General features: G+C 64.4%; 53 protein-coding genes and 1 riboswitch. Of the genes, 31 read left to right on the top strand and 22 right to left on the bottom strand.

Going from position 1 to position 51928, the window contains the following annotated elements:
• Positions 1–995 precede the first annotated feature (995 nt).
• On the bottom strand, positions 996–1280 hold the full coding sequence (locus tag CH302_RS03195; RefSeq protein ID WP_037193455.1) for a GNAT family N-acetyltransferase: 285 nt from the start codon (positions 1278–1280) through the stop codon (positions 996–998).
• Positions 1281–1466: 186 nt separating this feature from the next.
• Here CH302_RS03195 and CH302_RS03200 point away from each other — a divergent pair, with 186 nt between their 5' ends.
• Positions 1467–2237: a hypothetical protein gene (locus CH302_RS03200; RefSeq protein ID WP_037193454.1), complete on the top strand. Its 771-nt coding sequence runs from the start codon at positions 1467–1469 to the stop codon at positions 2235–2237.
• A 230-nt stretch (positions 2238–2467) separates the two neighbouring features.
• Positions 2468–2788, top strand: coding sequence for a hypothetical protein (locus CH302_RS03205; RefSeq protein WP_037193733.1), 321 nt, complete (start codon positions 2468–2470; stop codon positions 2786–2788).
• Positions 2789–2803: 15 nt separating this feature from the next.
• On the opposite strand, the gene CH302_RS03210 is transcribed toward CH302_RS03205, so the two are convergent.
• Complete coding sequence (locus tag CH302_RS03210) at positions 2804–3166, bottom strand: helix-turn-helix domain-containing protein (RefSeq protein ID WP_037193731.1); 363 nt, start codon at positions 3164–3166, stop codon at positions 2804–2806.
• A 73-nt stretch (positions 3167–3239) separates the two neighbouring features.
• Between CH302_RS03210 and CH302_RS03215 the strand changes: the two genes are divergently transcribed.
• Positions 3240–3896 carry an FMN-dependent NADH-azoreductase gene (locus tag CH302_RS03215; protein ID WP_082323750.1) on the top strand — a complete coding sequence of 219 codons (657 nt, stop codon included), beginning with the start codon at positions 3240–3242 and terminating at the stop codon, positions 3894–3896.
• Between the two features lie 20 nt (positions 3897–3916).
• Positions 3917–5194, top strand: a complete 1278-nt coding sequence (locus tag CH302_RS03220; protein ID WP_037193453.1) for an LCP family protein — start codon at positions 3917–3919, stop codon at positions 5192–5194.
• 62 nt (positions 5195–5256) lie between these two features.
• Here the strand turns inward: CH302_RS03220 and CH302_RS03225 are convergent, their stop codons facing one another.
• From CH302_RS03225 to CH302_RS30505, 6 genes are all read right to left on the bottom strand, one after another.
• The gene (locus CH302_RS03225) at positions 5257–5994 is read right to left on the bottom strand and encodes an ABC transporter ATP-binding protein (protein WP_037193452.1); all 738 of its coding nucleotides are present in this window, start codon (positions 5992–5994) and stop codon (positions 5257–5259) included.
• Entirely contained in the window at positions 5987–6823 is an 837-nt protein-coding gene (locus CH302_RS03230) for an ABC transporter permease (RefSeq protein WP_037193451.1), read from the bottom strand. The genes CH302_RS03225 and CH302_RS03230 overlap by 8 nt, the downstream gene beginning before the upstream one ends.
• Positions 6801–7814: an ABC transporter substrate-binding protein gene (locus CH302_RS03235; protein WP_037193449.1), complete on the bottom strand. Its 1014-nt coding sequence runs from the start codon at positions 7812–7814 to the stop codon at positions 6801–6803. Before CH302_RS03235 ends, CH302_RS03230 begins: the two co-directional genes overlap by 23 nt.
• The gene (locus tag CH302_RS03240) at positions 7811–8533 is read right to left on the bottom strand and encodes a TenA family protein (protein WP_037193448.1); all 723 of its coding nucleotides are present in this window, start codon (positions 8531–8533) and stop codon (positions 7811–7813) included. The genes CH302_RS03235 and CH302_RS03240 overlap by 4 nt, the downstream gene beginning before the upstream one ends.
• A riboswitch (TPP riboswitch) is annotated at positions 8527–8626 on the bottom strand. (Overlaps the previous gene by 7 nt.)
• 63 nt (positions 8627–8689) lie before the next feature.
• Positions 8690–10087, bottom strand: a complete 1398-nt coding sequence (locus CH302_RS03245) for a sugar porter family MFS transporter (protein WP_037193447.1) — start codon at positions 10085–10087, stop codon at positions 8690–8692.
• 118 nt (positions 10088–10205) lie between these two features.
• Positions 10206–10853 (bottom strand): hypothetical protein, encoded by a 648-nt coding sequence (locus CH302_RS30505; RefSeq protein WP_230596360.1) that lies wholly within the window; start codon positions 10851–10853, stop codon positions 10206–10208.
• A 98-nt stretch (positions 10854–10951) separates the two neighbouring features.
• On the opposite strand from CH302_RS30505, the gene CH302_RS03255 reads away from it, so the two are divergent.
• The 10 genes from CH302_RS03255 (at position 10952) to CH302_RS03300 (ending at position 22502) form a co-directional block, all read left to right on the top strand.
• Complete coding sequence (locus CH302_RS03255) at positions 10952–12544, top strand: carboxylesterase/lipase family protein (RefSeq protein ID WP_052047918.1); 1593 nt, start codon at positions 10952–10954, stop codon at positions 12542–12544.
• Positions 12545–12681: 137 nt separating this feature from the next.
• The gene (locus tag CH302_RS03260; RefSeq protein WP_037193446.1) at positions 12682–14196 is read left to right on the top strand and encodes an ATP-dependent DNA ligase; all 1515 of its coding nucleotides are present in this window, start codon (positions 12682–12684) and stop codon (positions 14194–14196) included.
• Positions 14197–14299: 103 nt separating this feature from the next.
• Entirely contained in the window at positions 14300–15139 is an 840-nt protein-coding gene (locus CH302_RS03265; protein ID WP_212556183.1) for a nitrilase-related carbon-nitrogen hydrolase, read from the top strand.
• Positions 15139–16560 (top strand): dihydropyrimidinase, encoded by a 1422-nt coding sequence (hydA, locus tag CH302_RS03270; protein ID WP_037193440.1) that lies wholly within the window; start codon positions 15139–15141, stop codon positions 16558–16560. Before CH302_RS03265 ends, hydA begins: the two co-directional genes overlap by 1 nt.
• Before the next feature lie 3 nt (positions 16561–16563).
• A complete protein-coding gene (locus CH302_RS03275; RefSeq protein ID WP_037193437.1) occupies positions 16564–17595 on the top strand; it encodes a TIGR03842 family LLM class F420-dependent oxidoreductase in 1032 nt (343 codons plus the stop codon).
• Complete coding sequence (locus tag CH302_RS03280; protein ID WP_037193435.1) at positions 17592–18527, top strand: ABC transporter permease; 936 nt, start codon at positions 17592–17594, stop codon at positions 18525–18527. The genes CH302_RS03275 and CH302_RS03280 overlap by 4 nt, the downstream gene beginning before the upstream one ends.
• The gene (locus CH302_RS03285) at positions 18524–19303 is read left to right on the top strand and encodes an ABC transporter ATP-binding protein (protein WP_037193432.1); all 780 of its coding nucleotides are present in this window, start codon (positions 18524–18526) and stop codon (positions 19301–19303) included. The genes CH302_RS03280 and CH302_RS03285 overlap by 4 nt, the downstream gene beginning before the upstream one ends.
• Positions 19300–20058, top strand: coding sequence for an ABC transporter permease (locus CH302_RS03290; protein ID WP_037193431.1), 759 nt, complete (start codon positions 19300–19302; stop codon positions 20056–20058). The genes CH302_RS03285 and CH302_RS03290 overlap by 4 nt, the downstream gene beginning before the upstream one ends.
• Positions 20055–21191, top strand: coding sequence for an ABC transporter substrate-binding protein (locus CH302_RS03295; protein ID WP_037193429.1), 1137 nt, complete (start codon positions 20055–20057; stop codon positions 21189–21191). Before CH302_RS03290 ends, CH302_RS03295 begins: the two co-directional genes overlap by 4 nt.
• Positions 21192–22502, top strand: a complete 1311-nt coding sequence (locus CH302_RS03300) for an aspartate aminotransferase family protein (RefSeq protein ID WP_037193428.1) — start codon at positions 21192–21194, stop codon at positions 22500–22502.
• Here the strand turns inward: CH302_RS03300 and CH302_RS03305 are convergent, their stop codons facing one another.
• The 3 genes from CH302_RS03305 to CH302_RS29915 all read right to left on the bottom strand — a co-directional run bounded on the left by CH302_RS03305 (position 22503) and on the right by CH302_RS29915 (position 25032).
• Positions 22503–23885: an FAD-binding oxidoreductase gene (locus CH302_RS03305; RefSeq protein WP_037193427.1), complete on the bottom strand. Its 1383-nt coding sequence runs from the start codon at positions 23883–23885 to the stop codon at positions 22503–22505.
• Between the two features lie 90 nt (positions 23886–23975).
• Positions 23976–24512, bottom strand: coding sequence for a DUF3558 domain-containing protein (locus tag CH302_RS03310; RefSeq protein WP_037193426.1), 537 nt, complete (start codon positions 24510–24512; stop codon positions 23976–23978).
• Positions 24513–24516: 4 nt separating this feature from the next.
• Complete coding sequence (locus CH302_RS29915) at positions 24517–25032, bottom strand: DUF3558 domain-containing protein (protein WP_037193723.1); 516 nt, start codon at positions 25030–25032, stop codon at positions 24517–24519.
• Between the two features lie 192 nt (positions 25033–25224).
• Between CH302_RS29915 and CH302_RS03320 the strand changes: the two genes are divergently transcribed.
• Positions 25225–25536 carry a hypothetical protein gene (locus CH302_RS03320; protein ID WP_037193424.1) on the top strand — a complete coding sequence of 104 codons (312 nt, stop codon included), beginning with the start codon at positions 25225–25227 and terminating at the stop codon, positions 25534–25536.
• An 8-nt stretch (positions 25537–25544) separates the two neighbouring features.
• On the opposite strand, the gene CH302_RS03325 is transcribed toward CH302_RS03320, so the two are convergent.
• Both CH302_RS03325 and CH302_RS03330 read right to left on the bottom strand, forming a co-directional pair.
• On the bottom strand, positions 25545–26189 hold the full coding sequence (locus CH302_RS03325) for a Type 1 glutamine amidotransferase-like domain-containing protein (protein WP_037193423.1): 645 nt from the start codon (positions 26187–26189) through the stop codon (positions 25545–25547).
• Positions 26186–26626: an HIT family protein gene (locus CH302_RS03330; protein WP_037193422.1), complete on the bottom strand. Its 441-nt coding sequence runs from the start codon at positions 26624–26626 to the stop codon at positions 26186–26188. The genes CH302_RS03325 and CH302_RS03330 overlap by 4 nt, the downstream gene beginning before the upstream one ends.
• Positions 26627–26880: 254 nt before the next feature.
• On the opposite strand from CH302_RS03330, the gene CH302_RS03335 reads away from it, so the two are divergent.
• The 3 genes from CH302_RS03335 to CH302_RS03345 are packed head-to-tail and all read left to right on the top strand — an operon-like array spanning position 26881 to position 29743.
• A complete protein-coding gene (locus CH302_RS03335) occupies positions 26881–27999 on the top strand; it encodes a Re/Si-specific NAD(P)(+) transhydrogenase subunit alpha (RefSeq protein ID WP_037193420.1) in 1119 nt (372 codons plus the stop codon).
• The gene (locus CH302_RS03340) at positions 27999–28322 is read left to right on the top strand and encodes an NAD(P) transhydrogenase subunit alpha (RefSeq protein ID WP_037193419.1); all 324 of its coding nucleotides are present in this window, start codon (positions 27999–28001) and stop codon (positions 28320–28322) included. The genes CH302_RS03335 and CH302_RS03340 overlap by 1 nt, the downstream gene beginning before the upstream one ends.
• On the top strand, positions 28322–29743 hold the full coding sequence (locus CH302_RS03345; RefSeq protein WP_037193418.1) for an NAD(P)(+) transhydrogenase (Re/Si-specific) subunit beta: 1422 nt from the start codon (positions 28322–28324) through the stop codon (positions 29741–29743). Before CH302_RS03340 ends, CH302_RS03345 begins: the two co-directional genes overlap by 1 nt.
• A 43-nt stretch (positions 29744–29786) precedes the next feature.
• Here the strand turns inward: CH302_RS03345 and CH302_RS03350 are convergent, their stop codons facing one another.
• Positions 29787–30500 (bottom strand): hypothetical protein, encoded by a 714-nt coding sequence (locus tag CH302_RS03350; protein WP_141216595.1) that lies wholly within the window; start codon positions 30498–30500, stop codon positions 29787–29789.
• Positions 30501–31091: 591 nt separating this feature from the next.
• Here CH302_RS03350 and CH302_RS03360 point away from each other — a divergent pair.
• Together CH302_RS03360 and CH302_RS03365 are read left to right on the top strand one after the other, a co-directional pair.
• Positions 31092–31418, top strand: a complete 327-nt coding sequence (locus tag CH302_RS03360) for a hypothetical protein (protein WP_052047890.1) — start codon at positions 31092–31094, stop codon at positions 31416–31418.
• 114 nt (positions 31419–31532) lie between these two features.
• Positions 31533–32558 (top strand): phosphotransferase family protein, encoded by a 1026-nt coding sequence (locus tag CH302_RS03365; RefSeq protein WP_037193415.1) that lies wholly within the window; start codon positions 31533–31535, stop codon positions 32556–32558.
• A gap of 4 nt (positions 32559–32562) precedes the next feature.
• Here CH302_RS03365 and CH302_RS03370 read toward each other — a convergent pair whose 3' ends face one another.
• Both CH302_RS03370 and CH302_RS03375 read right to left on the bottom strand, forming a co-directional pair.
• Positions 32563–33036 carry an acyl-CoA thioesterase gene (locus CH302_RS03370; RefSeq protein WP_052047889.1) on the bottom strand — a complete coding sequence of 158 codons (474 nt, stop codon included), beginning with the start codon at positions 33034–33036 and terminating at the stop codon, positions 32563–32565.
• 10 nt (positions 33037–33046) lie between these two features.
• Positions 33047–34264, bottom strand: coding sequence for a benzoate/H(+) symporter BenE family transporter (locus CH302_RS03375; protein WP_037193414.1), 1218 nt, complete (start codon positions 34262–34264; stop codon positions 33047–33049).
• A gap of 182 nt (positions 34265–34446) precedes the next feature.
• Here CH302_RS03375 and CH302_RS03380 point away from each other — a divergent pair, with 182 nt between their 5' ends.
• On the top strand, positions 34447–35190 hold the full coding sequence (locus CH302_RS03380) for a GntR family transcriptional regulator (protein ID WP_170945949.1): 744 nt from the start codon (positions 34447–34449) through the stop codon (positions 35188–35190).
• A 2-nt stretch (positions 35191–35192) separates the two neighbouring features.
• On the opposite strand, the gene CH302_RS03385 is transcribed toward CH302_RS03380, so the two are convergent.
• Complete coding sequence (locus tag CH302_RS03385) at positions 35193–35654, bottom strand: PTS sugar transporter subunit IIA (protein ID WP_037193412.1); 462 nt, start codon at positions 35652–35654, stop codon at positions 35193–35195.
• Entirely contained in the window at positions 35651–35887 is a 237-nt protein-coding gene (locus CH302_RS03390; protein ID WP_255137311.1) for a glucose PTS transporter subunit EIIB, read from the bottom strand. The genes CH302_RS03385 and CH302_RS03390 overlap by 4 nt, the downstream gene beginning before the upstream one ends.
• A 169-nt stretch (positions 35888–36056) precedes the next feature.
• On the opposite strand from CH302_RS03390, the gene CH302_RS03395 reads away from it, so the two are divergent.
• The 3 genes from CH302_RS03395 to nagB are packed head-to-tail and all read left to right on the top strand — an operon-like array spanning position 36057 to position 39265.
• Positions 36057–37304, top strand: coding sequence for a PTS transporter subunit EIIC (locus CH302_RS03395; RefSeq protein WP_052047888.1), 1248 nt, complete (start codon positions 36057–36059; stop codon positions 37302–37304).
• On the top strand, positions 37301–38485 hold the full coding sequence (locus tag CH302_RS03400; protein WP_037193411.1) for an N-acetylglucosamine-6-phosphate deacetylase: 1185 nt from the start codon (positions 37301–37303) through the stop codon (positions 38483–38485). The genes CH302_RS03395 and CH302_RS03400 overlap by 4 nt, the downstream gene beginning before the upstream one ends.
• Positions 38486–39265 (top strand): glucosamine-6-phosphate deaminase, encoded by a 780-nt coding sequence (gene nagB, locus CH302_RS03405; protein ID WP_037193410.1) that lies wholly within the window; start codon positions 38486–38488, stop codon positions 39263–39265.
• 1 nt (position 39266) lies between these two features.
• Here the strand turns inward: nagB and CH302_RS03410 are convergent, their stop codons facing one another.
• The 3 genes from CH302_RS03410 to CH302_RS03420 all read right to left on the bottom strand — a co-directional run bounded on the left by CH302_RS03410 (position 39267) and on the right by CH302_RS03420 (position 41830).
• Positions 39267–40094, bottom strand: a complete 828-nt coding sequence (locus tag CH302_RS03410) for a shikimate 5-dehydrogenase (protein ID WP_037193409.1) — start codon at positions 40092–40094, stop codon at positions 39267–39269.
• Between the two features lie 10 nt (positions 40095–40104).
• On the bottom strand, positions 40105–40779 hold the full coding sequence (locus CH302_RS03415; RefSeq protein WP_082323766.1) for an HNH endonuclease family protein: 675 nt from the start codon (positions 40777–40779) through the stop codon (positions 40105–40107).
• A gap of 145 nt (positions 40780–40924) precedes the next feature.
• The gene (locus CH302_RS03420; RefSeq protein WP_037193709.1) at positions 40925–41830 is read right to left on the bottom strand and encodes an NADP-dependent oxidoreductase; all 906 of its coding nucleotides are present in this window, start codon (positions 41828–41830) and stop codon (positions 40925–40927) included.
• An 81-nt stretch (positions 41831–41911) separates the two neighbouring features.
• Here CH302_RS03420 and CH302_RS03425 point away from each other — a divergent pair, with 81 nt between their 5' ends.
• The 7 genes from CH302_RS03425 (at position 41912) to CH302_RS03455 (ending at position 50960) form a co-directional block, all read left to right on the top strand.
• On the top strand, positions 41912–44743 hold the full coding sequence (locus CH302_RS03425; RefSeq protein ID WP_037193407.1) for a DEAD/DEAH box helicase: 2832 nt from the start codon (positions 41912–41914) through the stop codon (positions 44741–44743).
• The gene (locus CH302_RS03430) at positions 44743–45495 is read left to right on the top strand and encodes an SWIM zinc finger family protein (protein ID WP_037193406.1); all 753 of its coding nucleotides are present in this window, start codon (positions 44743–44745) and stop codon (positions 45493–45495) included. The genes CH302_RS03425 and CH302_RS03430 overlap by 1 nt, the downstream gene beginning before the upstream one ends.
• Before the next feature lie 76 nt (positions 45496–45571).
• Positions 45572–47080, top strand: coding sequence for a CoA-acylating methylmalonate-semialdehyde dehydrogenase (locus tag CH302_RS03435; protein WP_037193405.1), 1509 nt, complete (start codon positions 45572–45574; stop codon positions 47078–47080).
• A gap of 7 nt (positions 47081–47087) precedes the next feature.
• Complete coding sequence (locus CH302_RS03440; RefSeq protein WP_037193404.1) at positions 47088–48227, top strand: isobutyryl-CoA dehydrogenase; 1140 nt, start codon at positions 47088–47090, stop codon at positions 48225–48227.
• The gene (locus CH302_RS03445) at positions 48224–49282 is read left to right on the top strand and encodes an enoyl-CoA hydratase/isomerase family protein (RefSeq protein WP_037193403.1); all 1059 of its coding nucleotides are present in this window, start codon (positions 48224–48226) and stop codon (positions 49280–49282) included. The genes CH302_RS03440 and CH302_RS03445 overlap by 4 nt, the downstream gene beginning before the upstream one ends.
• Positions 49279–50187, top strand: coding sequence for a 3-hydroxyisobutyrate dehydrogenase (gene mmsB, locus CH302_RS03450; protein ID WP_037193402.1), 909 nt, complete (start codon positions 49279–49281; stop codon positions 50185–50187). The genes CH302_RS03445 and mmsB overlap by 4 nt, the downstream gene beginning before the upstream one ends.
• Complete coding sequence (locus CH302_RS03455; RefSeq protein ID WP_037193401.1) at positions 50184–50960, top strand: enoyl-CoA hydratase; 777 nt, start codon at positions 50184–50186, stop codon at positions 50958–50960. Before mmsB ends, CH302_RS03455 begins: the two co-directional genes overlap by 4 nt.
• Before the next feature lie 143 nt (positions 50961–51103).
• Here CH302_RS03455 and CH302_RS03460 read toward each other — a convergent pair.
• Positions 51104–51928: hypothetical protein (locus tag CH302_RS03460; RefSeq protein WP_255137309.1), on the bottom strand; the 825-nt coding region annotated here is incomplete at its 5' end.

Below are 51928 nucleotides of genomic sequence, written 5' to 3' on the forward strand. Positions count from 1 at the left end.
GTCGTAGTCGAGTCTTAGAGTCCGCAAATGCGCGCGCGTGTGTCAGGTGCGCGGGGAATAGGTACAGGTTGGGATGTGATTGCGCGCGCGCATTTGCGGACACGAGGGACACAGGCCGGGCGTTGCCGTCACATCGACGGACCCTGGAGCTGCCGGCACCCCGACTGCCGCTCCAAGCCTCCCGAGCTGCCCGGCACCAATGCCACCCCCTCCGGCAAACGCGCGCGCATTTGCGCACATGGGGCCGCAACGCGGGTGCCAGCACGAGGCACCGGAAGCAGCTGCGCATACGAGGGCAAACGCGCGCGCATTCGCGGACTCTAAGACTCGACTACGACTCAGGCAACGGTAGATATCAGGATCACCGCGCGGCGCGTGCTGTGCCGGCTCGGTGCGATGACATCGTCTCCGCATCACGTCGTTGTCCGAAAAGCGATGCGGTCTGCGAAATGGCTGTTGCGACAGGTTGATTGGTGGGTGACAGCTGTCGCGTCGTGCTCGCTGAATTAAATCGGTGGAGTTCGTCGCCGCGGCCGTGCATGATCGTGGCACAGGCACATCGCAGAGACCGTGGAGGTGGACAATGGCAGCAGGAACGAATCACGTGGGCCGTCGAGTCGTCTACTCGCGGATTGCCATGCTTGCCGATCATGCTCTCTGAGTGAGCCTTCGGCCGAATCGGTCGGTTCCGGCCGGCGATATGCAGCTGTCGATCCAATACTTCGCCGCACAGCAATGCTCTGTGTTCGGCGTCCATTCTTGCTGTAGGAGAATAGATGTACCAGCACGAACAGATCCTGAACGAACACCGACAACGCGTCGCGCGTGGCGCGCAGAACTACGAACGGCGTCGGGTCGCAGCGGAGAGAGCTGCCGAAACAACTGTCGCAGAATCGGATTCAAGTGAGAGTGATCCGACGGAGACAACAGCCCAGAACGATTGCGAATCGGAATCCGAGATCGAGTTCGCGGTGATGTCGTCCCGGCGCTGACAGTCAGGGCTCCATCAGATGTGAGTAGCGATCGCCCGCGGCGGCAATGAAGTCGCGAACGAACCAGCACGTAGGGACAACGCGCAGTCCCTGCGTGCTGGTGTCGTCGAGGGCGTATTCGGTGAGGGCAGCGGCAAGCCCTCGGCCGCGAAACTGCGGGAGCGTCACGGTGTGATGAAACGTTCGCGCGCCGTCCGATTCGATGTACTCCGAGTAGCCCGCCAGCTCGGAGTCGACATGGATCTCGAACCGTCGGTCGGCACTGTCGTGGGTGATCTTGACCGCCATGGTGGTACCTCCTGGCCGAGTTCGTTGTCACCACGGTAACCGGACCTCGTCCTGTGGGGTGTTCTGCGGTTACTCGAGCAGGCATCGACGCAGTAGGGTGAGGGAAACCGAGTCGTGCGAGCGCCACCCGTCGCAACACCGCTCTTCATAAGTACGGGGCGCTCTCGAGGCTGAAGGTGGCAATCCGTGGAAGACACATCCGACCGGGGAATCAAGGCATTCATCCGAACCGTCGCTCAGCGCGGTGGACGTGCGGAACGGCTGACGACGTCGCGTCGCAATCCCGTGCAGGTCTGGTCGATGGACGGCACCTCGTCGTGCATCGTTCGCGTGCGATCGAAGGTGACCGGAGATTGGAAGGCCCGCAGGCAGGACGAATCGCTCGAGAGTGACGACACCGGTTCCTCGTATTGGGTGTTCGTCGATCTGGCGAACGACGAGCCGCGCTTCTACATGGTCTCGTCCGAAGAGATGGCCACCGACATACGAGGAGAAGTCGACTTGTGGGTCCAGGATTCGCCACTGCGTACCAGGACCGGACATCACGCGATAGCGGTGGACCGAGTGCTGCACGGCAGCGAGCGTTGGGACCTGCTGGGTCTGAGTTCGACGTTGGACACATCGGTGGATCTCGGCCCCGAACAGACGTGGGTTCGTACTCCACGGGTGAAGGCGCCTCGCAAGTCGTCCAAGGCGGCCGTGGAGGAAGAAGTGATCGACAACCGGGTACGGGTGGTCGCCGATTGCGAGGGCTATCGGCTGAGTGGTCGCTACGATCCCGAGACACAGCGACTCGAGATCACCGCTGGACCGATGGAGGGCCGTCGATTCGACAATCCCTCCGTCGCTGCCAGTGCAGTGGCCACGCATATCAGTGGGGATGTCGAGGAGCGCGACGGTTGGCAGTTCTGGCAACTGGACACTCCGGATCGTGCTCCGCTGGGATCTTTTCAGTAGAGAACTACAGCTCCCGACCCCTTTGTTGTGACTCCTCACCAAATTGGCTTTTCCGGTAAAAACGGGACAAAGGTCCGATTAATCTTGCGCTGGTAGGACGAGCTCCCTGTTTTAGCCTCTGGGTCGAATCGATGTTCGAGAGTTCGTCCGTGCATCGAAATTCGGGTATCAGCGAGCTCAACGGTCGACAGTGCGAGGGGTGCTGTCGACCGTGGGGAGAGGTCTTCACCATGGAACATTCCTTCCGGACGGGCTCCGCCCACGCGTCCCGCTTCCTGTTCCTCATCGCCCAGTTCGTCGATCGGAGAATCCCGGCCGAGTTCTTCTCGGCTCAGTTCCGCGAGCTGCAGAACACCCAATCCACCTATCTCGATGCCGACGTCTCTTCTGTCATCGGAATGTTGTCGGTCGACGTCGGCGCGTACCTGGGTGATGTCGATATCCGAGGGGTGGACTACATCGACTCCGAACAACTCTGGCTGGCTGCCGGGCAGGCGTTCCGTGATCTCATGACCGTCCAGTCCGAGCACTTCGAACGCGAGGCCGGGTGACGGGCAAAGCGCACATCACCGGAATCGATCACGCTGTCGCAGAAGGTCTTCGAGCCGAAATCGTCTGTGAGTGCCGCGCATTTCGATCGGTAGATCGCCCGCATCGGCCAACCGTCTGACATAGGTGTCGGATACCCCGAGCACCTCGGCAGCCTGCGAGGTGGTCAGCAACTCGTCCACGGTGCCGATGGCCACCGCCCGCCCGGTCGCGAGCTGGGTGAGAAGTTCCAACACCGCGCCGCGTGCTGCGTCGTCGAGCCGAACCTCCGAACCGCCGATACTGATGTCGAGGTCTGCTCCGGTCCGCTCGTGAACGACCGCCGCCAGCGAGGTGGCCGATCGCGACTCGAGGGCAGGCATGACGAATCGGAAGTCCATTCTTCCAGGATAGGAGCGGGCAACGGCCTCGGTGCGCATAGGCTCGAAGCACCCAGCATGTGAGGAGTGTTCAGTGCCGCAGTTGTTGCACCTCGATTCGTCCGCCGACCCGGTCGGCTCGATCAGCCGCCGGGTGACGGCCCGCTTCTCGGACGCCTGGCACGGCATCGGCACCGACCACTCGGTGATCCCTCGAGACCTGCATTCGAGTCCGCTGCCGCACCTACCCACGTCTGCGTTGCACTGGGCACCTCATCTGCGAACCGCCGACGAAACCGTCGATCCATCCGCCGAGGCGTTGCAGGTCGAACTGATCGAGGAACTGATCTCGGCGGACGTGGTGTTGATCGGTGCGCCGATGTACAACTGGTCGATCCCGTCGACCCTGAAGGCATGGATCGACTACGTACACGTTCCGGGCATCACCGTGCCGTTCGACAGCGACACGGCACCTCTCGTCGGCAAGCCCGTGGTCGTGGTGACCAGTCGGGGAAACGACTACACCCCCGGTACCGACAACGCGTCCACCGACCACACCACCGCACAACTGCGACAGGTGCTCGGAGTCGCGCTGGGAATGGACGTCCACTTCGTCCCGGTCGATCTGACTCTCGCCGAGCGGGTGCCGGCACTCGCGCCGCAGATTCCGCAGGCGCGAGCCAATCTCGAGGCTGCGTTCTCCGCCGTCGACGATCTCGCGCGGCGATTGGGTGGAGCTACCACCAGGTGAGAGCCGAGTAGCCTGGCGAGGTGCTCTCGAACGGCCCAGGCAACGACACCACCCGTGGTGAACGTGGATCGGGGCGTCATCGCATCAGGAAGCCGTCGCGCGATCGAGGCCTCGCGCTCCGAATCGGCCGGGTTTTCGTCGCCACTGCGGCAGTGGGCTCGATCGTGGTCAGCGGAATCGGGTTCGCGGTGTACCGCGAAGCCACCACGGGACTGACCACCTCGAACGCGCTCGACGGCATCGCGAACAACGATCCGAGTGGCAACGGCGAGGACACCGACATCCTGTTGATCGGCCTCGACAGCCGCAAGGACATGGACGGCAACGACCTACCTGCCGAGTTCGTCACCGACGCGCTGCATGCAGGCGACAGCGACGTGGGGGGATACAACACCAACACCCTGTTGCTGGTGCACCTTCCGGCCGACGGCGGGCGCGCGACGGCGCTGTCGATACCTCGCGACGACTACGTCGACGTTCCCGGATACGGCAAGCGAAAGATCAAGGAAGCGTACGGACTTGCGAAAGCCGACGCCGATACACAGTTGCTCGACGAGGGCGTCACCGATCCGGCCGAACGGGAGCGACGAGCGCGCGACGCGGGACGACGGTCGACGTTGACCGCGGTTCGTGATCTGCTCGACGTGCCGATCGATCATTTTGCCGAAGTCAACCTTCTGGGCTTCTACGACGTCGCGGCAGCTGTCGGACCCATTCAGGTGTGCCTGAACAATCCGGTACACGACAACTACTCGGGGGCGGACTTCGCTGCGGGCACGCAAGAACTGAGCGCCTCGCAGGCACTGTCCTTCGTCCGGCAACGCCACGGCCTCGACAACGGCGATCTCGATCGAACCAAGCGACAGCAGGCCTTCGTGGCCGGAGTGATGGCCAAGCTCAGCTCCTCCGGTGTCATGGCGAACATCGGCGAACTCCGGGCGCTCGTAGCGGGCACCAAGGACGACGTCGTGATCGACGCATCCCTGGATCCGGTGAAGCTCGCAGGGGGAGCCGGTGCAGTCATGCAGGGCGACATCGATTTCTACACGCTCCCGATCACGGGCTACGACACGATCGACGGGCAGGACGTCAACCTCGTCGACGTCGACGCCATCAGGGCCGAGGCAGCGCGGTTGATCGATGACGCGCCGCCGCCCGCACCGCCGATCACCGCGGCACCCGATCCGGGAACGGAGCTGCCCCCGCTCGAGGTCGCTGCGCCGGATCCGTCCCTGGATCCGGTAGCAGCCCCTGACGAGGGTGTGCACAGCGACGGCGGCATTCCCTGTGTCGACTGAGCCCTGTGTCGACTGAGCCCTGTGTCGACTGAGCCCTGTCGACCGAACTCGCGCGGTACCGGTCAGAGGGTCGGCGTGCTGAGCAGAACGTCCATCAGCTGTTTCTCCACGGCCGCGAACTGCGGCGTCGTGACGATCTCGAGCCCGCGCGGGCGGGGCAGCGTCACCTCGATCTGCCGTCGGACGTGGGCGGGTCTGGGGGAGAGGACGATCACGCGATCGGAGAGATAGACCGCTTCTCGGATGTCGTGCGTGACCATCAGCACGGTCCACCGAAACTCCGACCAGACCTGCTGCAACCAGGCCTGCATGTCGCTCCTGGTCAACGAGTCCAGCGCTCCGAACGGTTCGTCGAGCAGCAGTACCGATCGTCCCTGCACCACCGTGCGCAGCAGCGCCGCTCGCTGGCGCATGCCGCCGGAGAGTTCGGACGGTCTGGCCGACTCGTACCCGTCCAGACCGAATACCGGGAACAGCTCGCGTGCCCGCGCCCGCGCCTCCTTCTTGGCAATGCCCTGCACTTCGAGCCCGAGGGTGGTGTTGTCCAACACCGAACGCCACGGAAACAGCAGATCCTTCTGCGGCATGTAGGCGCACGGTGGTACTCGCACCGTGCCGGAGTCGGGCCTGTCGAGTCCGGCCAGCATGTTGAACACCGTGCTCTTACCGGAACCGCTCGGGCCGATGATCGACACGAACTCGCCGGGCCGAACACCGAACGACATGCCGTCGAGTACGGGCTTGTCGCCGAATGATTTGGTGAGATCGCGAACATCGATGCAGGTGTCGGAGTCAGACATGAAGACCCGCCGAACCGTGGCGCGCCCAAGGAGCGACGAACCGCTCCACCAGGAAGGTGGAGACGAACAGGACCACGCTGATCACGGCAGTCACGGCAACCGCGGCGAGAACCAGATCGGTACGAAAAGAGTTCTTCTGTTGGCTCATGTAGATGCCGAGTCCCGCACTGGCCCCGGCATATTCAGCAAAGATCGCACCGACCACCGCGTAGGTGATTCCGATGCGAAGTGAGGTGAAGAATCGGGGGAGCGCCGACGGTAGCCGCACGTATCGAAACTGTTGCCAGCGCGAGGCGCCCATGCTGGCCAGCAGTGATCTCGCGTCTCGATCGGCCGCCGCGAAACCCTCGATGAGCCCGATGGCCATCGGGAAGAACGTGGCCAACGCGATGACCAGGATCTTCGGAAGCAGCCCGAAGCCGAACCAGATGATCAACAGCGGCGCGATCGCGATGATCGGAAGCGTCTGCGATACGACGAAGAGGGGTACGAACGCGCGCCGCAGCCACGGCGAGAAATCCACCGCGATGGCCAGCAGCCATGCCAGGGCCAGGGAGACCGCGAACCCGACCAGGGTCACCTGCAGAGTCGCCGCCGCGTTCTCGGCGATCGCATCGCGTTGCGCCCAACCCTGGACCACCACTCGGCCGGGAGACGGCAGCACCTGCGGCCGGATGCCGCTGATCTGGACGTAGATCTGCCAGGCGGCGATGAGCAGTACGACGACGGTCAGCGCGGGCCACGCCCAACGAAGCGAGGCTCGGACACCGCTGAACGAGTAGGAACCTCGGTCAGCGGCTACCGACTCATCGATTGCCGAGGTAGTCATTGGTGAAGTAGGTCGACCAGTCCGGCTCCGCGGTCAGAGGCGCGCCGTTCTGATCGGCCAGCACACCGCTGTCGTAGAGGAATTTCGAGTACGCGGTCCACTTGTCGAGACTCTGTCGTCCTACCTCGCCAGTGGAGTCCTTCATGTACTTCGCTGCGAGCATCTCCTGGCTCTCGAAGACGAGCGACTCGTCGGTGAAGGTTCCCGGATTGGCGTCGATCAGATCCTGTGCGGCCTTGTCCGGATCGTCGGCGGCGAGTTGGTAGCCGCGCTGAAGTGCCTGGACGAACTTCTCGGCCTCGTCCGGATGGGCTGCGAGCCAGGGCTCGTTGCCGCTGATCGTGATGGCGTAGGCGTCCGGAAACCCATAGTCGGTGTAGTCGAAGTACTTCATCGGCGTTCCGCTGTGCTCGGCTTCGATGCCTTCCCACGCGAAGTAGGAGACGGTGAAGTCGGCGGTACCGGAGTACACCGCCTCGTATGCCGAGGTGCCCAGTACCACCGTTTCGTATTCGCCTGTGCCGCCGTCGTTCTGAATGACCTTCTCGAGTCCGGCCTGCTCACCGGACTCGCCGAACCCGGCGTAGACCTTCCCGTCGAGTGCCTTCGGGCTCGGGATGTCGTCTCGATCGGCGCGAACTCCGATGCCGGTAGCCCAATGCTGCAGCGGCGCAAGGACGGACACTGTCTGCGCGCCTGCGGAGGTCGCGAATACGCCCGAACTCTGTGTGCTGATGCCGAACTCGGCGTTTCCGGCATCGACGAGAGTGTCCGCCGCGGTGTTGTTGTACGGCAGAATCTCCACGTCCAGGCCGGCGTCGGCGAAATAGCCCTCCTGCAGGGCGACATACAGGCCGGTGTGGTTCGTGTTCGGCGTCCAGTCCAACGCGAACCGAATGGTGTCGGAGTCCGTCGAATCGGAGCAGCCCGCCAGTCCGGTCGTGGCAACGACTGCCGTCGCCAACGCCGCGAGGATTCGAGTGGTTCTCATGCGTACACCGCACTCTCGGCCAGGGGCCATGGGGTGGGATGTAATGCGCTGTCCCAGAACATCAATTCGTACCGCGACGCGACGACGAAGGCGTCGATCATCTGCTCGCGCTGCGCCGGCGTCGCGGCCGCTGCGGCGTCATCGACGAAGGTCTTGGCAGCGTCGACGATGGCATGGAATTCGGGTGCGTCGTACGCGGCCACCCACTGCGCGTACGGGTGGTCGGGATCGCGATCGAGAACCACCCTCGCTGCACCGGCGAGTGAGCGGCCGACGTCTGCGTAGATCCAGAAGCACGGCAGAACAGCTGCTGCTGCAACAGGATACGGTTCGGTTGCCGCCGTCGCGGTCAGGTAGGACGTGTAACCGAGGCATGCCGGTGAAGGCTCGGGCGTCCGGGTCGACGGGGGCAGCGCTCCACCGGTCAGCATCGCCTCGTGCGACGCGGCCTCGTCCATCGCGCTCGCGGCAGCGCTTGCCCAGAATGCTCCGGCGAACGGGTTCGGTGCATGTGCTGCCAGCAGTGACAGCGACTTCACGTACCCACCGAGATAGAGTGAGTCCTGTTCGAGGTACCGACGGAACGCGTCGAGCGGAAGCGTCCCGGCCCCGAGTAGTCGAAGAAATTCGAGGTCGTCGATCGCGCGTCGAATGTCCTCGGAGGCATTCCACAGTCGATCGGTGAAGCGGACCGGGTCCGCAGATACAACAGGCGTCATCGCCTTGACATCCCTTCGTCAGTATTACCTGCATCAGGTTCGGCGGGTTTGATCTCAGCATCCGCATCGGCGGACACACCCCGTGTCAGAACGACAGTGACAGTAACACCGGTCACCCGGTGGCGCTGCTGCCGCCCCTGTATCTGCGGTCCGGGTTCAGCCCAGCATGTCTTCGAGCTCCATACCCTTGGTCTCCCGGATCTTGGCCTTGACGAAGAAGAACGAGAGTGCGGCGAACACAGCGAATCCTGCGTAGATCACCCACAGTCCCACAGACGACGTCAGCGGCGGGAAGGCAAGCGTGACAGCGAAGTTGGCCATCCAGTTGGCTGCAGTGCCGATGCCGAGTGCCATGGCCCGCATGCGGTTGGGGAACATCTCACCGAGCATGACCCACATGATCGGACCCCAGGTGGATGCGAAGAATATGACGAAAAGATTGGCGCCGATCAGCGCGATCGCACCCCACGGAGCAGGCAACGTGACGTCGTCGCCGCTGCCGGTCGCCTGCGAGAACGCCACCGACGCCATGACGAGTCCGCCGAACATGCCGATCGAGCCCGCCATCAGCAGCTTGCGCCTACCGATTCGGTCGACGAACAGAATCGCCACGAACGTCATGACCACGTTGATCACGGCGGTGATGACCGACGTCGTGAACGACTGATCCTCACTGAAGCCGACCGAGCGCCACAGCGTCGTCGAGTAGTAGAAGATCGCGTTGATGCCGACCAACTGCTGCAGCACGGCCATCGTGATGCCCACCCAGACGATGGGTTGCAGACCGAACTTCGGACCGCGAATGTCGGCGAACGACGAGCGTGACTCCTTGCGCAGTGTCAGCCTGATCTCGTGGACGCGCTCGTCCGGATGCAGTTCGCCGGTGATCTCGGCGAGGACTCTGGCGGCTTCCTCGTCGAGATGCTGACCGACGAGGTAGCGCGGAGACTCCGGGATCAGGGTTGCCAACAACCCGTACACCAGCGCCGGTACGACGCCGACCAGGAACATCCAGCGCCAGGCCTCGATGCCGAACCACAGGTCGTTGGACGCCCCGTCCGCGGCACCCGCGAGGAGGGCGTCGGACAGCAGAGCGGCGAAAATACCGATGGTGATGGCCAACTGCTGGAGCGAGGCCAAGGAACCGCGCCACTTGGCCGGAGCGATCTCGGCGATGTACGCCGGTGCGATCACCGAGGCGATGCCGATTCCCAGTCCACCGAGCACTCGCCAGAGCATGAGGTCGGGGACGCTGAACGCCAGTCCCGAACCGATCGACGAAACGACGAACAGGGCCGAGCCGAGCAGCATGACCTTCTTGCGTCCCCAACGGTCTGCGAGGCTGCCGGCGAACCAGGCACCCACTGCGCACCCGATGAGGGCGATCGCGACCACGAAGCCGGTGGTGAACGAGCCGAGGAGGAAGTGATCTTCGATCGAGTCGACAGCGCCGTTGATGACGGAACTGTCGAAGCCGAACAGGAATCCGCCCACAGCAGCGGCGATGCTGACGCCGATGACCTTCGCTGTGTGGCGGTCCGAGGTCTGATTCATGAGTGATGCACCTTCCGGCCGCGCGCACGGGCGTCGGCCGCTGGGGAGACCGTACGGCAGGAATTGTCGTACCGTCCCCGGACATTACGCCTGGTAATTTGCTGAGCGAACGAGACCGTCAACGAAGGTCGAAATCATCGTCCGAGACGGTGAAACCGTGGCCGACCTGATCGGTGCACGTGACTCCGGTCTGCTCGTCGACGCTGCACCGAAGGCCGTTGGTGGAGCCGCTTCCGGGGACGGTGAGCTCCTCGCCGTACGGCAAGGCTGCCGCAGGACCGTCGAAACGGTGGAACTTGGGATCGCCGAGGCTCTCGAACTTCGCCGGTGATCCAGCGATCAGCTGCACGGCATTGGGTTTCACCGCCGTTTCCGACGCCCCGCTGCCGGGAACCTCGGGTGCCGAAGAAGGGAGCGACCCGTGGCATCCGGCGATCGAGGATTCGAGGACGGCGATACCGCACTCGAACTTTCCGCTGGGGCTCGAGAAGTAGTACCAGCCGGGTGCCTTGCCTGCGTAGTCCTGCGGTTTCGCCTGGGGTGCAGCAGGACTCGTCGGTGTCGCCGTGGTGGACGTCGGCGTGGTGGTCGCTGCGGTGGACGGTGATGCCGGCGCGGCAGAGGGGGCGGAGGGAGCCGTGGTGATCGGGGTGGGGCGGTCGGTGATCACGGTCGCCATCGGTCCGTCGCCTCCGCCGCTCGAACCGCAGGCTCCGAGCAGACATGCCCCGACGACTGCCACTGCGGCACATCCGATTCTCTTCATCGACGGTTCCTTCGCTCGCGGGCGTCGACGCTGTGCGTATCGTCGCCGAGGGGATGGTTGATGTTGGTACGTTGGGCAACGACCGAACGGGAGGTTCCATGGCCATCGCCTCTGACTCCGGCGCGTCCGATTCCACCGAGCCCGATTCCACCGTGCTCGTGAGCACGCCCTACGGCGACGTTCTCGGCTATCCGGTCGCTGCCGATGCGTCGCCGATCCTGGCCTGGCGGGGTATTCCCTACGCGACGCCTCCGGTGGGGAAGCTCAGGTTCCGAGCGCCGCGTCCGTTGCAGCCCTGGTCTGGAGTGCTCGACGGCCTCGAATTCGGTGCGATGGCTCCGCAGGGTCGCGACAGTCCGGTGCCGATCGATCCGTCGCTGTCGATTTCCGAGGACTGCCTCACGCTCAACGTCTGGGCTCCCCGTCCCGATGCAGAACTGCGGCCGGTGTTGGTCTGGATCCATGGCGGTGCGTACTCGCTCGGATCGTCCGCCCAGCGGGTCTACGACGGGAGAAACCTCAGCGAGAACGGCGACGTGGTGGTGGTGACCATCAATTTTCGTCTCGGCCCGTTCGGGTTCCTCGACCTGTCCTCGTTCTCCACCGACGAGCACACGTTCGAGACCAATCTGGGGCTGCGAGATCAGATTGCCGCACTGCAGTGGGTCCGTGAGTGCATCTCTGCGTTCGGCGGCGATCCCGATCAGGTGACGGTGTTCGGTGAATCCTCCGGGGGAGCGTCGGTCACCACGTTGATGACCTCTCCCAAGGCCGAGGGTCTGTTCCAGCGAGCGATCGTGCAGAGCGCGCCTGCGACCTCGGTGTACGGCCCCGACCGCGGAGCCGCGGTGGCGTCGAGGTTCCTGGAGTTGGTGGGCGTCGACCGGGAAGACATCGGTGAACTGTTCGATATGCATTTCACCAGGCTGGTCACCGCCGGCGACACGCTCTGCTACGAGATCCCGACGACAGTTCCTGGGACACTCGGCCTTTCGCCGGTCGTCGACGGAGACATCGTGCCGCGCTATCCAGTGGCAGCCTTCCAGAAGGGGCTCTCGCACAAGATCCCGTTGATCATCGGCACCAACCACGACGAGCCCTCGATCTTTCGATTCATGAAGTCTCCGTTGATGCCGATCACCTCCGACACCGTCTCCGAGATGTTCCGCGCCATCGCTCACGACCACGCGGATCTGCCCGCCTATCGGGTCGCCGAGATCATGGCCGCATATCCGGACCGGGACAAACCCGCTGGGGCACAGGCCATATCGCGCGACGCGGGGTTCCTCATGCCGAGCGTCTGGATCGCCGACGGGCACAGCAGGCATTCGCCGACATGGATGTACCGATTCGATCATGCGACGCCGATGCTCAAGGCCGCACGGGTGGGAGCGGGACACGCGACCGAACTGCCGTATGTGTTCGGTAATTTCGGAACACTCAGCCGAGACCCCACCTTCTGGCTCGGTGGCCGGAAGCCGGCGATGGCGGTGTCCGCGCGGATGCAGAGACGCTGGCTCGCTTTCGCGCGGTACGGCGTACCCGCAGCGTTGGATGCGTCCAAGCATTGGGCCCCGTACACCGAGCAGGCGCGCTGGACGCTGGTGATCGATGCATCCGACACTCTCGTCGACGACCCCGACGGCGAGATGCGCGCTGCATGGGGCGACCGCGTTCTCGGGTTCAGCTGACACATCGCTCATGCGTTCTGTCGCACGGCGTTGCTGACATGAATCGAACGTAACAGCAAGAACACCGGTCGCTCGAGTCACACCGGTAACAATTGGATGTCAGCGACCTGTCGGTAGGTGCGGTTAAGTTCGATGGTGTGTTGATGTCGAGGATCGTCGAAACGTCCAGTGCCGTGGCAGCGACGCGCTCGCGAAAGGTCAAGATCGAGCAACTCGGTGCCCTGCTCGCCGAGGCCGAGGCCGGTGACATCGGGCCCGCCGTGTCGTGGCTGTCGGGGGAGTTGCCGCAGGGGCGGATAGGGGTCGGCTGGCGCACTCTCGCCGATCTCGACGTGACGTCCGCCGCGGACTCGACACTGACGGTTGCCGAGGTGGACGAGGCGATATCTTCGGTCGCGGCGACCTCGGGGGCGGGTTCTGCTGCGCGGCGGGTAGCGATATTGACCGACCTGTTCTCCCGAAGTACGGCCGAGGAGCGTCGGTTTCTGATCCGGCTCGTCACCGGCGAGCTGCGCCAGGGCGCGCTCGAAGGGATCATGGTCGACGCCGTTGCCGCCGCCACGAACCTGCCGCAAGCGCCGGTGCGTCGGGCATTCATGCTCTCGGGTCGTTTGCCTGCCACGGCCATAGCCGCCATGACCGGTGGCGTCGACGCGCTGGATGCATTCCGGCTCGAGGTCGGTCGTCCGGTCCGGCCGATGCTGGCGTCGCCGGCGGAATCTCTGCGCGGTGCCTGGGAACAGATGTCCGGCGATGTCACCGTCGAATACAAACTCGACGGCGCGCGAATTCAGGTGCACCGCTCCGGAAACAACGTGAGCATCTACACGCGGACTCTGCGCGACATCACTGCCGGCGTGCCCGAGCTGGTGGACCTCGTTCTCGAGCTGCCGTGCGATTCGGTGGTCCTGGACGGGGAGACCCTCGCGCTCGACGACAGCGGACGGCCCAGGCCTTTCCAGGAAACGATGAGCCGGTTCGGTGCCGAGAGCGCGCACGAGCTCCTGCTGCAGCCCTATTTCTTCGACTGCCTGCACCTCGACGGTGTCGATCTGCTCGATTCCCCGCTGGAGCAACGGCTGGCGGCACTGGACCGGGTGGCACCGGGGCACCGAATTCCCAGTGCCGTTCGGCCCGATGCGGACCAAGCAGCGGCCCACTTCGACGCTGCACTCGACGCCGGGCACGAGGGAGTCATGCTCAAAGCTCTCGGTGCACCGTACGCCGCAGGCCGTCGCGGAAAGAGCTGGCAGAAGGTCAAACCCGAACACACCCTCGACCTCGTCGTCCTCGGAGCCGAGTGGGGGTACGGGCGGCGCACCGGCTACCTGTCCAACCTGCACCTGGGAGCTCGCGATCCCGACGGCGGTGACCCGATCATGGTGGGGAAGACCTTCAAAGGCCTGACCGACGTGTTGTTGCAGTGGCAGACCGACGAATTCCCGAAACACGAGCGAGAGCGCGACGAGCACACCGTGTACCTGCGCCCCGAACTGATCGTCGAAATCGAACTCGACGGCGTGCAGGTCAGCCCACGTTATCCGGGCGGCGTTGCCCTGCGATTCGCGCGAGTACTGCGATACCGACCCGACAAGAACCTCGCCACCGCGGACTCCATCGACGCTGTGCGCGCACTCCTTCCACATTCGTGAAAACAGTTCCGACGATTAATACATACGAAACCGGCCGAACGATCCCGTAACACGGCGCAAAATATCTTGAGGGTGCAAGCCAGCGAGAGATGGAGTGCCAATGATGTCCACAGTTCGAGCTGCTCTGGTCCAAAGCAAGTGGACCGGTGACAAAGAATCGATGATCGCGGCACACGAGGGGTTTGCTCGGTCCGCCGCCGAGCAGGGCGCGAAAGTTGTCTGCTTCCAAGAACTTTTCTACGGTCCCTACTTCTGTCAGCTACAGGACGCGAAGTTCTACGAATACGCAGAATCGGTACCAGGGCCCACCGTCGACCGTTTCGCCGCACTGGCGAAGGAACTCGGCATCGTGATGATTCTGCCCGTGTACGAGCAGGAACAACCCGGACTTCTGTACAACACCGCTGCCGTCGTCGACGCCGACGGGACCTATCTCGGCAAGTACAGAAAACACCACATCCCCCACGTGAACGGATTCTGGGAGAAGTTCTACTTTCGCCCCGGCAATCTGGGGTGGCCGGTGTTCGACACCGCGGTCGGGCGTATCGGTGTCTACATCTGCTACGACAGACATTTCCCGGAAGGTTGGCGCGCACTCGGTCTTGCCGGTGCCGAAATCGTCTTCAATCCGTCGGCCACCTCGCGGGGCCTGTCGAACTACCTGTGGAAGCTCGAACAACCCGCCTCGGCCGTCGCAAACGAGTACTACGTGGGCGCGATCAATCGAGTCGGAATCGAATCCGAATACGGTGACGACGATTTCTACGGGACCAGCTATTTCGTGGATCCCGAAGGCAAATTCGTCGGCGAGGTGGCGTCGGATTCGGAACCCGAAATAATCGTGCGTGACCTCGACATGGACCTGCTCAAGGTGGTCCGCGACCGATGGGCCTTCTATCGTGACCGCAGACCCGACGCATACGGCCCGCTGGTGCAACCCTGATGGCCACCACCTTCGTGCACGGTGGGACCGTGGTATCCACCACCGGCGCACAGGAATTGGATGTGCTCATCGACGGTGAGAGCATCGTCGCAGTGCTTGCACCCGGATCGGTCTCCCTGGCCGCGGACCTGAAGACCTCGGCGGACGTCGTCGTCGACGCGACCGGCAAATACGTCATTCCTGGTGGGGTCGACGGACACACGCACATGGAGATGCCGTTCGGCGGTACGTTCGCCTCCGATACCTTCGAAACCGGAACGCGCGCAGCGGCCTGGGGTGGCACGACGACGATCGTGGACTTCGCGATTCAGACCCCCGGTCAGCGCGTCCAGGACACTCTGGCGCAGTGGCACGAGAAGGCCGCGGGGCAGTGCGCCATCGATTACGGCTTCCATCAGATCATCGGCGACGTCACCGACGATTCCCTGAAAGCCATGAGCGAGTTGGTGTCCGAGGGCGTCACCAGCTTCAAACTCTTCATGGCCTATCCGGGTGTGTTCTACTCCGACGACGGCAAGATCCTGCGCGCCATGCAGTCAGCCGCCGAAACGGGTGCACTGCTGATGATGCACGCGGAGAACGGCATCGCGATCGATGTACTCGTTGCTCAATCGATCGCGCGTGGAGACACGGCCCCGTACTTCCACGGCACGTCACGGCCGTGGCAGCTCGAGGAGGAGGCGACGCATCGAGCGATCATGCTCGCTCACGTCACCGGCGCACCGCTCTACGTCGTACACGTCTCTGCCAAGCAGGCCCTGGAACAGATTGCGCAGGCCCGTGGCAACGGGCAGAACGTGTTTGCCGAGACGTGTCCGCAGTACCTCTATCTGTCTCTCGAAGAACAACTCGGTGCACCGGGCTTCGAGGGTGCCAAGTGGGTCTGCTCGACGCCACTGCGGTCGCGAGCCGAGGGGCATCAGGACGAGTTGTGGCGGTACCTGCGCACCGGAGACGTGGCGACCGTCAGTACCGATCATTGCCCGTTCTGCATGAAGGACCAGAAGGAGATGGGTATCGGCGATTTCTCCAGGATTCCCAACGGGATCGGCTCGGTGGAACATCGTATCGATCTGATGTTCCAGGGCGTCAAGAGCGGCAGGATCACGCTGGAGAAGTGGGTCGACGTGTGCTGCACCACTCCGGCCAGGATGTTCGGAATGTATCCGAGGAAAGGTGTCATCACCCCGGGTGCCGACGCGGACATCGTGATCTACGACCCGAACGGACACACCAGCATCGGCGTCGACAAGACCCACCACATGAACATGGACTACTCGGCGTACGAAGGTTTCGAGATCGACGGGCATGTCGACACCGTGATCTCTCGCGGCCGGATCATCGTCGACGGTGGATCCTATTCCGGCACTGCGGGACACGGACGATTCGTCCGACGCGACCTGTCTCAGAATCTGATCTGAGTCATGGACATCGGGGTAGTGCTCCAGTGCAATCCGCCGGCGTCCCGTGTGATCGATCTGGCCAGACAGGCAGAGACACATGGGTTCTCGCACGTGTGGACGTTCGATTCGCACCTGCTGTGGCAGGAACCGTACGTCATCTACAGCCAAATTCTGGCGGCGACGAGGCGGGTGACCGTCGGTCCGATGGTCACCAATCCTGCCACCCGCGACTGGACGGTGACGGCATCGACGTTCGCGACGCTCAACGACATGTTCGGCAATCGGACGGTCTGTGGCATCGGCCGCGGCGACTCCGCGGTCCGGGCTCTGGGCGGTAAGCCGACAACGCTTGCCTCACTGCGAGAGTCGATCGAGGTGATCCGTAATCTGGCCAATGGGCGGAGCGCTCGGGTCGGTGAGACAACCGTGCAGTTCCCGTGGGCGGAACACTCGAGCCTGGAGGTATGGGTCGCGGCGTACGGGCCGAAAGCACTCGAGCTCACCGGCCAGGTGGCGGACGGGTTCATTCTGCAGCTGGCCGATCCCGACATCGCGGCGTGGACGATCGGCCGGGTCCGCGCCGCGGCCGAGCAGGCCGGTCGCGACCCCGATTCGATCTCGATCTGCGTTGCCGCTCCCGCCTACGTCACCGACGGCACCGATGCCGGGCTCGAACACGCCCGAGATCAGTGTCGTTGGTTCGGCGGGATGGTCGGCAACCACGTCGCCGATATCGTCTCGCGCTACGGCGGCGATGGCGGCGGTGTTCCACAGGCACTCACCGACTACATCGCGGCGCGCAAAGGGTACGACTACAACGAGCACGGTCGAGCCGGAAACTCTCACGCAGAATTCGTTCCGGACGAGGTGATCGACAGGTTCTGCCTACTGGGCACCCCGGCCGATCACATCGCCAAGCTGAAAGAGCTGGAGACACTCGGCGTCGACCAGTTCTCGGTGTACCTGCAGCACGACGCCAAGGCAGCGACACTCGAAGCCTACGGAGAGAGCATCATTCCGCAGATTCGGCCGAGCGTGACGGCAACGTCGTGACGGGTGTTCTCGATCAGGCTTCGGTGGTGGCAGCTACTCCAGCCGGTGCGAATCGAGGAGTGCGGCGTCCGTTGATGGCAGTGGTGGCCGTCGGCGTGTTGCTGGTGTTCTGGGAGCTGATGAAAGTGCTCGTCCCCGCGAACGGGGTGAGTGTCGCCGGAGTGCGGGTGCTCCCGCGCACCGACGACGGCGCGTTACCCCACGTGTGGTCGGTGTTGGCGGCGCTGACCGAGCCCGAGGTGAACGTCGCCGGGGCTCGCAGTGTCGGTGCCGCGATCGTGTCCAGTGGCCTGTTCACGTTCGGGCTCGCGGTACTCGGGTTCGCGCTGGGGACGGTGGTCGGGCTGGTGCTGGCGGTGGCGATGCAACGGTTCGTGTGGGTCGAGCGGTCCTTGTTGCCGTATGTGATCGTCTCGCAGACGGTTCCGTTGATCGCGTTGGCACCGCTCGTCGCCGGCTGGGGCGGGAAGATCGCCATCGGCGGGTACGCGTGGCAGCCCTGGATGAGCATCACCGTCATCGCGTCGTATCTCGCGTTCTTCCCAGTGGCAGTGGGGATGCTGCGCGGCCTGCGTGCACCCGATCGAGCAGCACTCGATCTGATGCACAGCTACGCGTCCGGATGGTGGACCACCCTGGTTCGACTGCGCCTGCCCGCCTCTGTGCCGCATCTGATTCCGGCACTGCGTCTGGCTGCTGCGGCCGCCGTGATCGGTGCCGTGGTCGCCGAAATCTCCACCGGTACGACCGGCGGTATCGGTAGGCAGATCATCGTGTTCTCGCAGCAGGCAACAGGAGACGCATCCCGCTTGTACGCAGCCGTTCTGGGCGCTGCGGTGCTCGGACTCGTGGTGACCGCACTGGTGTCGCTGCTCGATATCGCACTGGGCCGCTACGCGGGCCGTGCACCAGCGCGAAGGGCACAGACATGACCGAGCATGCGGTACTCGTCGAGGGCGTCGGCAAGACGTTCGACGGGGGAGTGACTGCGCTGGAGGATGTATCGCTCGCGATCGCCCCCGGTGAATTCGTCTCGCTCATCGGGCCTTCGGGCTGCGGCAAGTCGACGTTGCTCCGCATCGTGGCCGATCTCGAGCAACCGACGTCCGGTTCGGTATCGGTGTTCGGCCTGTCGGCACGCCGAGCCCGCGTCGAACAGAAGTACGGCATCGCCTTTCAACAGGCAGGGCTGCTCGATTGGCGCACAGTGCAATCGAACGTCGCATTGCCGCTGGAACTGCACAAGGTGCCCAAACGCGCTCGGGCAGAACGGGTTCGCGAACTGCTGGACCTCGTCGGACTCACCGATTTCGCAGAGAGATTTCCCAGCCAGCTATCCGGTGGGATGCAGCAACGAGTGGCGATCGCGCGGGCGCTCGCCCGAACACCGGGACTGTTGTTGATGGACGAACCGTTCGGGGCCCTGGACGAGATGACCCGCGAGAAGATGCAGAACGACCTACTGCGCATCGCCGAGGAGTCCGGCGCAGCAGTGGTGTTCGTGACCCACTCGATTCCCGAAGCGGTGTACCTGTCCGATCGGGTGGTTGTCATGTCCCCACGCCCGGGACGGATCGTCGACACACTCACGATCGACAGATTCGACACGAACGGGGATCCGCGCGAATCGGCGGAGTTCTTCTCGTCCATCACCGCGGTTCGTGACGCATTGCACGGCCGTACGGTTCGCAGTGCGGAACTGCGATGAAGGTCTGGTTGCCGCCGGTGGTGTTCGGTGCGGCGGCGCTCGCACTGTGGCAGTTGCTCACGGTCGTCGCCGGGGTTCCGTCGTTCCTGCTGCCGTCGCCGAGCGCCATCGCCGAGCAATTCGTGCGGAACCTCGGTAACATCGGATCGGCAAGTCTGGCAACGGGAACCAACGCTCTCGTGGGGTTGATCGCAGGGTCGGTGCTCGGTCTCCTCGCGGCAATGGCAGCGGTTCGCCTGCGGATCGTCGACGAGCTGCTCACCCCGTTGGCAGCGGGTGCCGCAGCCGTTCCGATCGTCGCTCTTGCGCCGGTGTTCAACTCGATGTTCTCCTCGACCACCGATCTACCGCGGCGACTCGTGGTGACCATCGTCGTGTTCTTCCCGGTATTCGTCAGTGCGGCAAAAGGACTGCGTCAGGTCTCGGCTGTGCACCACGACCTGATGACGTCGTATGCCGTGGGTGGTTGGCAGTTCACCCGAATCGTTCGCCTCCCGTCCGCCGTTCCGCACATCTTCACCGGCTTGCGGGTTGCGGCTCCCAATGCTGTCATTGCTGCCATCATCTGCGAGTACTTCGGTGGACTGCAGAACGGTTTGGGGTCGCGGATCACCTCCGCCGCGGCGAACACGGCCTACCCCCGGGCGTGGGCCTACGTGATGGGTGCCATCGCAGTCGGTTTGCTGTTCTTCGTGGTTGTTCTGTTGCTCGAGAAACTCGTGTCCCGGCGTCGTCCCCAGGAAAGATGGATATGAACATCACTCGAACCCCCCGACCTCTTTTCGCCGTCGTCATGGCTCTGGCGGTGGTCGCCTCGGCCTGCAGTACCACCACGACCGACACCGACACCACCGCCGACGGGGACACCACGATCAAGCTGCAACTGCAGTGGTTCAAACAGGGCCAGTTCGCGGGCTACCTCGCCGCCGTCGATCAGGGTTTCTATGCGGAACAGGGGCTGGACGTCGAAATCCTCGACGGTGGAACGGATATCGTCCCGCAAACTGTGCTCGCACAGGGGCAGGCCGATTATGCCGTCGCGTGGGTGCCGAAGGCGCTCGCATCCCGTGAAGCCGGCGCCGGCATCACCGACGTGGCCCAGATCTACCAGAAGTCGGGCACATTGCAGGTCTCGTTCAAGGATCAGAACATTGCCTCACCGGCCGACCTCCAGGGCAAGACCGTCGGAAACTGGGGCTACGGCAACGAATTCGAGCTGTTCGCCGGTATGACCAAGGCCGGGGTCAGTCCCTCCGACGTGACGTTGGTGCAGCAGCAGTTCGACATGAACGGACTGTTGTCCGGTGATATCGCCGCCGCGCAGGCGATGTCGTACAACGAGTACGCGCAGTTGCTCGAGACCGTGAACCCCGCAACCGGTGCGCTCTACACCGCAGACGATTTCGCGTCGCTGAACTGGAACGACGACGGCGTCGCGATGCTGCAGGACGCGATCTGGGCCAACACCGACAAGCTCTCCGACGAGGCCTACCAGGAGCAGACGGTCAAATTCTTGGCGGCCTCGCTGAAGGGCTGGATCTTCTGCCGAGACAACGTCGAGAAGTGCCGCGACATCACCGTCGCCGCGGGGTCCACACTGGGCGCGAGCCATCAGCTCTGGCAGGTCAACGAAGTCAACAAGCTGATCTGGCCGTCGGCGGACGGCATCGGGATGATCGACGAGGCGGCATGGCAGCAGACCGTCGACATCGCCAAGACGACGAAGAACGCCGAGGGCTCGACGGTGCTGACCGCCGATCCCGACGCCGAGGCCTACACCAACGAGTACGTGAGCCAGGCGCTGGATTTGTTGAAGGCCGACGGTGTGGATGTCACCGGGGAGTCGTACGCTCCGATGGAGGTCACACTGGAGGAAGGCGGCAAGTAGATGGATCACGTGTTCTACTCCTGGTCGGCGCAGGCCGAACTGAATCCGATCACCGTCGAGGGTGCAGAGGGGTCGTGGTTCTGGGACGACAAGGGCAAGCGGTACCTGGACTTCTCGTCGCAGCTGGTCAACGTCAATCTCGGGCATCAACACCCCGACGTCGTCGCCGCCATCGTCGAACAGGCCCAGGTTCTGACGACCATTTCTCCCACCGTGGCCAACAACAAGCGCAGTGAACTCGCCGCGTTGATCGCCGAACGTGCGCCGGGTGATCTGGACCGAGTGTTCTTCACGACCGGTGGCGCAGAAGCCGTCGAGCATGCGGTGCGGCTGGCGCGACAGCACACCGGGCGTACGAAGATGCTCGCCGCGTACCGCTCGTACCACGGTGGAACCGGAGTTGCGATCGGTCTCACCGGCGAGCCGAGGCGTTGGGGCACCGAACCGACCAACGTCGACGTCGTACGCTTCTTCGGGCCGTATCCGTACCGGTCACCCTGGGGCACAACGACTCCCGAGGACGAGACGGCTGCAGCACTGGCGCACCTGGAACAGGTCATCGTGCTCGAGGGTGCGCAGAACGTCGCCGGACTGATCCTGGAATCGGTCATCGGCACCAACGGTGTGCTGATCCCGCCGCCCGGATATCTGGCCGGGGTTCGGGCGCTGTGCGACAAGTACGGAATCGTCTACATTGCCGACGAAGTGATGGTCGGGTTCGGGCGAATCGGCGAATGGTTCGCATGCCAGGCCTGGGATGTGACACCGGATCTGATCACGTTCGCCAAGGGCGTCAACTCCGGGTACATCCCCCTCGGCGGAGTGGTCATCTCGGAGAAGATCGCCTCGCAGTTCGACCACAAAGCCTATCCGGGAGGGTTGACCTACTCCGGCCATGTGCTCGGGTGCGCCGCGGGCGTGGCATCCATCGGAGTGTTCGAGCGCGACAAGATCCTTCCGCACGTGCGTCACGTCGGCGAGGACGTACTCGGTGCGGGCCTGTCGAAGCTGGCCGAATCTCATCCGAGCGTGGGTGAGGTGCGCGGCAAGGGATTCTTCTGGGCCGTCGAATTGGTCAAGGACGGCGAGACGAAGGAACCGCTGGTGCCTTTTGCCGCGTCGGGCAAGGACGCAGCGGCCATGGGCACGGTGACCGCCGCGGCGAAGTCACGTGGGCTGTGGCCGTTCGTGGCAGGCAACCGCCTTCAGATCGCGCCCCCGCTGACGACCTCGGAGGACGAGATTCGTCAGGGACTGGAAATCCTCGACGAGGTACTGACGGTGGCGGACGGCTTCACCGTCGACGGGTGATCACAGCACCGCACCGGGGTTGAGGATGCCTGCTGGATCGAGTGCGGTCTTGATCCGGCGGGTCAGTTCCATGACGTCCTCACCCACCTGATCGGGCAGCCAAGCCTTCTTGAGGCGACCGACGCCGTGTTCACCGGTGATGGTGCCACCCAACGAAATTGCCAGATCCATGATCGCGCCGAATGCGATGTTGGCGCGCCGTGTCATGTCGGCGTCCTCGGGGTCGAAGACGATCAGAGGGTGGGTGTTGCCGTCGCCGGCGTGGGCGATGACCGCCACCAGCACGTCGTATTTCGTGGACAGCTCGGCGATTCCGTCGACCAGGGCCGGTAGTGCGGGCAATGGAACCCCGACGTCCTCGAGCAGCAGGCTGCCGAGTCGTTCGACCGCGGGAATGGCGAATCGCCTTGCGGCAGCGAAGGCCTCACCCTCATCGGGGTCGTCGGTGGTGAAAACATCCGAGGCCCCGGCCTCGGTGCACGCGGCCGCCATGATCTCGATCTCGCGACCTCGGTCGGCACCGGGGGAGTCGGACCGAGCAATGAGCATCGCGGCCGCCTCGCGATCGAGCCCCATGTTCATGGCATCCTCGACGGCACCGATGGACGCGCGGTCCATGAATTCGAGCATCGACGGCCGCAAGTTCCGGGTGATGGCCAGAATGGCGGTGGTCGCGTCGTGCACCGACGCGAACGAGGCGACCACCGTACTGGCGGGAGGTTGCGCCGGAATCAATCGAAGAGTGATCTCGGTGATGATGCCCAGCGTGCCCTCGGAGCCGACGAACAGCTTCGCAAGGGACAGGCCTGCAACGTCTTTCAGGCGTGGCCCGCCCAGTCGGACGGCGGTACCGTCGGCCAGGACGACCTCGAGACCGAGAACGTAATCGGTGGTGACTCCGTACTTCACACAGCACAGGCCGCCCGCATTGGTGGCCGCATTGCCTCCGATGGAACACATCTCGAACGAGGACGGATCCGGTGGGTACCAGAGGCCGTGTTCCGCGACGGCCTTCTTGACCTCGACGTTGAGCAGCCCGGGTTGTACGACGGCGATGCGGGTCACCGGATCGACGGTGATCTCTCGCATCAACTCGGTGGTGAGCACGATTCCGCCGTCCACGGCGGTGGCTCCGCCGGACAAACCCGATCCGGCACCGCGCGGGACGACCGCCACGTTGTGCTCGGTGGCCCACCGCATCACGGCACGAACGTCCTCGGTGGACTGTGCGCGCACGACGGCCAGCGGGGTTCCGGCGTCGGGATCCTTCGCCCAGTCGCGTCGGTAGCCCTCGGTGATGTCCGGGTCGGTGACCACCGCGCCGGGCGAAAGAAGGGATTCGAGCTCGCTCAGGCGGGCATCTGCATCGGTCGTCACCGACATCTCGGTCTCCTCACGTCGAAAATGTGACCGTCGACACCCGAGTCTGTCACGGCCGCGCGTGCGGCGGAGTCGGGGTCGGTCGACGCTCGATCACTGATTGCGTTGCAGCGTCAGTTCTGCGAGTTCGGTGGCGGCGGCGCACGGGTCGGCCGGACTGCCGCCTCGGTACTGCACCCACCAGGTGATGACGCCCGAGTACGCCGCGCTGATTCCGCACGACGACGGGTCGGCCGGTCGTCGCGACAGGAACGCTGTGGTGCCGCCAACGGCAACGTCTTCGGTGGTGTAGCCGAGTCGATCGGCCAGCTCTCGCTCACGCGAGAGTGCATCGTTCTCGAACCAGGCGAAGGTCACGTCGATGAGTCCGCCTGCACCGATCCCGGTCCACATGCACACCGCACCGTAGAAGTACTGATCGACGAGGTCTGCTCCCACCGTTTCGGCGATGGTGGGATCCGGGACGGCGATGCACTCCTCGAGCAGCTTGTCGAACTGTCCGCTGCCGCCCGATCGAGCGGGTACCGCCGTACCGGTCACGGTGGTGGTGCATCCGGTACCGACGGCCGCAGTCACGAGGACAGCGGCGAGGACGCGACGGGTGGAATCGGTGGAAGGGAACGTCGTCATCGGGCTACTTCGCCTTCGAGATCGTGGATCTGGCCAGATCTTCGACGACGTCGCAGGAGTCACGGGGGCCGTCGACCACGTAGTTGACGGACCAGTGCACGAAGCCGTCCCCGTTCTCGACCCCGGCCTCGCACGACGCGCCCGACGCTGCTGCGGTGAATCCCGGGTGTCCGTCCACATCGATGCGCTCGATGGTGCGGCCGACGGCTTCGGCCACGGAACTCTCTCGGTCGATGGGGCTGCCGCGGTACCAGGTGAACATCGCGTACGCGCCGCTCGCGGATTCCCATCGGCATCGAACAGCGTTCTCGGACACCACCGTCAGATCGGGAACGGCCGTGAGTGTCTGCACTTCCGTGTTGTCCATCGACCCGCATTCACCGACGAAGAGCTCTTCGGTCACGGGCTGGTCGGCCGTCTCGGCCGGATCCGGATCGGCTTCGGTGCCCGGTGTGTCGGAGCATCCGACCAGTACACACCCGACCGCCGCGATCAACGCTGTAACGGCCCTGGTGCGCACGAATGCGGACTCTACCCACCCTGCACGGCAGAGGGGGAGCGTTTGATAGAAGTGAGTCACATCAGTAACACCAGCCTCAGGCGTTACCAGATCGATGCGTCGCCGACACGCAAATTTGTAGTTCGCCACGCTAGCGTCCAGCGCAGCGAACCTCGCACCCCACGCGGTGCGAGTCGACAAGGAGGCTGCACCATGATCGATCCCGGAAGTGACTCCTGGAACTACGTGGCCGCGATGTTCTCGTACGAATTCCTCGGGGGCGGAATCGAATACGACACCATCGAGCGCATTCACCGAGGCGAGATCGACGAATGGGTTCAGGCGTTGACGCAGTCCGGGCTGTTCGATCGAGCAACCATCGCGCGCATTGCCGACTCGTGGCATCAGGCCCCTCGGCAGTTGTTCGACATGCTGGTGCTCGACGCGGACGAGATGACCGCCAGGCGGTGCTCGCTGGCATGGTCCTCGCTGGACCGGCTCGCACCACTTGCCCGCCTGGGCTGATGTAAGGGTCAAGTACCGAGCAACCGCGTCCCCGACGCATCGACGACGATGGCCTGTTCGTCGGTCAACCCATGACAGTCGACACCGTCCCTGCGTAGGCGCTGCACCGTAGCGTGCCCCGAATCGTTCTCGTCCAGAACAGAATTCAGATGCGGGACAATCGAGTAATCGACCAGGCCCAGTCCGATCCACACCGGATCGACACCGGTGGCGGGCCGAACCTCGCCTGGGTCGTCCGCGTCCTCGACTCCGATCAACGATGGTGCGGCCACACACGCGCCCGCGCTGTATCCGCCGTACACGATCGATCCCCGCCGAACACGCTCGGTGAGGATCTCGTCTGCACCCGAGCGGGCGAGTTGAGCGCGCAGGACGAAGGTGTTGCCCCCGCGCACCCACACCGCACCGAAGCCGTCGAGTGCGCGCTCGAATGCGGCGGGCCGACCCACGTAATCGCGCAGATCCAGCTCGGCAGGCCGGTACCCGAGCTCCCGCAGCGGACCGAACTCGCTTCGGAGCGAGGACGTGCGAGCGGCGAGGGGCCACGCGTCCGATGCGTTCGCGATGATCGCGATATCGGACGGCGGCCCGGTGAGCTCGACGAAAGCGTCGGAGTGGCCGCCGAATCGATAGGACGACAGGAACAGCTTCATGCTGTCGATTCGCCGTTCAGCCGGGCCAACCCGACGCGAACGGCGTCCGCGACACGCTCGGGCTCACTCAGGCGACGCGTCACGAACCCGGCCGCGAACCGGAAGCGATCCCGGTGCCACCGGGGCACCACGTGCAGATGCAGGTGGAAGACCGTCTGAAACGCGGCCTTGCCGTCGTTGATGACGAGATTGGCTCCGTCGGCGCGCAGGTCCGAGTGGCGCACTGCGCGCGACAGGGTGTGTCCGACGCGAAACACGTCGGCGGCCGCGTCCGGATGGGTCGAGTTCAGATCGGTGGCGTGCTCGCGCGGGACGACGAGCAGGTGTCCGCGACTGACCGGCCGGATGTCGAGAAAGGCGATCGCGTGGTCGTTCTCGAACACACGGTGCGCGGGGGCGTCGCCGGCGACGATGGCACAGAAGATGCAAGATTCCACGGTTGTCACTGTAGGGTCCGATCATCACCGATAGACCTGTATGGCGTGCATCACAATTGCTCGTCCTGTAACCGCGGAATGCCGAACGGACTCGATTCAGAACGAATCGGACTGTGTTCCGGGTTACCCGCGGTCTGTCTCCTCTGGCTACTATCAGGGACCTTGTGCCTTTGTCGCATGGGTTCGTCCACTCGTCGCACGTTCGGGACCATCGGCCGATCAGTGGACACCATTCAACGCAGGAAGACGGAGATTTGGATACATCGCAGAGCACTGAGAAGGGTTCGGGATCCACGACTGTCGTCGGTGTGGTTCGGGAATCGGGGGAGGGCGAACGTCGCGTCGCCCTGGTGCCCAAGATCGTTGCCTCCTTGACGGGTAAGGGCGTGGAGATCGTCGTCGAATCGGGTGCCGGTCTCGGCGCTCTGATTCCCGACGAGCTGTACGTCGCCGCCGGAGCGACCATCGGTGATCCATGGTCGGCGGACGTCGTGGTGAAGGTTGCGCCGCCGTCCGACGCCGAGATCGCCAAGCTGAAGTCGGGCTCGACGCTCATCGGATTCCTGGCACCGCGCAACGCGGAGAACAGCATCGGGGCGTTGAAGGCGGCCGGAGTACAGGCCTTCGCCGTCGAAGCGATTCCGCGGATCTCGCGGGCGCAGGTGATGGACGCACTGTCCTCTCAGGCCAACGTCGCCGGCTACAAGGCCGTGCTGCTGGCCGCGTCGGAGTCCACCCGGTTCTTCCCGATGCTCACCACCGCCGCTGGCACCGTCAAGCCCGCTACCGTGCTGGTACTGGGCGTCGGCGTGGCAGGTCTGCAGGCGCTCGCCACCGCGAAGCGTCTGGGCGGCCGCCCCACCGGGTACGACGTGCGACCGGAGGTGGCGGATCAGGTTCGCTCCGTCGGCGCGCAGTGGCTCGATCTGGGGATCGACGCCGCGGGCGAGGGCGGATACGCGCGTGAGCTGACCGAAGACGAGCGGGTGCAACAGCAGAAGGCTCTCGAAGAGGCCATCAAGGGATTCGACGTGGTCATCACCACCGCGTTGGTTCCCGGACGCCCCGCCCCGCGACTGGTCACGGCCGCAGCCGTCGAGGGCATGAAGCCCGGCAGCGTCGTGATCGACCTCGCAGGGGAAACCGGAGGCAACTGCGAACTCACCGAGCCCGGCGAGACGGTCGTCAAGCACGATGTCACCATCTGCTCGCCGTTGAACCTGCCGGCCTCGATGCCCGAGCACGCCAGCGAGCTGTACTCGAAGAACATCTCGGCATTGCTCGAACTCATGTTGGTCGACGGCAAGCTCGCCCCCGATTTCTCGGACGAGGTTCTCGCCGGTGCCTGCGTGACACGTGAGAAGGAGAACTGATGTACACCCCGCTGCTCGCGAACATCGCGATCCTGGTGTTGTCCGGGTTCGTCGGCTTCGCCGTGATCTCCAAGGTGCCCAACACCTTGCACACCCCGTTGATGTCGGGAACCAATGCCATCCACGGCATCGTCGTGCTCGGTGCCCTGGTGGTGCTCGGCAAGGTCGACGATCCGTCCATCGGCCTGCAGGTCATCCTGTTCGTCGCTCTCGTGTTCGGAACCGTCAACGTCATCGGTGGATTCGTGGTCACCGACCGCATGCTCGGCATGTTCAAGTCCAAGCCCGTTCCTGCCGAGGCCAAGAAGGGTGCTGACTCCTGATGGACAATCTCGTCAACATTCTCTACATCGTCGCCTTCGGCATGTTCATCTACGGCCTGATGGGTCTGACCGGACCGAAGACGGCCGTGCGTGGCAACCAGATCGCCGCGGTCGGCATGTTCCTCGCTGTCGTGGCGACGCTGATCTCCATCCGAGACACCGGCAACTGGATTCTGATCGTCGTCGGTCTGGTCGTCGGCGTTGCGCTCGGTATCCCGCCTGCTCGCCGGGTCAAGATGACCGCGATGCCACAGCTGGTGGCTCTGTTCAACGGCGTCGGCGGTGGAACCGTCGCGTTGATCGCCTGGGCCGAGTTCCTCGACACGTCGGGATTCTCGAACTTCAAGCACGGTGAATCACCGACTGTCCACATCGTCATCGGGTCGCTGTTCGCGGCGATCATCGGGTCGATCTCGTTCTGGGGATCACTGATCGCGTTTCTCAAGCTGCAGGAGACCCTGCCCGGTTCGCCCATCACCATCGGCAAATTGCAGCAGCCGCTCAACGCTCTACTGCTGATCGGCGCTGTGGCCGCTGCAGTGGTCATCGGCATCAACGCCACTCCGGGCGGAGGGGTGTCGCAGTGGTGGATCGTTGCGGTTCTGGTACTAGCCGGAATTCTCGGTCTGACGGTGGTGCTGCCCATCGGCGGCGCAGACATGCCGGTCGTCATTTCGCTGCTCAACGCTCTGACCGGTTTGTCTGCTGCGGCGGCAGGTCTGGCGCTCAACAACACCGCGATGATCGTTGCAGGCATGATCGTCGGCGCGTCCGGCACGATCCTGACCAACCTCATGGCCAAGGCCATGAACCGATCCATTCCGGCAATCGTCGCCGGTGGATTCGGCGGCGGTGACGCTGCTGCAGGTCCCGCCGGCGCAGGTGGGGGAACGGCGAAGGCCACGTCCGCAGCCGACGCTGCCATCCAGATGGCGTACGCAAACCAGGTCATCGTCGTTCCCGGATACGGCCTCGCCGTTGCGCAGGCACAGCATGCGGTCAAAGACATGGCCAAGCTGCTCGAGTCGAAGGGTGTCGAGGTCAAATACGCCATTCACCCCGTCGCCGGTCGCATGCCCGGGCACATGAACGTGCTCCTTGCAGAGGCCGACGTCGCATACGACGCGATGAAGGAGATGGACGACATCAACGACGAGTTCGCCCGTACCGATGTCACGTTGGTCATCGGCGCGAACGACGTGACCAATCCGGCTGCGCGCAACGATCCGTCGAGCCCGATTCACGGCATGCCGATCCTGAACGTCGATCAATCGAAGTCGGTCATCGTTCTCAAGCGGTCGATGTCGTCCGGATTCGCAGGTATCGAGAACCCGTTGTTCTTCGCCGAGGGCACCTCGATGCTGTTCGGTGACGCGAAGAAATCGGTTTCCGAGGTGACCGAGGAGCTCAAGGCTCTCTAGTCGCGAGCAGTCAGCAGCCTCGATGGGGCGCTCCCGTTGTTCATCACCGGGAGCGCCCCGTCTTGCGTCGAACGGCCAGCGCGGCCGTGTCGAGCGGGTTGCGGGCTTCACGGGCAGCTGCGTCGGGTGAGAAGAGCATGACGATCGAGCACGCCGGCCACCACACGAACACGATCGATGCTGCGCTCACGATCCCGGTGATGGACGCGGATCCGACGATCAGGGCGGCCGCCGCCACCGCGAGCGTCGCGACAGTTCCCAGACCGAGGATCACGGGCCGCCACGCCGCGGACGCCACCATCGATGCAGCTCCGAGCAGCGAGGCCACAGCGACGAGTTGACCGCTCGGAAGGTCTGCGGACGCCGTCGTGGCTCCCATGATCTCGCGGGCGAGCGCACTGGTCACGACGGCACCGATGGTGCAGGCGATCACCACCCCGATGCCGAACGGCAGCTTGCGTATCAGCGCCACGACCGCGAGCGCGGCCACGGCGATCAAGACGGCGGTCACATCGATCGCATCGAGTACGTGAGCGGCCACTGCCGAGCCGGGGATGGATTCCCCGAACGTCGAGGGTGCGGCGTGCGGTGCCCACATCAGGAAGATCAGCAGCAGGACCGCGGAGGCACCTGACACGGCCGCCCGCACGACGACCGCTCGCCGGCGTGGACGGCTCGAGGTGCTGGACGGCACGGCAGGCGTCTCGGCGTCGGTGGATGCGCGGATCGGTCCGGAATCCAGGCTCGGTGGAGGCATGAGTGCCACGGTGCCCGAACCGGCTGAACGCAGGATGTGAGGAACATGGGAAGCGGCTGATTCTTGCCGTGGTAACGATTCGATCACACAGCACGGTCCGAGCGGAATCATGCAGTTTCGAGTAGCGGTGGCCGCCAGTCAAATTCTCCGAGTTGGTTTGGCCGATCCATTCGGGGGCGGAAACTGGTTTGTGAGGGTGAAGCGGGCCACTGACCTGGAATGGAATCGAGTGGATCCGATCGGCGATGCTCGCATTCCTGCCGCCGAATCGCGCCCTCTGGTGGTCCTCGGTCCGCTCAGCTGGGCGTTTGTCCTTCGATTGTTCACCGTCACAGCATTTCGCAATGCGAGCTATGACTTCGTTGCAAGGCGTTGATTGGATGGGTCCATGTGTGTGACGATACTCACATAGTCCAGTTCACCCTGGGCGAGACCGTCCGAAAGGGCGTAGTTTCAGCCGCATCGGAAACCCGGATTCGGCCGTTACACCCAAATCGATAACGATCTGGAAACGGACCGTGGTGCCCGTCACAGCCCGCCGGAATCGGGTACTCGACAGCTACGGACGCCGGAAACTCGAAGGAGAAGAACATGACCGCAATGTCTCAGGGACAGCTCGACATGGTCCGCGCGTTCTTTTGCAACGAGTTCGAAGCGGATTCCCTCGACCGATCCACCGTGCCGGAGCCCACCGCCGAGGCAGTCGCCGAGTGGATCGATGCACTGACCAACAGCGGCCTCTTCGCTCCCGCCGAGGTACGCAACATCTCCTCGGTGTGGGCGGCCGAGCCGGAGACGCTGGTAGCAATGCTGATCGGCGAAGTGGACGAAATCGCCGTCAAGCGTCACGGAGCAGCGGTGCCGGCCGCAGCAGTTGCCACACCGGCTCTGATCCCCGCCTTCGTGCGCGCCAGCTGACTCGCCCCGGGCCCGGAGTCTTTCGCACCAGGGCAGGTTCCGCTTCGCTACTATCGGTCGAATTCCGATGACGGCAGTCGACAACGGTGTCGCGCGGCGAAGTGAGGGTTCTGTATGGGCGCAGTGGGACTGGACGAGGACGCAGTATCGACCTGGATCGCAGGATTGGGGATCGGCGCAACTTCGCCTCTCACCTTCCAGCGAATCGGCAACGGTCAGTCCAATCTCACCTATGCCGTGCGCGACGCCGGTGGCAGCAGCTGGGTACTTCGGCGTCCACCACTGGGGCATCTGCTGGCGTCCGCACACGACGTGGTGCGCGAACATCGAATTCTTTCCGGACTGCAGAACACGGCGGTGCCGGTTCCGAAGATGATCGCGATCACCGAGGATCCTTCGGTGTCCGAGGTCCCGCTCGTGCTGATGAGTTTCGTCGACGGGATCGTCGTCGACTCGGTGGCGGCAGCCGAACAACTCGACCCCGATCACCGACGCCGCGTCGGGCTCGGCCTCACGGTGGCACTGTCCGACATCCACCGCGTCGATCTCGACTCCTCGGGTCTGGCAGATCTGGCCAGTCACAAGCCGTACGCCGCTCGCCAACTCGCCCGGTGGACCAAGCAGTGGGAATCCTCGCGCACTCGCGACGTACCCGGTATCGATTCGCTGGCAACTCGATTGGCAGCGGGGATTCCTCCGCAGCACGAAGTGACCCTGGTACACGGAGACTTCCACCTCAGCAACGTCATCACGGCTCGCGAAGACGGTCGTGTCGCGGCGGTCGTCGACTGGGAGCTGTGCACACTCGGAGATCCGTTGGCGGACCTCGGCGGCCTGCTGGCCTACTGGCCGCAAGCCGACGACGGGGTCGCCGGTCCGTTCATGGCGTCGACTCTGCCGGGCTTTCCCACTCGGGCCGAGCTCGTCGAGTCGTATGCGCAACACACCGGGCGCGACGTCTCCGATGTCGGATTCTGGCAGGTGCTGGCGTTGTGGAAGCTCTCGATCATCGCCGAAGGTGTCATGCGCCGTATGGAAGCCGACTCGCGAAACCGGGCCGTGGCAGGCGGGCCGACCACGACGCTCATCGACGACATCGTCACCAGGGCGTTGCGTACAGCCGACGAGATCGGCCTGTAGTCGGTCAGATCGACCCGGTCCCGATCACCAGAGTCCGCGCTGCGCTCTCGATTTCGGGCGGAATCGCCACCGGTCTACGCGTTGTCCCGTCGACGTACACGTGTACGAATCGACCCTTCGCCGCCAGCTCCAACGCATCGTTGCCTGCCTCGCGGAACAACCCGAGCGAGTACACGATGCTACGGGTGCCCAGCTTCTCGACGGCCAGGCCGACCTGAAGCCGATCCGGAAAGCTCAACTCGGACAGGTAGCGGCACGAGGTTTCGGCGACGACACCGATCGCCGGCAGTGTCCGGATATCGAGTCCGGTCGTCTCCATCAACCAACCGTTGACGGCGGTATCGAAATACGCGTAGTAGGTGACGTTGTTGACGTGGCCGTAGTGGTCGTTGTCGTCCCATCGCGTCGTCACGGGCCACAGAGCCGGATAGTCCGATGCGTGCGACAACTCCGGCCCGCGGTTCACCTGATCGGTCATGAACGTGACCTTAACCAGTGGCGTCGGTAGCGGGCGTCGCCGGGGACGGACGGCGCAGGATCGCTCGGACCACCAGACCGACGACCAATGCCCAGAATGCGGAGCCGATTCCTGCGAATGTCAGGCCGGAAGCGGCGACGAGGAACGTCAGAACGGTCGCCTCTCTGTCCGATGCATGTTCGAGTGCACCGAACAGTGATGCCGCGAGAGTTCCCAACAAAGCAAGTCCGGCAACGGTTTCGACCACGCCTGGCGGGGCTGCGGCAACCAGGGTTGCCAATGCCGCGGACAGCAGCGCCAACACCAGATACGAGGAACCCGCGGAGAAGGCCGCGACCCAACGCCGCTTCGGGTCCGGATGGGCACTGGGATTCGCCGCGAGCGCAGCGCTGATCGCGGCGAGGTTGATCGTGTGCCCACCCGCGAATGCGCCCAGGACAGTGCCGGTTCCGGTGACCGTCATCGACGCCCGCCAAGGAATTCGGAAGCCGAACGACGCCATGACGGTGGTGCCCGGGATGTTCTGCGACGCCATGGTGACGATGTACAGCGGCACCGCTATACCGATCGTCGCCTGCCAGGTCCAGTGCGGAACCGTCCAGTCGATTCGAGGGATCAGATCGGACGCCGCGATGGGTGTGCCGCCGCCGATCAAGTCCGCTGCGATGACTGCAGCCGCCGCGAGGAACGCAGCGGGCACCGCCCAGCGCGCACTGAATCGAAGTACCACGAGCCAGAGGAGTACCACCGGCGCTATCCGAGCGGGTGAATCGGAGAACGCACCGACCGGTGCCGCGCACAGCGGTAGCAGCACTCCGGCCAACATCGCCTGAGCGAGTGGTACCGGAATCTTCGACACCGCAGCGCCGAGTCTGGGCCACAGGCCCGTCAGGACGATCAGCACCCCGACAGTGACGAAGGCACCCACAGCGGCGGGCCACCCTCCGACGACCACACCGGTTCCGGCGAGCAGCGCAGCGCCCGGCGTCGACCACGCCAGGGTGATGGGCTGTCGATATCTGCGTGCGAGCCACATCATGCCCACCGCCTGCGTGACACAGAGCGCCAGCAATCCCGAGGCCGCCTCGGTCGGGCTGGCACCTACTGCCCGCAGGCCCGTCAGCACGACAGCGAACGAGCTGGTGAAGCCGACCAGTGAGGCCACGATTCCAGCGCTGACAGGGGTCGAGAGTGGCGTCGGTCTGTCGGCGGCGTCGGCTGTGGTCACGACTGACGATGATGCACTGTGGGCCGTCGCCTGTCGCGTCGTTTCCCCTCGAGCCGAGTCGGCGCCACCAGTCCGTGGCCGAATGCTGTCGGGGCACCGTCGACGTGACGTAGTCTCTTGGTTGGACCGGACCAGTCCGTACCGCTGGTTCGGCGAGTGACGGAAAGGCCGGCGCAGTGGTGATGCCCGTACATCTGAGGGACAGTCAAGTCCCGAAGCACGAACAGCTTCGCGCAATTCTGTTGCACCGCTGCACCAAGGAGCTGCAACCCGGCGATCTGATGCCCAGCGAGCGAAAACTGATGGAGGACTACGGTGTCAGCCGTATCACCGTCCGCGAAGCGATCGGCCAGCTCGTCAACGACGGGCATCTGGTGCGAGTCCGTGGCAAGGGCACATTCGTGGCCAGTCGCACCGTGCAGTCTCGTTTGCACCTGGCATCGTTCTCCGAGGAGATGCGCGCGCAGGGGCTGACGCCTACCACTGTGGTGCTGTTCGCGCGGCTCGAAAGCCCCTCGGCGGCAACGACTCGTGCTCTCGGCCTGGCCGACGGAGAACAGACCTACCACGTCAAGCGTCTACGGCTGGCCGACGCCGAACCGGTCAGCGTCGACGACGCGTGGTACCGGGCTTCCCTGCTACCAGGACTGATCGAGCACGATCTGAGCAAGTCGGTGTACGAGGCCGTCCAGATCCACTACGGGTTGACCATCGACCGGGCCGAGCAGACCGTCAAAGCCACTGCGGCAGACAGTGATACCGCCACCCTGCTCGGCACCAAGCGCGGTGCCCCCGTGCTGTATTTCGACCGAGTCTCCTTCAGCGGCGACGAGCCGCTCGAACATACCGAGAGCTGGTACCGCTGCGATCGGTACCAATTGTCGATGGAAGTCGAAGGCGGGCGACGCACCCCGCAACGTCGGTGAGATCAGGGCAGCTCGAACAGAAGGTCGCCCACTGCCACGGAGTTGTCGATGCTCGCACTCGTGACCGAATCCGGCTTCGAATCCATCAACACCACCGGAACGACATCCGAGTAGCCCGCCGCCGCGATCGCTGCGGGATCGTAGGTGACGACGAGGTCGCCGGCCTCGACTCGATCGCCCTCTGCTGCAACGAGTTCGAAGCCCGCGCCCTTCATCTTCACGGTGTCGATGCCGATGTGCACCAACACGCCCGCCTTGTCCTCGGTGAAGACGACGAACGCGTGCGGGTGAAGTTTGAGGATCGTGCCCGCGACCGGTGAACGAACCTCGACGGACCCGTCGTTCGGAGCCGGGCGTAGTGCGACACCGGAGCCGACCATCTGCGCCGAGAACACCGGGTCGGGCACGTCGGCGAGCGAGATGACCTGCCCGGCAACCGGGCTGAGGATCGCCCTTGCGCTCACAGGATGTCGCCGATGTCTTCTGCGAGCGTGTCCGCTTCGGGACCGACGATGACCTGAACGGCGGTTCCCTTGTGAAATACGCCGTGGGCACCTGCTGCCTTGAGCGCCGCCTCGTTCACCAACGACCCGTCCTTCACCTCGGTGCGCAGCCGAGTGATGCACGCTTCGATCTCGACGATGTTGTCGGCACCGCCGAGGCCTTCGACGATCGCGTCCGCTTTGGACATGGAGATTCTCGCTTTCTGTCGGCTTGTATCTGTCGGGTGGATCACATGGCCGGGTTGACACGAGCCTGCCACCTGGCCAAACTACAACTGGTAATGACCGGACAGTACCCCTGATGGCATCCGGTCACAACAGCGAAATTGCCCTCGAAGGACCAGCCTCGAAGAGAAGGTCGCCATGACCCCGAAGAAGACGGACTCGATCGATACCGAGCCGAAGAAGGAATCACGATCATTGGCCGGGCTGCAGCGGTTCGGTCGCAGCCTCATGCTGCCGATCGCTGTTCTGCCCGCAGCCGGAATTCTCCTGCGGCTCGGTCAGGACGACCTGCTGGGTAGGTTCAGCGCACTGAAGACCACTGCTGCGGTCATCTCCGCGGCAGGCCAGTCGGTTTTCACCTGGCTTCCCCTCATCTTCGCGGTCGGTATCGCCATCGGCTGGGCCAAGAAGTCCGATGGTTCGACCGCGCTCGCAGCTGTGGTCGGCTACATGGTGATGAACGGAGTCTTCACGGCAATGTCGCCGGTCGTGCTCGACGGAGAGGTCGATGCCAACGGTGACCCGGCAGTGATCGACTACGGCGTGTTGGCAGGCATCGTCATCGGACTGCTCTCGGCAATTCTCTGGCAGCGTTTCTATCGACAGAAGCTGCCGGATTATCTCGGCTTCTTCAGCGGCCGTCGTCTGGTGCCGATCATGACGGCGATCACCGGTCTCGTCGTCGCCGTGATCATGTCGTTCGTGTACCCACTCTTCTACAGCGCTCTCCAGTGGGTGGGCAACACCGTCGCCGACCACAGCGTGGTGGGTAGCGGAATCTACGGCTTCGCCAACCGCATGCTCATTCCCACAGGGCTGCACCACATTTTGAACTCCGTCGTCTGGTTCCTGGTGGGGGACTACCAGGATGCAAGCGGTCAATTGGTCCGCGGCGATCTGAACCGGTTCTTCGCCGGCGACCCGTCCGCCGGAGTGTTCATGACCGGATTCTTCCCGATCATGATGTTCGCACTTCCCGCTGCGGCATTCGCGATCTACCGCAACGCCAAGCCGTCGCAGAAGAAGATCGTCGGCGGAATCATGTTGTCCACCGGCCTGACTGCCTTCGTCACCGGGATCACCGAGCCGCTCGAATACTCGTTCATGTTCGTGGCCTGGCCGCTCTACATCATCCACGCGGTGTTGACCGGAACCTCGATGGCGCTGACCAATGCCCTCGGAATCCATGACGGATTCTTCTTCTCCGCCGGTGGCATCGACTACCTGCTGAACTACGGAATCGCCACCAAGGCATGGCTGCTCATTCCGATCGGCCTGGTGTACGCGGTGATCTACTACTTCCTGTTCAGCTTCGTCATCAAGAAGTGGAACCTGCGCACCCCCGGACGTGAGGACGACGCTGTGCTCGAACCCGACCGGGCATGACCGCATCCACTGCAACGACGCTCCGAGGGCGTGTCGTCACGCGCGACCAGGTGATCGAGGACGGCGTCGTCGCGTCGACGGGAGACCGGATCTCCTGGGTCGGACCGGCATCGGCATGGACCGGTGATCGAGCACCGCACACGAATTCGACGATCCTCCCCGGGTTGATCGATCTGCACTGCCACGGTGGAGCGGGGGCTTCGTTTCCCGATTCACCGGCCGTCGATCTGATGACGGCGGTGCGGCATCACCGCTCCCGCGGGACCACGACGATGCTCGCCTCACTGGTGTCGGCACCGCCGGAACGACTGATCGAGCAGACGTCGCTGTTGGCCGATCTGTACGAGTCCGGTGACATCGCAGGCGTCCACATCGAGGGGCCGTTTCTCTCGGTCGCCCGCTGCGGCGCGCAGGACCCGGCCTCGCTGCGCAGCGGAGATCCCGGACTGCTGCGCGACATACTGGCCGCGGGCCGGGGAGCCGTGCGGTCGATGACCCTTGCGCCCGAGATCGACGGTTTCGCTGCCGTAGCAGAGATGTTGCGGGAGAACGGCATACTGCCGAGCATCGGGCACACGGACGCCGATGCGCTCACCACCCGACGCGCTGTCGAGTCGCTGGGGGACGGTCCGATGACGGCCACGCACCTGTTCAACGGAATGCCGACCTGGCATCATCGATCGCCGGGCCCGGTGAGCGAGTGCCTGGCGGCCGCGGCCCGCAGCGTGATGGTGCTCGAATTGATAGGCGACGGAGTGCATCTCGCCGACGAGACCGTGCGCGCGGTGTTCGATCTCGTCGGTGGCGCACAGATCGCGCTGGTGTCCGACGCGATGGCCGCGGCCGGAATGCCGGACGGTCGCTACCGACTCGGACCACTGGATGTGACCGTCCAGCACTCGGTCGCACGGTTGTCCCGCGACGCAGACTCCGAGACCGCTCCGATCGCGGGCGGAACCGCGACCGTGCTGGACCTGGTGCGCCGCGCCGTGCTGGACGCCGGCGTACCCATTGTCGAAGCGGTCCGGGCCGCATCGTCGACTCCGGCGGCATCGATCGGACTCGGCTCCGACATCGGGTGCCTCGAACAGGGCATGAGAGCCGACGTGCTGGTGGTCGACGCGGCGTTCGAGCCACTACAGGTGATCAGAAGCGGAACTGCAATCAGAGAGGACAGCTAGATGGAGGTCGTGATCCTCGAGGGGGTCGACGCAGTGGATCGAACGGCCGCCGACATCGTCGAACGAGTGGTGCGAGCCGGTCCGGCTGTGCTGGGACTGGCGACCGGGTCGACCCCGGTGGGCACCTATCGCGAGTTGGCTCGACGGCATCGGGACGACGGCCTGTCGTTCGCGCGATGCCGAGCCTTTCTCCTCGACGAATACATCGGACTGGCGAAAGCAGCCGAGCAGTCCTACTTTTCGTTCATTCGAGACAACTTCGTCGACCACGTCGACCTGGACGACGCCGCAGTGTTCTCGCCCGACGGCGAAGCGGACGACATCGCGGCGGAGGCGCAGCGGTACGACGCGGCGATCGCGGCGGCAGGCGGCATCGATGTTCAGATCCTCGGAATCGGCACCGACGGACACATCGGCTTCAACGAGCCCGGATCTTCACTGCGATCGCGGACGCGGGTCAAGACGCTGACCGAACAGACTCGCGCCGACAATGCCCGTTTCTTCGACTCGCCCGAGGACGTGCCGCATCACGTACTGACGCAGGGTCTCGGCACCATCGACGAGGCCCGTCACCTGGTGTTGATCGCAACAGGGGAGTCGAAAGCGGAGGCGGTGGCGGCGGCCGTCGAAGGACCGCTGTCGGCGCACTGTCCGGCGTCGGCGATCCAATGGCACCCGCACGCAACGGTGCTGTTGGACGAGGCTGCGGCGTCGTCGCTCACCCTCGCGGACTACTACCGGTACGCCTATGCAAACAAGCCCCGGTGGCAGCACCTGTGAGTCAGCTGCGCGAGAACTCCGATGCGCGCGCGATCTGTTCGTCCGACGGCCGCACTCCGGTGTAGAGGACGAACTGTTCTGCCGCCTGCAGGGCGATGACCTGAGCGCCGGTGATCACGGGCTTGTTCGCCGCTCGGGCAGCAACGATCAGCGGCGTCTCCGACGGCATGGCGACGACGTCGAACACGGCCTTCGCTGCGTCGATCTGCTCGACGGTGAACGGTGCCGAATCAGCGTCCGGTCCGCCGGCCATACCCACCGGAGTCACGTTCACCAGCAAGTCTGCGCCCACTGCGTCGGCAGACCAGTCGTAGCCGTAGGTCTCGGCGAGCACCGGGCCGGTGTTCGTGTTGCGGGCGACGACGGTGCCCCGGGTGAAACCCGAATCTCGCAGTGCGGCAACGACAGCCTTGGCCATACCGCCGCTGCCGGTGACGGCCACCGAGTAGTCGGTCGAGAAGCCGCTCGCGGCGAGTAGGTTCGCGACGGCCTGGTAGTCGGTGTTGTACGCGTGCAGGACGCCGTTCTCGTTGACGATCGTGTTGACGGATTCGATCGCGCTCGCCGACTCGTGCATCACGTCGACCAGTTCGATCACATCTTCCTTGAACGGCATCGAGACGGCGCAGCCTCGGATGCCCAGCGCGCGAACACCGCCCACCGCGGCGGCGAGGTCGGTGGTGGTGAACGCCTTGTAGACGAAATTCAGGTTCAATTCGTCGTAGAGATAGTTGTGGAAGCGAGTTCCGATATTGCTCGGTCGGCCGGACAGGGACATACAGAGCTGTGTCTCACGGTCGAGGAAGCTGCGCGGGTGTGCTGTTGCCATCGCTGAGACGTTACGCCGCGCATGTAGAGGCGACCGAAGCGAGAACACTCCGATCGTCCTGGGTGATCGGCAACTCGTACTGGGCAGCGACCGAGAGGTACTTGCCCGCGTAGAAGCAGTGGTAGGCCGCGTTCGGCGGCAACCATTGCGAGGGTGTCTTGTCGCTCTTGCTCTGATTGTCTGCTCCGTTGACCGCGAGCAGATTGAACGCCACGTCGTTGGCGAACCGAACGCGTTTGTCGGGCGACCACATGTTCGCGCCCATATCCCACGCAGCGGACAGCGGGTAGACGTGATCGATCTGAATCTTTCCGGCGTCGGACTTGGTGAACTGCATCGGCTCACCGGAGTACGGGTCTGCGAGCGAACCCGACAGCACGACGCAGTCGCGGGTGCCCGCCCGGAACTCGACCCCGGTCATCGACAGCGCCAGGACGTTGTCGCGGGTACCGCAACCGTCGTGGCCGCCCGGCCCGTCGTAGTCGTCCGTCCATGCCGGGCCGAACACACACCCTTCGCCGCTCTTGCACCCGCGCTCGTAGCCGAGAGCATCGGGTCGGTCGGCGACCACACGAACCTGGGCGAGCAACTGCTCGATCTGGGTGCGAGTGGGGCTACCGGGAGCCGGTTCGGCGGGGGAGAAGCCGGGGACGACGGGCCGGTCGCACGAGCCGAACACAGCCATCACGGCCGCGGCGATCGCCAGCAGTACCGCCACCCACAGCTTTCTCACGCACGCCCCATCGTCGATCTTGTTGTTCGGTCATCGGTCCTCGCGACAGCAGTGTGCCGGAAGGTCCCGACAGTTCTCCACCGACACGAATCCGGCATCAGCGAACCTCGACGACGACCTTGCCGAGCACGTGCCCGTCCTCGACGAGGGCGAGAGCCTCACCCGCACGTTCGAGCGGGAACACATGGTCGATTCGCGGACGAATGACGCCCGACGCGGTCAGGTCCGCCAGCCGCGCAAATGCCGCGGTGGTGCGGTCGCGATCGACTCCGGAACCGCCACACTGCGCTGCGAGCACCGGGTCTGCGACGCTGACGATCGGCACCCCCGCGGTCACTGCGGTCGCGGCGGCGCGCAAGCTGTCGCCTCCGACGAGATCGATGATGCCGTTCACCGGTCGTGACATCGACTCGACGAAATCGGGGCCGGAGGCGAGAAATTCTGCGTCGAGGCTCTCGATCCACTCCCGCTTGCCAGCACTCGCGACCGCGAGAACGTCGATACCGTCGGCTCGCGCGAGTTGCAGAACGGTCGAACCCACGCCGCCACCTGCGCCCAGCACCAGGATGGAATCACCCGCGCCGACGGCGAGTCGGCGCAGCGCGTCGTACGCGGTTCCGGCAGCCACCGGCAGCGTGGCCGCGGCTGCCCACGAGACGGCTTCCGGCTTGTGGGCACTGCTCGACGCGTTGAGCACGGTGTACTGCGCATAGCCTCCGTATCCCGACGCGGTGGCTCCGAACACGTGGTCGCTCACCGCGAAGTCGGCCACATCGCCGCCGACCGACACGATCGTGCCCGATACCTCCCGACCCAGAACCGCGGGCAAGGTGATCTGCACGGTGTCCTTGCGGTTGCCCGCCCGCACCTTCCAATCCGCGGGATTGACCCCGGCGGCGTGGACCGCGACGAGAACCTGCCCCGGTCCCGGCTCTGGGACAGGGAGGTCCAGAAGGTATTCGGTGTCGGGTCCGCCGTATTCACTGAAGCCGTACGCGATCATGTACATACTGTGCCTCACCCAACGACCCGCTCGGGAGCGCCTCACCTGAAGTGTGTCGGTGCTTGCTGATTGGATGGACCGATGCTGCACGGTCTCTGGTCTCCCGGTGCCGGGCTGATGCTGTGGGACGACGAGATCACCACCGGCGACGAACCCGATCTGCCGCCGACCCACGCGCACGTGCTCACCAGAACGTTCCGGCACCGTGCCGCGGTGTCGTTTCCGTCATCCGGACGCACTTCCACCGCGCAGGCCCCGGTACAGGTTCCGGCCATCGCACTCGCCCCGCACGACGGTGCCGACCTGCTGTTGCGGACGCCGTCCGACCACCCGTCGATCTCCGGTGACCTCCGCTACCTGGCGCACGTCGCCCGCGGAATCGAACGCTGGGTCCGCGGCGGTCGCGTCGTTCCGGCCCTGAAGTTGATGGACGGGCAGTGGTGGCCGCGGTGGCGTCTGGTCGGGGGCGAACGTCAACGTGCCTGGCTCAGCGAACTCGCCGTCGCGATGCCGTCGGTGCAGCGTGCGGGTGAGCGGCCCAAGAAGATCCTCGACGACATGGTGGAGGAGCTCACCGATCCGATCGTCAGATCGGTTCTGGGCAGACCCGACTCGGAGCATCCGCTGTTGTCGGCTCTGATTCGCGACGACCCGTATGCCGATGGCACCCAACAGATGTCGACGTTGCTCGAGAACTGGCGTGGAAGCCTCACCGTCGACGAGCCGTCCCTGGTGCTCCGCCTGCTCGAACCCGATGACGATGACGCCGTCGACAGTTCCTCCGAGGACGCAGTGGAGTCCTACTGGACGCTGCAGGTGTGTCTGCGAGCCGATGGCGAAGCGCCGCGACCGGTTCCGATGAGCCGCAAGGTCGATGCCACTCTGCTCTCCATCGCCGTGCGCAAGCTCGGCGACGCCGTGGCGGCGTACCCGAGACTGCGCGATCTGCCGTCTCAGGAAGGCACCCTCGATCTGTTGCTTCCGACGTCGGTGGTCATCGACCTCGTCGAACACGGTGCGACGGCACTGCAGGCCACCGGGACGACGGTTCTGTTGCCTCGGGCCTGGACGAGGCTGGATCCGTCGATGAGGCTGCGCGTCGAGTCACCGGCGGTGACGAAAGCGGCAGCCGATCGGGCGGTCGGCATGGACGAACTGGTGTCCTACGACTGGCAGCTCCAACTCGGCGACATGGTGCTCACCGAGGCGGAGATGAACAGGCTCGCCGTCTCGAAGGGCGATCTCGTACGGCTCCGCGGTCAGTGGGTGTTGGCCGACGGCGGTCAGCTCGCGCGGGCTGCCAAGTACGTCGCCGAGCATCACGGTGACGGGACTGCGCTGAGCACGCTGATGCGCGAGATGACTCTGGCCGATCCACCGCCGGCTCCGGTCCAGGACATTCGTGCCTCGGGATGGGCGGCCACGTTGCTCGAGCCCGGTGCGGTGCCGGAGACGATCCCCGTACCGGACGGTGTGAACGCGACTCTGCGGCCGTATCAGCAGCGTGGGCTCGATTGGCTCGCGTTCATGAGTCGGCTCGGTCTCGGGGCGGTACTCGCCGACGACATGGGGCTGGGCAAGACGCTGCAGGTGCTGACACTGCTCGCGCACGAAAAGAGTTCGACGCCGACGCTGCTGGTGGCACCGATGTCGGTGGTCGGCAACTGGCAGCGTGAGGCGGCGAAATTCACTCCGGCACTGCGAGTTCTGGTGCATCACGGGCCGGCCCGGTCGAAGGGCGACGAGCTCGACCGGGCGATCGCCGAGCACGATCTGATCGTCACCACGTACGCGCTGATGGCCAAGGATCGCGAGCAGCTGGCGGAGCAGACGTGGCGTCGTGTGGTCCTCGACGAGGCGCAACACATCAAGAACTCGGGGACCGTGCAGGCCAAGGCGGCGCTCGCGATCCCCGCGGATCACAAGCTGGCGCTCACCGGAACGCCGGTCGAGAATCGTCTCGACGAGCTGAGGTCCATTCTCGACTTCGCCAATCCGGGAATGCTCGGTAGGCCGTCGGACTTTCGAAAGCGATTCTCGGTTCCGATCGAGCGAGAGAACGACGAGAGCGCAGTCTCGCGTCTGCGCGCCATCACCTCGCCGTTCATTCTGCGTCGCGTCAAGACCGATCCGACGGTCATCTCGGATCTGCCCGAGAAGAACGAGATGACCGTGCGCGCCAACCTGACGGCCGAGCAGGCTGCGCTGTACAAGGCCGTCGTCGACGAGATGATGGCGCAGATCGCCGACGCGAAGGGTATGAAGCGCAAGGGTGCGGTGCTGTCCGCGCTCACTCGTCTCAAACAGGTGTGCAATCACCCCGCTCATTTCCTGTCCGACGGCTCGCCGGTGCTCAAGAGGGGGCAGCATCGTTCCGGCAAGATCGGTCTGGTGGAGGACATGCTCGACTCGATTCTGGGTGACAACGAGAAAGCGTTGTTGTTCACGCAGTTCCGGGAGTTCGGTGAGCTCGTGGCACCCTACTTCGCCGAACGATTCGGCACCGAGGTGCCGTTCCTGCACGGCGGCGTGAGCAAGACCAAGCGCGACGAGATGGTGGAGAAGTTCCAGACCGACGACGGTCCGCCGATCATGATGCTCTCGCTCAAGGCCGGCGGCACCGGGTTGAATCTCACGGCCGCCAATCATGTCGTTCATCTGGATCGATGGTGGAATCCGGCGGTGGAGAATCAGGCGACGGACCGGGCCTTTCGCATCGGGCAGCGCAAGAACGTCGAGGTGCGAAAACTGCTGTGCGTCGGCACCGTGGAGGAACGGATCGACTCGATGCTCGTCTCCAAGCAAGACCTGGCGAATCTGGCGGTGGGCACCGGCGAGAACTGGGTGACCGAGATGGACACCGCGGAGCTGCAGGAACTGTTCCGCCTCAGCGAGGATGCGGTGGGGGAGTGATGGTCGACTTCTCGCAGTACGGCAAGCGGCGAAAAGCCAAGGGCGGCATCGAGTCCAGAAACAAGCGCGGCGCGTTCGGGCAGACGTGGTGGGGCAGGCATTTCGTGGCGGCCATGGAAGACCTCGCGGATCCGGGTCGGATTGCTCGGGGCAGAACGTATGCGCGCCAAGGGCAGGTGCTCACTCTCGGTGTCGAGCGCGGGCAGATATACGGCGAGGTGCAGGGCAGTCAGCTCGAGCCGTTCTCGGCCTCGGTCACCGTCGACCCGCTCACGCAGGGTGAAGTAGCCGCGCTGGTCGGCAGGGTGCGATCGAACCCCGGCATGCTGGCCGAGCTGGCCTCCAATGCCATTCCGCAGGCACTGGCGTCGGTGTTGCTGCCGCACGACAAGGGGCAGCTCGATTTCGACTGCACATGCCCCGACGACGGGTGGCCCTGCAAACACGCGGCGGCTCTGATGTACATCGCCGCCGAGCACATCGACGCGTCCGCCGCGACCATCCTGACGTTGCGTGGAGTCGATCTCGATCAACTGATCGAAGGTGTCGGTGACGGGGACGACGAGTTCGACCCCGATGACTGGTTCGCCGATCGCGCGTCTTTCCCCGAACTTCCCCAGGTGTCGTTCGCCCCCGCGGTGGACGATCTCGATCCGTTGATCCTGCGCCGAATCTTCCGCGCCGACGGCTCGACCGAGGCCGAGGTCAGTCGCGCCGGTGCCGATCTGAGGCAGTTCTACGACCGGATGTGACCACTCCTGGACTTACATGGACATCCGACTATAGGATGGGCGTACTTCACTTCCACGCTCGAGGACGGACACTCCCATGGCTCGCGAACTCACGCACTTCATCGGCGGCAAGCACGTCGCAGGCACCTCCGGAAACTTCGGGGACGTCTTCGACCCCAACACCGGCGAGGTTCAGGCCCGTGTGCCCCTGGCCGACGTATCCGAGGTCGAGGCCGTCATCGCCGATGCCGAACAGGCCCAACGTGAATGGGCCAAGTGGAACCCTCAGCGTCGGGCCCGCGTCCTGATGAAGTTCCTGGCGCTCGTCACCCGCGACACCGAGGAACTGGCCCGCTTGCTCTCGTCCGAGCACGGCAAGACGATCGCCGACGCCAAGGGTGACATCCAGCGTGGCGTCGAGGTCGTGGAGTTCGCCGTCGGCGTCCCGCATCTGCTCAAAGGTGAGTACACCGAAGGCGCAGGCGGTGGAATCGACGTCTACTCGATGCGTCAGCCGCTCGGCGTCGTAGCAGGAATCACCCCGTTCAACTTCCCCGCGATGATTCCCCTGTGGAAGGCCGGCCCGGCCATCGCCTGCGGAAACGCGTTCATCCTCAAGCCCTCCGAGCGTGACCCGTCCGTCCCGCTCAAGCTCGCCGAGCTCTTCCTCGAAGCGGGACTGCCGCCGGGTGTGTTCAACGTCGTCAACGGCGGCAAGGATGCTGTCGACGTGCTCCTCACCGACGACCGCGTCAAGGCGATCGGCTTCGTGGGCTCGACTCCCATCGCGCAGTACATCTACGAGACCGCAGCGCAGCACGGCAAGCGCGCGCAGTGCTTCGGTGGAGCCAAGAACCATGCCCTGGTGATGCCCGACGCCGATCTCGACGAGGTTGCCGACGCTCTTCTCGGTGCCGCCTACGGTTCGGCAGGCGAGCGCTGCATGGCCATCTCCGTCGCGGTACCGGTCGGTGAGGAGACCGCCGACGCCCTCGTTGCCAAACTGACCGAGCGAGTGGCGAAGCTGAAGATCGGCCGCAGCGACGACGAGGACGCGGACTTCGGACCGCTCGTGGGCAGCGATGCTTTGAAGCGAGTCAACGATTACACCCAGATCGGTGTGGACGAGGGGGCCGAACTCGTCGTCGACGGACGCGGATTCAGCCTCGAAGGCCACGAGGGTGGATTCTTCGCCGGCGCAACGCTGTTCGACAAGGTGACCACCGACATGCGCATCTACAAGGAAGAGATCTTCGGACCGGTCCTGATCGTCGTGCGCGCGAAGGACTACGAGGACGCGCTGCGCCTGCCCACCGAACACGAGTACGGCAACGGCGTCTCCATCTTCACCCGTGACGGTGATACCGCCCGCGACTTCTGCTCCCGCGTCCAGGTGGGCATGGTCGGCGTCAACGTGCCGATTCCGGTCCCGATCGCGTACCACACGTTCGGTGGTTGGAAGCGTTCGGGATTCGGCGATCTGAACCAGCACGGACCCGATTCGATCCGCTTCTACACCAAGACCAAGACCGTCACGCAGCGCTGGCCGTCGGGCACCAAAGAGGCGGCAGCACAGAATCACTTCGTCATTCCGAACATGGACTGATCCGGCGATGTTCACCTTGAACGAGGACGAGCGCGCGATCAACGACACCGCTCGCGAATTCGCCGACGAGTTCCTGGCACCGAATGCCATCGAATGGGACCAGCAGAAACACTTCCCGGTCGACGTGCTGCGCAAGGCAGCGGGACTGGGAATGGGCGGCATCTACATTCGCGAGGATGTGGGTGGATCGGGTCTGACCAGAGTCGACTCGGTGCGGATCTTCGAGCAACTGGCCACCGGTGACCCGTCCATCGCGGCATACATCTCCATCCACAACATGGTCGCCTGGATGATCGACACCTACGGAAACGACGAGCAACGGCAGCGTTGGCTCCCGGGCCTGTGCGCGATGGATCAGCTGGGGAGCTACTGCCTCACCGAGCCCGGCGCGGGATCCGATGCCGCGATGCTCGGCACCAAGGCAGTGCGCGACGGCGACGAATACGTGTTGAACGGCGTCAAGCAATTCATTTCCGGCGCAGGCACATCCGAGGTCTACGTGGTGATGGCACGCACCGGCGCGTCGGGTCCGCGTGGCATCTCGGCGTTCATCGTGCCGAAGGACTCCGCGGGACTCTCCTTCGGGGCCAACGAGAAGAAGATGGGGTGGAACGCTCAGCCCACTCGTCAGGTCATTCTCGAAGGAGTCCGCATTCCCGCCGAGAACATGCTCGGCAGCGAGGGCGACGGGTTCCGTATCGCGATGAACGGACTCAACGGCGGACGCATCAACATCGCCGCGTGTTCGGTCGGCGGAGCGCAGTCCGCTCTCGACAAGGCCGTTGCCTACCTCGCCGAACGCAAGGCGTTCGGGGCACGGTTGCTCGATGCGCAGGCGCTTCAGTTCCGACTGGCCGATTTCAAGACCGAACTCGAGGCCGCCCGCACACTGCTGTGGCGGGCCGCGGACGCGTTGCAGAACGACGCTCCCGACAAGGTCGAAATGTGCGCTATGGCAAAGCGTTTCGGAACCGATACCGGATTCGAGGTCGCCAACGGAGCGCTGCAACTGCTGGGCGGGTACGGGTACCTCAGTGAATACGGTGTCGAGAAGATCGTTCGCGACCTTCGGGTGCACCAGATTCTCGAAGGCACCAACGAGATCATGCGGGTGGTCGTGGCTCGATCGATCGTGGGTGCCGCATGAGCGACGTGATCCTCGAGGTCTCCGGTGGTATCGGTCGGATCACCCTGAACCGCCCCAAAGCCATCAATGCGCTCGATCATGCGATGGTTCGCGAGATCGCACCGGCGTTGGCGCAGTGGGCAACCGACGACGCCGTCGACGTCGTGCTGCTGACCGGGGCCGGTGAGCGCGGACTGTGTGCCGGTGGCGACATCGTCTCGATCTACCACGACGCGAAAGACGGCGGCAACGGTAGCAAGGACTTCTGGCGCGAGGAGTACATCCTCAACGCCGCGATCGCTCGGTTCCCCAAGCCGTTCGTTGCCATCATGGACGGCATCGTCATGGGCGGAGGCGTCGGGCTCTCGGCACATGCCAACACTCGCATCGTCACCGAGCGATCGAAGATCGCGATGCCCGAGGTCGGAATCGGTTTCGTTCCGGATGTGGGCGGCACGTACCTACTTTCGCGTGCACCGGGCGAGATCGGCACCCACTTCGCGCTCACCACGGCGCGAATGAATGCCGCCGACGCCATCGCGGTCGGCTTCGCCGATCACTACATCCCGTCCGACAAGCTGGACGACTTCTACTCGGCACTCGAGAGCGTCAGTGTCGGCGAGGCCGTCGCGACGTTCAGTGAGCCGGCACCGGAGTCCACCGTTGCCGGACAGCAGGGATGGATGGACGAGTGCTACGCCGGCGACGACGTCCAGGGCATCGTCGACGCTCTGGCCGCCAGCACGGTGCCGGAGGCGCAGAAGTCCGCAGAGGACATCGTGTCCAAATCGCCTGTGTCGCTGGCCGTGACACTGAGGTCGCTGCGTCGGGCAGCGACGCTGCCGACGCTCGAGGCAGTGCTCGACGAGGAGTACCGCGTGTCGGTCGCGTCGTTGTCCAGCCACGATCTCGTCGAAGGAATTCGGGCACAGGTGGTCGAGAAGGACCGCAACCCGCAATGGCAACCGCGTACGTTGGCAGACGTCACGCGCGAGGACGTCGACCGGTACTTCGCGCCTCTCGGGGACGCGGAACTGGGCCTGTCGAAAGCACACACAGAAGGTGAGCAGTCATGAGCAAGAAGACGATCGGCTTCATCGGCCTCGGCCACATGGGCGGACCGATGGCCGCCAATCTGGCTGTGGCCGGCTACACCGTGCAGGGCTTCGATCTGGTGCCTGCCGCGCTCGAGCAGGCCACGAAGGACGGCGTCACCGTGGTGGAGTCGGCTGTGGCCGCCGTTGCCGATGCCGACATCGTCATCACGATGCTGCCCAACGGCAGACTGGTACTCGGGTTGTACGCGGACCTGCTGCCTGCCGCCGCACCGGGCACGTTGTTCATCGACTCCTCGACCATCGACGTGGCCGACGCGCATGCCGCGCACAAGCTGGTGCACGAGGCAGGCCACCGCAGTCTGGACGCGCCGGTCTCCGGTGGTGTCGGGGGAGCGGCCGCGGGAACGTTGACCTTCATGGTCGGCGGTTCCGAAGAGGATTTTGCCTCTGCGGCAGCAGTTCTCGACGTCATGGGGCGCAAGGTGGTGCACTGCGGTGCAGCGGGCAACGGCCAGGCCGCCAAGATCTGCAACAACATGATCCTCGGGGTGTCGATGATCGCCATCAGCGAGGCGTTCGTGTTGGGGGAGAAGCTCGGTCTGAGCAATCAGGCGTTGTTCGATGTGGCGTCGACTGCGTCCGGTCAGTGCTGGGCACTGACGACCAATTGCCCGGTACCCGGACCGGTCCCGACGAGCCCCGCCAACAACGAGTACAAGCCGGGCTTCGCGGCGGCGCTCATGGACAAGGACCTGGGTCTGGCTGCCAATGCACTGCGCGACAACGGTGTCGAGGGTGTCCTCGGCCTACGGGCAGCCGAGTTGTACGCTCGGTTCAAGGAAACATCCGGGGGCGGCACCGATGTCGACTTCTCCGGCATCATCAACGACATCCGCGAGCGCTCGAACGGAGCAGGCCTGTGAGTGACTACGAGACAATTCTGCTCGAACGTCGGGGACGCGTCGGCATCATCACGCTCAATCGACCCAAGGCATTGAACGCGCTCAATTCTCAACTGATGCGCGAGGTCGTCTCGGTGGTCGAAGAACTCGACGCGGACTCCGGCATCGGCGCGATCCTGATCACCGGTTCCGAGCGGGCCTTCGCTGCTGGGGCCGACATCAAGGAGATGCAGCCCAAGTCCTACATGGACGTGTACCTCGACGATTTCTTCGCGGCCTGGGATCGACTGGCAGCGGCTCGAACACCTCTGATCGCAGCGGTCTCCGGCTACGCACTCGGCGGCGGGTGTGAACTCGCGATGCTGTGCGACGTTCTGATCGCCTCGGACACCGCGGTATTCGGACAACCCGAGATCAAACTGGGCGTCATTCCGGGAATCGGCGGGTCGCAGCGTCTGACCCGCGCGGTGGGCAAGGCCAAGGCCATGGAGATGTGCTTGACCGGGCGCAACATGAAGGTCGAGGAAGCCGAGCGGGCAGGATTGGTCTCGCGCATCGTGCCGGTCGCGGATCTCCTCGACGACGCCATCGCGACCGCCACCACCATCGCCGAGATGTCGCTACCGGTCGTCATGATGGCGAAGGAAGCAGTCAACCGATCGTTCGAGTCGAGCCTTCGCGAGGGTGTTCTGTTCGAGCGCCGCGTGTTTCACTCCACGTTCGCCACCGAGGACCAGAAGGAAGGAATGTCGGCCTTCATCGAGAAGCGGACGCCGAACTTCCAGCACCGCTAACTGCTCTTCTGGGTTGTTCCGCAGGCTCCACTCCTACCCCAACCGGTCGTTCCGCAGGCTCCACTCCTACCCCAACCGGTCGTTCCGCAGGCTCCACTCCTACCCCAACCGGTCGTTCCGCAGGCTCCACTCCCGGGTCCGCCCTACCTGTCGGGTGACAGGAGGGCGGCCCCGCGGGCCGAGACCAGCTCCGGCATCGACGGCACCAGAGTCGTCAGGCCGGTCCGCAGCTCGAGTGACTGCGCAATCGAGGTGATGTTCGCGCCGCCGCCGACCACGACGATGGACTGCGGTCTGGCACCGGACAATTGGATGGTCTGCTCCACCAGCATGCCCGCGTACCGCACCGGTCCGGCGATCAGATCGTCGAAATCGCGGCGGGTCAGCACATGCCGCGCAGTACCGGATGAATCCGTGGTGCTGACAACGGAGTCGATGCTCAGTTGCTCCTTGATGGACCGGCTGGCATCGATTCCGACGCGAACGCCGTTGGACGAGAGCAGCCTACGCACCGAGTGATCGAGATCGTCGCCGCAGAACGTCGCGGTACGCCGCGTCATGAGTGTGCGCGTGGACGCGAGATCGATGACGGTCACCGTGGTTCCGGTGCTACCGATATCGCACAACACGGTGACGCCGTGATTGGGTACCAGCCCGATGAAACGCAGATAGCGCACTTGTGCAGCGGTTTCCGGAACGAGCGAGGCCGTGCGGGCCGTACCTCGGGTGGCGACCGTGCCGGGATCGGTGGCAACCCGATAGGCGATGGCGGAGAACTGTACCGGGAGCGACATCGTCGCGGCGATCGAGTGGATGGCGTCGACACCGGTGGCGATCGTGGTGGACAGCGACTGACCGGGAGCGCGGCGAACCGTCCGCGACACGATGGGTGTGCGGTGGGGGCTGTCCAGATACGTCAGAATTGCGCGTGCACCGTGCGCACCCGCCCCGACCCCCAACACTAGCGA

This window comes from Rhodococcus sp. 15-2388-1-1a, assembly GCF_002259145.1.
In the GTDB taxonomy this organism is placed as follows: Bacteria; Actinomycetota; Actinomycetes; order Mycobacteriales; family Mycobacteriaceae; genus Rhodococcoides.

Coding starts and splice junctions, on each gene's coding strand:
- CH302_RS03195 (WP_037193455.1), bottom strand. CDS start 1,280: ATGGCGGTCAAGATCACCCACGACAGTGCCGACCGACGGTTCGAGATC.
- CH302_RS03205 (WP_037193733.1), top strand. CDS start 2,468: ATGGAACATTCCTTCCGGACGGGCTCCGCCCACGCGTCCCGCTTCCTG.
- CH302_RS03210 (WP_037193731.1), bottom strand. CDS start 3,166: ATGGACTTCCGATTCGTCATGCCTGCCCTCGAGTCGCGATCGGCCACC.
- CH302_RS03225 (WP_037193452.1), bottom strand. CDS start 5,994: ATGTCTGACTCCGACACCTGCATCGATGTTCGCGATCTCACCAAATCA.
- CH302_RS03230 (WP_037193451.1), bottom strand. CDS start 6,823: ATGACTACCTCGGCAATCGATGAGTCGGTAGCCGCTGACCGAGGTTCC.
- CH302_RS03235 (WP_037193449.1), bottom strand. CDS start 7,814: ATGAGAACCACTCGAATCCTCGCGGCGTTGGCGACGGCAGTCGTTGCC.
- CH302_RS03240 (WP_037193448.1), bottom strand. CDS start 8,533: ATGACGCCTGTTGTATCTGCGGACCCGGTCCGCTTCACCGATCGACTG.
- CH302_RS03245 (WP_037193447.1), bottom strand. CDS start 10,087: ATGAATCAGACCTCGGACCGCCACACAGCGAAGGTCATCGGCGTCAGC.
- CH302_RS30505 (WP_230596360.1), bottom strand. CDS start 10,853: ATGAAGAGAATCGGATGTGCCGCAGTGGCAGTCGTCGGGGCATGTCTG.
- CH302_RS03255 (WP_052047918.1), top strand. CDS start 10,952: ATGGCCATCGCCTCTGACTCCGGCGCGTCCGATTCCACCGAGCCCGAT.
- CH302_RS03265 (WP_212556183.1), top strand. CDS start 14,300: ATGTCCACAGTTCGAGCTGCTCTGGTCCAAAGCAAGTGGACCGGTGAC.
- hydA (WP_037193440.1), top strand. CDS start 15,139: ATGGCCACCACCTTCGTGCACGGTGGGACCGTGGTATCCACCACCGGC.
- CH302_RS03275 (WP_037193437.1), top strand. CDS start 16,564: ATGGACATCGGGGTAGTGCTCCAGTGCAATCCGCCGGCGTCCCGTGTG.
- CH302_RS03285 (WP_037193432.1), top strand. CDS start 18,524: ATGACCGAGCATGCGGTACTCGTCGAGGGCGTCGGCAAGACGTTCGAC.
- CH302_RS03290 (WP_037193431.1), top strand. CDS start 19,300: ATGAAGGTCTGGTTGCCGCCGGTGGTGTTCGGTGCGGCGGCGCTCGCA.
- CH302_RS03295 (WP_037193429.1), top strand. CDS start 20,055: ATGAACATCACTCGAACCCCCCGACCTCTTTTCGCCGTCGTCATGGCT.
- CH302_RS03300 (WP_037193428.1), top strand. CDS start 21,192: ATGGATCACGTGTTCTACTCCTGGTCGGCGCAGGCCGAACTGAATCCG.
- CH302_RS03305 (WP_037193427.1), bottom strand. CDS start 23,885: ATGTCGGTGACGACCGATGCAGATGCCCGCCTGAGCGAGCTCGAATCC.
- CH302_RS03310 (WP_037193426.1), bottom strand. CDS start 24,512: ATGACGACGTTCCCTTCCACCGATTCCACCCGTCGCGTCCTCGCCGCT.
- CH302_RS03320 (WP_037193424.1), top strand. CDS start 25,225: ATGATCGATCCCGGAAGTGACTCCTGGAACTACGTGGCCGCGATGTTC.
- CH302_RS03325 (WP_037193423.1), bottom strand. CDS start 26,189: ATGAAGCTGTTCCTGTCGTCCTATCGATTCGGCGGCCACTCCGACGCT.
- CH302_RS03340 (WP_037193419.1), top strand. CDS start 27,999: ATGTACACCCCGCTGCTCGCGAACATCGCGATCCTGGTGTTGTCCGGG.
- CH302_RS03345 (WP_037193418.1), top strand. CDS start 28,322: ATGGACAATCTCGTCAACATTCTCTACATCGTCGCCTTCGGCATGTTC.
- CH302_RS03350 (WP_141216595.1), bottom strand. CDS start 30,500: ATGCCTCCACCGAGCCTGGATTCCGGACCGATCCGCGCATCCACCGAC.
- CH302_RS03360 (WP_052047890.1), top strand. CDS start 31,092: ATGACCGCAATGTCTCAGGGACAGCTCGACATGGTCCGCGCGTTCTTT.
- CH302_RS03365 (WP_037193415.1), top strand. CDS start 31,533: ATGGGCGCAGTGGGACTGGACGAGGACGCAGTATCGACCTGGATCGCA.
- CH302_RS03370 (WP_052047889.1), bottom strand. CDS start 33,036: ATGACCGATCAGGTGAACCGCGGGCCGGAGTTGTCGCACGCATCGGAC.
- CH302_RS03380 (WP_170945949.1), top strand. CDS start 34,447: ATGCCCGTACATCTGAGGGACAGTCAAGTCCCGAAGCACGAACAGCTT.
- CH302_RS03395 (WP_052047888.1), top strand. CDS start 36,057: ATGACCCCGAAGAAGACGGACTCGATCGATACCGAGCCGAAGAAGGAA.
- CH302_RS03400 (WP_037193411.1), top strand. CDS start 37,301: ATGACCGCATCCACTGCAACGACGCTCCGAGGGCGTGTCGTCACGCGC.
- nagB (WP_037193410.1), top strand. CDS start 38,486: ATGGAGGTCGTGATCCTCGAGGGGGTCGACGCAGTGGATCGAACGGCC.
- CH302_RS03410 (WP_037193409.1), bottom strand. CDS start 40,094: ATGGCAACAGCACACCCGCGCAGCTTCCTCGACCGTGAGACACAGCTC.
- CH302_RS03415 (WP_082323766.1), bottom strand. CDS start 40,779: ATGGCTGTGTTCGGCTCGTGCGACCGGCCCGTCGTCCCCGGCTTCTCC.
- CH302_RS03420 (WP_037193709.1), bottom strand. CDS start 41,830: ATGATCGCGTACGGCTTCAGTGAATACGGCGGACCCGACACCGAATAC.
- CH302_RS03425 (WP_037193407.1), top strand. CDS start 41,912: ATGCTGCACGGTCTCTGGTCTCCCGGTGCCGGGCTGATGCTGTGGGAC.
- CH302_RS03430 (WP_037193406.1), top strand. CDS start 44,743: ATGGTCGACTTCTCGCAGTACGGCAAGCGGCGAAAAGCCAAGGGCGGC.
- CH302_RS03435 (WP_037193405.1), top strand. CDS start 45,572: ATGGCTCGCGAACTCACGCACTTCATCGGCGGCAAGCACGTCGCAGGC.
- CH302_RS03440 (WP_037193404.1), top strand. CDS start 47,088: ATGTTCACCTTGAACGAGGACGAGCGCGCGATCAACGACACCGCTCGC.
- CH302_RS03445 (WP_037193403.1), top strand. CDS start 48,224: ATGAGCGACGTGATCCTCGAGGTCTCCGGTGGTATCGGTCGGATCACC.
- mmsB (WP_037193402.1), top strand. CDS start 49,279: ATGAGCAAGAAGACGATCGGCTTCATCGGCCTCGGCCACATGGGCGGA.